At 44.2% G+C, this 57,671-nt stretch carries 40 protein-coding genes and 1 pseudogene (1 of these 41 running past the window's edge); 17 read left to right on the top strand and 24 right to left on the bottom strand.

Annotated features, from left to right (window positions below; translation table 11 throughout):
- A protein-coding gene (locus QL982_RS04195) for a heavy metal translocating P-type ATPase (protein ID WP_290190176.1) crosses the window boundary here: on the top strand, positions 1-984 show its 3' portion. 1,194 nt of this gene lie to the left of the window's left edge; 984 of the gene's 2,178 nt are visible here — the last part of the coding sequence; its start codon lies beyond the left edge, outside the window; its stop codon occupies positions 982-984.
- Between the two features lie 154 nt (positions 985-1,138).
- Here the strand turns inward: QL982_RS04195 and QL982_RS04190 are convergent, their stop codons facing one another.
- The gene (locus QL982_RS04190) at positions 1,139-1,657 is read right to left on the bottom strand and encodes an HPP family protein (RefSeq protein ID WP_290163815.1); all 519 of its coding nucleotides are present in this window, start codon (positions 1,655-1,657) and stop codon (positions 1,139-1,141) included.
- A 147-nt stretch (positions 1,658-1,804) separates the two neighbouring features.
- On the opposite strand from QL982_RS04190, the gene QL982_RS04185 reads away from it, so the two are divergent.
- From QL982_RS04185 to QL982_RS04175, 3 genes are all read left to right on the top strand, one after another.
- Positions 1,805-2,344 carry a TetR/AcrR family transcriptional regulator gene (locus QL982_RS04185; RefSeq protein ID WP_290163813.1) on the top strand — a complete coding sequence of 180 codons (540 nt, stop codon included), beginning with the start codon at positions 1,805-1,807 and terminating at the stop codon, positions 2,342-2,344.
- A gap of 146 nt (positions 2,345-2,490) precedes the next feature.
- The gene (locus QL982_RS04180; protein WP_290163811.1) at positions 2,491-2,724 is read left to right on the top strand and encodes a Fic family protein; all 234 of its coding nucleotides are present in this window, start codon (positions 2,491-2,493) and stop codon (positions 2,722-2,724) included.
- A 1-nt stretch (position 2,725) separates the two neighbouring features.
- A complete protein-coding gene (locus QL982_RS04175) occupies positions 2,726-3,619 on the top strand; it encodes a hypothetical protein (RefSeq protein ID WP_290190175.1) in 894 nt (297 codons plus the stop codon).
- 793 nt (positions 3,620-4,412) lie between these two features.
- Here QL982_RS04175 and QL982_RS04170 read toward each other — a convergent pair.
- Positions 4,413-4,907: a hypothetical protein gene (locus tag QL982_RS04170; RefSeq protein WP_290163807.1), complete on the bottom strand. Its 495-nt coding sequence runs from the start codon at positions 4,905-4,907 to the stop codon at positions 4,413-4,415.
- A 374-nt stretch (positions 4,908-5,281) separates the two neighbouring features.
- Between QL982_RS04170 and QL982_RS04165 the strand changes: the two genes are divergently transcribed.
- On the top strand, positions 5,282-5,950 hold the full coding sequence (locus QL982_RS04165; protein ID WP_290163805.1) for a hypothetical protein: 669 nt from the start codon (positions 5,282-5,284) through the stop codon (positions 5,948-5,950).
- Positions 5,951-6,108: 158 nt separating this feature from the next.
- Here QL982_RS04165 and QL982_RS04160 read toward each other — a convergent pair whose 3' ends face one another.
- From QL982_RS04160 to QL982_RS04145, 4 genes are all read right to left on the bottom strand, one after another.
- A complete protein-coding gene (locus tag QL982_RS04160; protein ID WP_290163803.1) occupies positions 6,109-6,570 on the bottom strand; it encodes a hypothetical protein in 462 nt (153 codons plus the stop codon).
- 74 nt (positions 6,571-6,644) lie between these two features.
- Positions 6,645-7,388 carry a M90 family metallopeptidase gene (locus tag QL982_RS04155; protein WP_290163801.1) on the bottom strand — a complete coding sequence of 248 codons (744 nt, stop codon included), beginning with the start codon at positions 7,386-7,388 and terminating at the stop codon, positions 6,645-6,647.
- A gap of 174 nt (positions 7,389-7,562) precedes the next feature.
- Positions 7,563-9,617: an autotransporter domain-containing protein gene (locus QL982_RS04150; protein WP_290163799.1), complete on the bottom strand. Its 2,055-nt coding sequence runs from the start codon at positions 9,615-9,617 to the stop codon at positions 7,563-7,565.
- A gap of 264 nt (positions 9,618-9,881) precedes the next feature.
- Entirely contained in the window at positions 9,882-10,469 is a 588-nt protein-coding gene (locus QL982_RS04145; protein WP_290163796.1) for a TetR/AcrR family transcriptional regulator, read from the bottom strand.
- A gap of 119 nt (positions 10,470-10,588) precedes the next feature.
- On the opposite strand from QL982_RS04145, the gene QL982_RS04140 reads away from it, so the two are divergent.
- Entirely contained in the window at positions 10,589-12,028 is a 1,440-nt protein-coding gene (locus tag QL982_RS04140; RefSeq protein ID WP_290163794.1) for an FAD/NAD(P)-binding protein, read from the top strand.
- Positions 12,029-12,079: 51 nt separating this feature from the next.
- Positions 12,080-13,174 (top strand): DUF2855 family protein, encoded by a 1,095-nt coding sequence (locus QL982_RS04135; protein WP_290163792.1) that lies wholly within the window; start codon positions 12,080-12,082, stop codon positions 13,172-13,174.
- A 145-nt stretch (positions 13,175-13,319) separates the two neighbouring features.
- Here QL982_RS04135 and QL982_RS04130 read toward each other — a convergent pair whose 3' ends face one another.
- A complete protein-coding gene (locus tag QL982_RS04130; protein WP_290163790.1) occupies positions 13,320-13,958 on the bottom strand; it encodes a GDSL-type esterase/lipase family protein in 639 nt (212 codons plus the stop codon).
- A gap of 577 nt (positions 13,959-14,535) precedes the next feature.
- Between QL982_RS04130 and QL982_RS04125 the strand changes: the two genes are divergently transcribed.
- From QL982_RS04125 to QL982_RS04110, 4 genes are all read left to right on the top strand, one after another.
- Entirely contained in the window at positions 14,536-17,940 is a 3,405-nt protein-coding gene (locus tag QL982_RS04125) for a BRCT domain-containing protein (RefSeq protein WP_290163788.1), read from the top strand.
- A 62-nt stretch (positions 17,941-18,002) separates the two neighbouring features.
- Positions 18,003-25,982 (top strand): HEAT repeat domain-containing protein, encoded by a 7,980-nt coding sequence (locus QL982_RS04120; protein ID WP_290163786.1) that lies wholly within the window; start codon positions 18,003-18,005, stop codon positions 25,980-25,982.
- A complete protein-coding gene (locus QL982_RS04115; protein ID WP_290163784.1) occupies positions 25,979-28,234 on the top strand; it encodes a hypothetical protein in 2,256 nt (751 codons plus the stop codon). The genes QL982_RS04120 and QL982_RS04115 overlap by 4 nt, the downstream gene beginning before the upstream one ends.
- 3 nt (positions 28,235-28,237) lie before the next feature.
- The gene (locus tag QL982_RS04110) at positions 28,238-29,677 is read left to right on the top strand and encodes a reverse transcriptase family protein (RefSeq protein WP_290163782.1); all 1,440 of its coding nucleotides are present in this window, start codon (positions 28,238-28,240) and stop codon (positions 29,675-29,677) included.
- Between the two features lie 284 nt (positions 29,678-29,961).
- On the opposite strand, the gene uvrA is transcribed toward QL982_RS04110, so the two are convergent.
- The 5 genes from uvrA to yghU form a co-directional block, all read right to left on the bottom strand.
- The gene (gene uvrA / locus QL982_RS04105) at positions 29,962-32,529 is read right to left on the bottom strand and encodes an excinuclease ABC subunit UvrA (protein ID WP_290164899.1); all 2,568 of its coding nucleotides are present in this window, start codon (positions 32,527-32,529) and stop codon (positions 29,962-29,964) included.
- 252 nt (positions 32,530-32,781) lie between these two features.
- Entirely contained in the window at positions 32,782-34,026 is a 1,245-nt protein-coding gene (locus QL982_RS04100; protein WP_290164901.1) for a DUF819 family protein, read from the bottom strand.
- Between the two features lie 182 nt (positions 34,027-34,208).
- The gene (locus QL982_RS04095) at positions 34,209-35,864 is read right to left on the bottom strand and encodes a DEAD/DEAH box helicase (RefSeq protein ID WP_290164902.1); all 1,656 of its coding nucleotides are present in this window, start codon (positions 35,862-35,864) and stop codon (positions 34,209-34,211) included.
- Between the two features lie 564 nt (positions 35,865-36,428).
- The gene (locus QL982_RS04090) at positions 36,429-37,490 is read right to left on the bottom strand and encodes a DUF1176 domain-containing protein (RefSeq protein WP_290164903.1); all 1,062 of its coding nucleotides are present in this window, start codon (positions 37,488-37,490) and stop codon (positions 36,429-36,431) included.
- Positions 37,491-37,873: 383 nt separating this feature from the next.
- Positions 37,874-38,695 (bottom strand): glutathione-dependent disulfide-bond oxidoreductase, encoded by an 822-nt coding sequence (gene yghU, locus QL982_RS04085; RefSeq protein ID WP_290164904.1) that lies wholly within the window; start codon positions 38,693-38,695, stop codon positions 37,874-37,876.
- A 229-nt stretch (positions 38,696-38,924) separates the two neighbouring features.
- On the opposite strand from yghU, the gene QL982_RS04080 reads away from it, so the two are divergent.
- A complete protein-coding gene (locus QL982_RS04080; protein WP_290164905.1) occupies positions 38,925-40,301 on the top strand; it encodes a DHA2 family efflux MFS transporter permease subunit in 1,377 nt (458 codons plus the stop codon).
- A gap of 116 nt (positions 40,302-40,417) precedes the next feature.
- On the opposite strand, the gene bfr (QL982_RS04075) is transcribed toward QL982_RS04080, so the two are convergent.
- From bfr (QL982_RS04075) to QL982_RS04065, 3 genes are all read right to left on the bottom strand, one after another.
- Positions 40,418-40,897 (bottom strand): bacterioferritin, encoded by a 480-nt coding sequence (gene bfr / locus QL982_RS04075; protein WP_290164907.1) that lies wholly within the window; start codon positions 40,895-40,897, stop codon positions 40,418-40,420.
- Between the two features lie 68 nt (positions 40,898-40,965).
- Complete coding sequence (gene bfr / locus QL982_RS04070) at positions 40,966-41,454, bottom strand: bacterioferritin (protein ID WP_290164909.1); 489 nt, start codon at positions 41,452-41,454, stop codon at positions 40,966-40,968.
- Positions 41,455-41,874: 420 nt separating this feature from the next.
- Positions 41,875-42,066, bottom strand: coding sequence for a (2Fe-2S)-binding protein (locus tag QL982_RS04065; protein WP_290164911.1), 192 nt, complete (start codon positions 42,064-42,066; stop codon positions 41,875-41,877).
- 408 nt (positions 42,067-42,474) lie between these two features.
- On the opposite strand from QL982_RS04065, the gene QL982_RS04060 reads away from it, so the two are divergent.
- A complete protein-coding gene (locus QL982_RS04060; RefSeq protein WP_290164694.1) occupies positions 42,475-42,804 on the top strand; it encodes a metalloregulator ArsR/SmtB family transcription factor in 330 nt (109 codons plus the stop codon).
- Between the two features lie 194 nt (positions 42,805-42,998).
- On the opposite strand, the gene cysA is transcribed toward QL982_RS04060, so the two are convergent.
- The 6 genes from cysA to sat form a co-directional block, all read right to left on the bottom strand.
- Entirely contained in the window at positions 42,999-43,721 is a 723-nt protein-coding gene (gene cysA, locus QL982_RS04055) for a sulfate ABC transporter ATP-binding protein (RefSeq protein ID WP_356644882.1), read from the bottom strand.
- 38 nt (positions 43,722-43,759) lie between these two features.
- Positions 43,760-44,698, bottom strand: coding sequence for a sulfate ABC transporter permease subunit CysW (gene cysW / locus QL982_RS04050; RefSeq protein ID WP_290164695.1), 939 nt, complete (start codon positions 44,696-44,698; stop codon positions 43,760-43,762).
- Between the two features lies 1 nt (position 44,699).
- Entirely contained in the window at positions 44,700-45,584 is an 885-nt protein-coding gene (gene cysT, locus QL982_RS04045) for a sulfate ABC transporter permease subunit CysT (protein ID WP_290164696.1), read from the bottom strand.
- A 381-nt stretch (positions 45,585-45,965) separates the two neighbouring features.
- Positions 45,966-47,051 carry a sulfate ABC transporter substrate-binding protein gene (locus QL982_RS04040; RefSeq protein WP_290164697.1) on the bottom strand — a complete coding sequence of 362 codons (1,086 nt, stop codon included), beginning with the start codon at positions 47,049-47,051 and terminating at the stop codon, positions 45,966-45,968.
- 262 nt (positions 47,052-47,313) lie between these two features.
- The gene (locus QL982_RS04035) at positions 47,314-48,399 is read right to left on the bottom strand and encodes a sulfate ABC transporter substrate-binding protein (protein WP_290164698.1); all 1,086 of its coding nucleotides are present in this window, start codon (positions 48,397-48,399) and stop codon (positions 47,314-47,316) included.
- A 457-nt stretch (positions 48,400-48,856) separates the two neighbouring features.
- Entirely contained in the window at positions 48,857-50,110 is a 1,254-nt protein-coding gene (gene sat / locus QL982_RS04030; protein WP_290164699.1) for a sulfate adenylyltransferase, read from the bottom strand.
- A gap of 351 nt (positions 50,111-50,461) precedes the next feature.
- On the opposite strand from sat, the gene QL982_RS04025 reads away from it, so the two are divergent.
- The 3 genes from QL982_RS04025 (at position 50,462) to QL982_RS04015 (ending at position 53,446) form a co-directional block, all read left to right on the top strand.
- On the top strand, positions 50,462-52,147 hold the full coding sequence (locus tag QL982_RS04025) for a nitrite/sulfite reductase (protein ID WP_290164700.1): 1,686 nt from the start codon (positions 50,462-50,464) through the stop codon (positions 52,145-52,147).
- Complete coding sequence (locus tag QL982_RS04020; protein WP_290164701.1) at positions 52,140-52,736, top strand: DUF934 domain-containing protein; 597 nt, start codon at positions 52,140-52,142, stop codon at positions 52,734-52,736. The genes QL982_RS04025 and QL982_RS04020 overlap by 8 nt, the downstream gene beginning before the upstream one ends.
- A 71-nt stretch (positions 52,737-52,807) precedes the next feature.
- On the top strand, positions 52,808-53,446 hold the full coding sequence (locus tag QL982_RS04015) for a phosphoadenosine phosphosulfate reductase family protein (protein ID WP_290164703.1): 639 nt from the start codon (positions 52,808-52,810) through the stop codon (positions 53,444-53,446).
- A gap of 140 nt (positions 53,447-53,586) precedes the next feature.
- On the opposite strand, the gene QL982_RS04010 is transcribed toward QL982_RS04015, so the two are convergent.
- Complete coding sequence (locus QL982_RS04010; protein WP_290164704.1) at positions 53,587-54,399, bottom strand: DUF817 family protein; 813 nt, start codon at positions 54,397-54,399, stop codon at positions 53,587-53,589.
- A gap of 28 nt (positions 54,400-54,427) precedes the next feature.
- Positions 54,428-54,559: pseudogene (locus QL982_RS04005) on the bottom strand (uroporphyrinogen decarboxylase); the annotation flags it as partial.
- A gap of 331 nt (positions 54,560-54,890) precedes the next feature.
- On the opposite strand from QL982_RS04005, the gene cysG reads away from it, so the two are divergent.
- Positions 54,891-56,528, top strand: coding sequence for a siroheme synthase CysG (gene cysG / locus QL982_RS04000; RefSeq protein WP_290164705.1), 1,638 nt, complete (start codon positions 54,891-54,893; stop codon positions 56,526-56,528).
- A gap of 63 nt (positions 56,529-56,591) precedes the next feature.
- Here cysG and QL982_RS03995 read toward each other — a convergent pair.
- On the bottom strand, positions 56,592-57,671 hold a 1,080-nt coding region (locus QL982_RS03995), incomplete at its 5' end, for an RNA ligase (protein WP_290190174.1).

Genomic DNA, 57,671 nt, shown 5'->3' with positions numbered 1-57,671 from the left:
GTAGATACCGTTGCATTTGACAAGACAGGTACGTTGACTGAAGGTAAGCCACGCGTGACCGATGTTGTGGCCTTTGCCTCATCGCCCATCGGCTGTCAAAGTCAAAATGAGATATTGGCACTGTTTGCTAGTGTCGAATCCGCCTCTAGCCATCCTCTGGCAAAAGCCATTATTAATCACGCTACAGCCGCTAACATTGTCATACCGATAGCGACCAATGCTTATGCTACTGCAGGTAAAGCGGTGCATGCGACGGTAGCTGAGCGTTATCTAGCCATCGGTTCGCCAGTTTATGCAGCTGATGAAGGTTTGTTGTCATCCAAACAACAGGCGCACATTGCATCACTACAAAATGAAGGGAAAACCGTTTCGGTTCTGTTTGACGAGCAAAGCCGTGCAGTGCTTGGATTGGTAGCACTACGAGATGAATTGCGAGACGATGCACAACAAGGGGTCGCACAGCTCAAAGCGATGGGGATACGCTCTGTCATGCTCACAGGTGACAACCGCCTTACTGCTCAAGCGCTGGCGGGAAATCTGGACATAGAGTGGAAAGCCGAACTCTTGCCAGAAGACAAACTGCGCCTGCTAAATGAGATGAAAAATGGCACTAAAATAGCGATGGTTGGTGATGGTATTAATGATGCGCCTGCATTAGCAACCGCAGATGTTGGTATCGCCATGGGCGGTGGTACGGATGTGGCCATCGAAACGGCTGATGTCGCCTTATTACAAAGTCGGGTTACAGACGTCGCTCATTTGATCGCACTGTCACGCGCCACCATGGCCAATATTCATCAAAATGTGATTTTTGCATTGGGGCTAAAAGGTATATTTCTTATCACGACGATACTAGGCGTTACTGGCCTATGGATCGCCGTACTAGCGGACACTGGCGCCACTGTACTTGTGACGCTAAATGCTTTGCGCTTACTAAGATTTAAAGGAAATCACTCATCCATAAGTGCTCCTAAAAACAAATAAACAGTCGGTGTCTGTAGTCGCTATTTTTAGCCCATTTAACAGGTCATATTCAGATGGAGAACAGACCCTAAAACTAGCGATGAGTTGTTGACGTGGCTAGGAGCGTATTTAGATACTTGAATATAAATATTTATCTTCTATCAAAAATAGGCTTTTACCACCAATAAGTTGGGTATTGCTTATCCTTACCGAGATTGTTATAAACAAGCGCTACCATGACCAAAACGATAGCGCCAAGCAGGGTAGGCGTAATTAAAAAGTCCCAATGTACTGCACCAAGCATCACTATCAAAGGGTTAGATCCTGCAGGCGGATGCGGCATTCTAAACAGCAGCATTAGCATAATGGCAGTCCCCACAGCGGTTGCCATACTCCACCAGTGAATACCGAATAATGTCATAAACGCCAATCCCGTAAAGGTCGCGATCACATGCCCGCCTATGACATTTCTTGGCTGCGCAAAAGGGCTGGCAGGATACGAAAACATCAGTAAACAACTTGCGCCAAATGACCCTAGAATCATAATGATTTCTATTGAACTGCCTAACATAGCAAGCGTCGCTGTTGCGATAGTAGCGCCCAACCAAGCGACAACGATCTTTGATAAAGGCAATCTTTTTGGACATTCGCTAACTTGACCACTTAATTTACGCCAATTAAAAAATGAGTGCATACGACTTCCTATGATAAATAAACAATTAACAGTATTACTACTGGTATACTGGTCAGTATATTAGCCAAGTATACCGAACGGTATATTAACACAGTATTTTTTTATTGAATACCAGATTAGGCCGTAAAACAATAGGAATCAGAACCAATGGAATTGCGAGATACTATTTTACAGAAAAGCTATGAGTTACTTTATAAGCAAGGCTTTCATAATAGTGGAGTAGAGCTATTAGCAAAGCAGGCGGGCACGACCAAGCGGACTTTGTATGCTCATTTTGGCAGTAAAGATGGCTTAATCGAAGCGGTGCTTAAGTATCGTCATCAGATGTTTATGGCTCAATTAAAAGCGTGCTTTGATAATGTTGAGAGTAAAGATGCAGCAGATGTTGTTACCTGCTACTTAGCATTTCTCAAAGACTGGACATCATCAGAGGGGTTTTATGGTTGTCTGTTTATCAATGCTTGTGCCGAGTATTCAGACACTCAGTCTTCCCCGTATCAAATCGCCAAGCAGCACAAGGCTGAGGTTAGACAGTGGTTATTTGATGCGCTTGAACAGCTGGGCATCAATAACGCTAAGCAGAAGTCCGATATTTTATTTGTATTGGGTGAAGGTAGTATTGTAACGGCGCAAACAGGTCAAGAGTCATTAGCGTTAGATGCCAATTTCCTTAAAGCTTTTGATTAAAATACTTGCAACACGCCTTAGTATAGTGAGCTTGGAGCAGCATTAATAAAGCATCGTTTTTCTATCTCTTCCTGACTAACAAGTAAGAATAGTTTTGGGGGAATGCAAACATACCTTGGTTAACCTCTGGAAAAGTTCGAAAAAGTATGATTTTTGGAGAGCCAGCTTATCCGACTATCGAGAGTACAGCGGCACATTTATTATATTTCGTGATCAAAAATCACCTCTTTACCAACGGTAATAAGCGTAGCGGTGCGTTCTTGTTTGTGAGATTTTTGCATCGCAATCAGCGTTTGCTTAATAGTAAAGGTGATACAGTGATTAATGATACTGGACTTGCTGTCATTAGAGGCGCAAGAGCCATTAATGCAAAGCCTTAATATGGCAAAGCATTACCCAACACACCCTAATAATAAGTCAACATTTATGACAATCAAACGCCTATCTACTGCCTCACACACGATAAGCCGACTACTCACGGCAACATCTGCGGCATTATGGACGACATTAGCAACCGCGCAAATTCCTACTTTGCCGCAAATGCCTATTCCCTCTGATATTAGCCAAGCCATCAACAGCGTCATGGCGGTCAACTATGGCTCAGACTATGACAAGCTGCGTGGCTGCACCCTTTATCATCGCAAAGAAACCTTTGATAATGATGGCAGTGACTATGTATTTGAGGACAGTTACTGCATTGCGCCTATTAAGTATCAAGCTGAAGAGGTCAACGGTGACACTCGGCTGTATCTGCTAACCTCGGGTTACGTCTATGATGGAAAATCAGGTAATGCTTACCCCGGTATAGGTGGTCTATTTGAGCTGTATAAAATGGGCAGCTCTTGGGTAGTATCCGCAAGCGATCCTTTTATCTATACGGGCGGTGCGGGGATAAGTCAGCTTCATGATTTTAATCTATCACAAGTCGGTGATGACAAATACGCTTGGACAGGTAAGCACTGCGGCGGCAAAGGCGGACAAAGTGGCTGCCTATGGATGATGTATGCTTCGATAGATGGCAAGATAAAGCCAGTGGCTGAAATAGATAGTGATTATCATAATGAGATAGCAAGAAAATCTATCTATCGTGAGGGCGAGGGGCACGTCACGCATGAACGTTATAAGCCTATGACTGGTGGTTTTTATCCGCTGACGGTGACCATAGAGAGTACCTCAGTCAACTATCGTACTGATAAAGAGATAGCGCCACGCACTACAGATATCAGTACTTATGAGTATGATAAAACTAAGCAGCAGTTTGAGTTGGTTAAATAAATGGGTTAGATAGCATTCAAGCACTAATGACGAGACTACAAGCTGCAAATGGTATTTAAGAAACACCCTACACATTATTCAAGTTTAAAATGGTTTTGTAGGATGCAATTTAAGCACTGATAATTGGTTGTTAAATAACAATCAGTGCTTAAAGAACGCATTTTGTGATTATCTTAACCAACATCTGGAACTTGAAGACAATAACTGCACTATGGCAAAAGGGCCTGCTAGTAGACTTTGTCTAAAGTCCCATCTACTCAGATCACCATCTTCAAAAAGATTAACTTCCGAAGCCGCCAAAAATATTAAGGCAATTATGACTATGAAAGAAATGATATAGGCATACATACATCCTTTGCTACCATTCCATATCTTGTATGGAAAAATTAATGCAATAGCAGATATTACGATCATAAAACCAAAAGTGCCTTTATCGATGATTCCATGCAAACTGGCTGAGAAAAGGGCTAGTAGCATGAACAGCTTTGATGATATCAAAGACTTCCAAAAGCAATATCTAGGGTGATCTCTCGATAAGTTAATGCTTACCATAACTACTTAGACATGCAATGTACATTACATTTGAACGGCTATTAACGAAACTGACTAATTATTTATGACATCAACATAAACCCTTGAACTTATCATCGGGTACTGCTTATAGACTTCATTTAACATAATATACATTATGCGAAAACAAATCAACGGTTTGAGCAATTAAGCGAATAATAATTTATATCGTTTTTCATTTAAGATTTATCTTAGCTCAGATATTTCTCACATTAACTTTCTGCTAACGACAAGCCTTAAGCAAATGTTTGCGCAAAGTTTTACCATCTTTATCTAATATTACGTCTGCGACTTGGCAAGCAGCATTATCACTGTCATCACATGACAACTCATAATAAATATCGCTACCTTGCGCCAAGCTGACCTGAACCAAACCTTGCTCAGTTATCGAAAACTTTTTGTCTTGCGTATAATTAGGATCTTGCGAGTTCCACAGTACATCATAATCAATATTGCAGGACATTTGATTTTTATCAAAATACGCTTGCTCAAGCTGCATGGCCGCTTTCAAATCAGTATCGGCATATTGCTGTAGCACCACAGGATTACTCATACCTTGATCATCAATATCTTGCTGATACATCTTTGTGATGGTCGCAATCTTTATATTAGCCATGGCATTTTGTTTCTGATCTACTTTTGATACATCCGCTGTAGCGTTACCCACAGTCATCAACCCTATGGTTAATAATAATGTCAGCGATTTATATGTTGGCATGGTGTTCTCTGTAAGCTTTGATTCTATAAGTATTATGTTCTATTACATCACACCCATACTAGGGCGTGTCCTCAATTCAAACGAGTGTCCTCTAAATGGGCTAAAAACAGCTAAATTTTGCCAAACATCGTCAAATAGTTGGTCAATATCTCGATATTATCTGCACTATTTTCCTTGTTTGACGGCAATTTATCTCATTTTTATCACCATTTTTAAAATGAGCACACGCCCTAGGATGCTGCTGTATTATCGTATTATTCAGGTTTACTTACCAAAATCTCGATGAAATGGCGATTTTATGCTATTTTCTTATTTGGTCCCATGACAATTTATAATGATATCTCTTTCGTTAATAACTGTGTAAGGATGGTTTTATGACGATATTACCTACTGTTTTTAAGGGAAGTTCTGCGACATTGGCCTCTAGCAGCCTTTTGTTGCTTACTTTGACCGCAACTGGCTGCCAGTCTACTTCCGAGTCCAGCGAAGCTATTATCTCGCAACCAGCCAGTAGCTCATCAATGCCTAATCATGCTGATATCAGTCAACAGACGCTGATACAGCAAGCCACACATATTCAGCAAGCATTAGCGAATCAAAACTATGCTGCTATCATTGATGATATTCATCCAACACGCGGCGTTCGGTTTTCGATGTACGCTTATGTGCGTCCAGGGACTGATAAAGTCTTTAGTCGCGGACAATATGCGCAGTATCTACAACAGTCCAAAATTCGCTTCACTTGGGGCGAAAAAGACGGCACTGGCGATCTATTAATCACGCCACTACCAGCATATTTAGATACTTGGGTTGCAGCCAACAAGTTTAATAGTGTTACGCCTAGCAGCAATAACCTTAAGTCTCATGGCAATATGATTAATAACATAGACAACATATATCAAAAATCAGATGTTGTAGAGTTCTATCATAAAGGTACAGAAAGATACGCTGGAATGGACTGGCGCGCTCTACGCCTAGTATTTGATGAGTATCAAGGCAAGCGTTATCTGGTGGCGATCATTAATGACCAATGGACGGTTTAAGGCGTAGAAAAACGATTGACTGACCATTTTTATAGGGTGCGTTTAAAATGGCAGCCTGATCTATCTGATTATAAATACCATATATTCAAATATTAATATATATTTTACAACTTATGTAACTTTGTTTTTGGTATAGTTTTTAATGACAAGCTTTTTTACTAGCCCTCTAACGACAGCATATTCATAATCAATTTAATCAAAGTCTCTTTTTGATTGGGGTCAGATTCAGCGACCAATAAGGTTAATGCCGCAAGCCCAGTGTTATTGATGATCATGTCACCTTTATCATTCAGCAGTCGATGGTTACATTGCACACCTTGAGGAGATTTTATGCGATAACCGACTGATATAACCACATCTAGGTCATAAAAAGTCACCGGACGGTCTGAATTTGCAATATGCATTTTTTGCATATTGCTTTTTTCATCGATTTCTTCATCTCTTATGGCATTGGCGATATGACGAGAAACCACTGATTGGTCACGACCAAATAACTCGGTCATTTGTGCTTGTGACAACCAGACTGTCTCTTGCTCAAAACGTACATCTACTTGCGCCTTTCCATCAGCACTTTCATAGATTTCTACTTTTGCCACATTATCACTTATAGTGTTAATCACCTCAGCTTTCCCAACTCCAACATGCTTATGCTGTCTTGAATACAGTTTACTGTCACAATCTCTATAAATATCACTCATAACGGCGTCTGACGAAAGAATTTCACCATAATCTCATAAATATCAGGATAAGCGTCTACTAGCTTTTGCGGTGTTTCAAAAAACACTTCACTCAAAACTGCAAAAAACTCCGCAGGATTGGTCGCTCCATAACGATCTAGACCTGACTTACGATGTGTCTGAAAGTCCTCAAAGTCGCGGCTCATAATCTGTGTCCAGTTGGCAGGATCCATATTAGGTTGCATAGGCGGAAAGCCATTGGCACGCCCATTCATCATATCGATTTTATGTACAAACTCATGAATGACAACGTTGTGTCCGTCACGTTCGCCTGAGTGCTTAGCGTCCTTCCATGAGAGAATGACAGGCCCTCGCAGCCATGCTTCTCCGCTACGGTGCTGACTGCCTTCGTGGACGATACCAAACTCATCTACTGTAGTGCTATCACTTTTATACGAACCTGCATAAATAATGATAGATGACCAGCCAGCATACCAGTCAAGGCCTAAGTTCAAGATCGGCAAACAGGCTTGCAACGCAATAGACTGTCTGACAGCATTGGTAATCTCGAATCCTTGCGCACCAGTGATGGATTTATCAGCCAAAAACAACGTCGCGAGCTCGAATAAATGCGTCATCTCATCAACACTTAATCTGTCGAGTATCACAATACGTTTAGCTGCCTGCATCCAATCGGTATGGGTAAACTCGCTATTATCTAGTATGCGCTGCTCACGCCAGTCTTTTATGATGCCAAACATATACGCCACCCCTATTTTTTTAATATTTCGCACACATTGCTATTACTGAATCTGAGTATTGTAGCGGTAATCAGCAATACGCACTTATAATTAATATATTGACATACATAAGCAAAAAACGCTGCTCATGAATGAATTATTGAGCAGCGCAGTCTGACATTCACACATTAAGATTTAAAATTGATATTGCAAGCCTAGTTGTACTGAGCTGTCTTTATCGTCACGTGCAAAGGTGGTATCGCCATTCAGATACGCATAAACGTTTTTATGAACCTTGTTACTCACACTCAGCTCAAAACGTCCATAGTCGTCATCTTTATCTGCTTGAGTGAGGCTAACCTCTCTTGTTTGACCGTCAGCTAAAGACGTTGTCGATAAACTATCTGTTAAACCATCGTCGATCACATGCACGTAAGCGATTTTTCCTTGAAGTTTGGCAGGCGTGCCCATCAAATCAAAGCCATACTGCAACTGATAACCAAGCTCTGAATCCCATGCCTCGCTAGACGTGCTATCGACCTCAAGTGCAGTGCGAGAATTGGCATTACCACTGGTATAACCATCTATATCTGTATCACTGTAATTCAGACCCAAAAAGGCACCATGCGCGACGTTTTTCTTGATAAGAAAGTTGTAGCCAAGCTCATTGTATGCGCTAAACACATCGGCATCCGCATCACCACGTTCGCTATTGTTGATAATATTGATACCATCATTGCCATCCAGTTTTACCGTTCTATTAACGTCCAAGTCATGTTTAGATAAGCTCAGAGATGTGGTGTTCCACCAAGCCGTGTCTTTTCCGCCCAATAAAGAATATGCCTGAACACCGTAACTCGTATCTTTTTCAATGCCGTTTTCTACGCTTTTATTGTTTTGATTGGCCGCTTGTATACCTACGCCAACACGCCAGCTCGGCTGTACAGTATATTCGCCATACAGACCAATATTGGCGCGAGTGCCCTCTTGCACCTCATCAGCATCTACATAGCTTTGAGATCCATCTACCCAAACCTGAGTACGCGACTCGGAATCAAAAGGCTTCGCATCATCGAAAGTATGCAATGCCAAAGCATTGGCACGCTCAAGCACCGCTGAATGTGAGTCGGTAGCATTAATTTTTAACGCAGCACCCATCGTATTTTGCAGATTGAGCGTACTTTTGGTTGATGCGATGATATCAGCATTGGTTTGCTCCACAATCAGTCTACTAATGATACGAGAATAGTCACGCATTCTTTGCGCTATGCGTTCTGCACCAAAGGCCGCAGTAAGAACTTCCTCATTGTCTAATGCAGGGTTATGCCACGTATAGCCGGCTGGAATATCTGGGTTTTTAGTTTGCGTGTAACCATCATAATCAGGCCCAAGGCTCCAGTTTGTTGCCTCAAACCCTACGACCTGCATGACACTATCAAAAGACTCTTGATCGCTACAGCAGCCAACACCATAAGGCTTATAGGGTTCGGTCTCACCTGGTGCAATAATGGCTGGGTTGACTTCTAGTGTAATACCAAGCGCTTTAGCAATACGCAGTGCATTTTCACGCAAACTTACATTGGCAGCCACTTCATTGCCGGCATTGTCATAAGCATTTCGTCCTGCATTGGCGTACATTTTGTCGCCTGTAATCAGACTGTCTAGGTTAATCATACCCAACGCTGTTGATTTTTCCACGTCCGTGAGCTGATCAACAAACGCCTTTGAACCATTGAGACCGCCCTCCTCTGCACCAAATGCCACAAACTGAATGTCATGCTCTGTCTCAATACCTGTCAGGTTTTTTGTCAACTCAGTTAAGACGCCAGACCCAGAAGCATTATCATCCAGTGCCTCTAGGTTTTCGTAATTTGGATAGGCGACGGCAGAATCATAATGTGCGCCGACAAATAGCGTTCTGTTAGTATCAGCACTGCCTTTTTGGGTTACGACAACGTTATTACTCGTTAACGTTTGACCTTTGAATAAACCACGAGGCGCTACGAAATCAAAAGCCTGACGATCGACTTGGTTGTTACTACCATCGATGCTCATACGTTGCTGCATATAATCAGCAGCTTGGACTTCTTTATCAGATCCTGTATACCTGCCAGCATAGTCACGGGCAAGCGTCAGCGCCGTTCCTGTACCATAATCACCGTACTTGGCCTCTGCAAATACTTGCGAGCCTGTAAGCAGTGTCAGCGCCGCAACCACTGAAATCTTAAGCGGTGATAACTTAGTATCCAAACTACCTCTCCTTGGTTAAATAACTGTAATCAACAGTGAAAAATAACCTAAAGCAATGCCGTTTACAAGATAAAAGGCATATGTTTGTTAGGGCGTGTCCTCAATTCAATCGATAGTTATCTAAATGGGTTAAAAATGGCTAAATCTTGCCAAATAGCTGGTTAATATCCCGATATTAACCAGCTATAATCAATACTTACGGATCGCTGTTTGATATTGATTTTCACCTCCATACTGCTGATTTATCGGCTCGTTTAGAATGCCTTACTGATGCTTAGATTTAGTTATGTCAATGGCATCCAATTGTACTTCTACCACTCGTAGCGCCATTGACTTCCAGTCCAAATTTATATCATCAGTAAACACCATGTGATGACTGATACTCACGTAGCCGTGCACGATGGCCCAGATATCTAGCGCTATTTGTCTGCGCTCCTCAATAGTCGCACCATCTGGTAGATACGAGCCAGCCACCCGTACCAGTTTCGAAAACGCACTGTCTCTAGCAGCAACTGCTTCTTCAGAGGGCTGATATCCTGCATCAGATTCTCCAAAAATCAGCCGATAGTGTGCCTCGTGTTGCTCGCCCACATTGAGATAACCCAAGCACGCTTCTAATACTTGCTCTTTACATGCTTTGCCCTCTGGAATCACATCCATGGCTTCACGGACTAGGTTAAACCCTTCTATGTACAGCGCATCTAGTATGCCTTGCTTACCTTGAAAATGGCTGTATATACCGATTGTAGACAGACCTGCGCGTTTAGAGATACCACGCACGCTTAAGGCATCCCCGCCTCCTTCTAAGAAAAGCGCTGATGCGGCGTTTAGTATTTTGGTTCTGGCATCCATTAGATTCTCACTATGTCTTGACAATTATAACAGTGTTATTCTAGTATATAACACTGTTATACACAATCAATTCATAATTGATTGTGTCGATAGAAACTCAACTTAAGAGTAAGGACGCTATGAGTATTCAACAGCTAGAAACGGATTATCTAATCATTGGTAGTGGCGCGGTGGGTATGGCTTTTGCCGACGTGCTACTTACAGAGACAGATGCCAATATTATTATTGTCGATAAACATCATAAGCCAGGCGGTCATTGGAACGACGCCTATTCATTTGTTACCTTACATCAGCCGTCGTCTTTTTATGGTGTCAGCTCGCGTGAGCTTTGCTGCGGTATGGTTGACGAGATTGGCTTAAACAAAGGCTTGTCTGAGCTAGCATCAGGGGCAGAAATCATGGCCTACTTTGATAGAGTCATGAAGCACACGTTTTTACCAAGTGGCCGTGTGAAGTACTTCCCGATGTGTGAATACAAGGGCGAAGGGAAATTCTCCTCCCTACTGTCTGACATCCGTTATGAGGTTAAGGTCAATAAAAAAATCATTGATGGTACTTATTTCAAAACCTCAGTGCCAGCGACCCATACTCCAAATTTTGAGATTGCTGAAGGCGTTAAGTTTGGCCCGTTAAATGACTTGCCGAGTCTAACCAAACCCCGTGATGGTTACGTGATTATCGGCGGCGGAAAAACAGGTATTGATGCGGTTTTATGGCTACTAGAAAACCAAATTGATCCGGACCATATCACATGGATTATGCCAAGAGATGCTTGGCTGATCGATCGTAAAAACACCCAACCCTCTCGTGATTTTTTCACCCATACTATAGGGGCACAGGCCACTCAAGCAGAAGCGATTGCTGAAGCTGAAAACATCGAAGACCTGTTTAATCGATTAGAAAAAGGCGGCGTATTAATGCGTATTGATCCAAATGTACGCCCGCAAATGTTCCATGGCGCCACCATTAGTAGTGATGAGCTGACACAGTTACGCCGTGTTAAAAACATTGTACGTAAAGGCCGTGTAACCCGTCTAGATACTGATAGAATCTATTTTGGTGATGACAGTGTTGCTACTACCACCAATACCATGCATATCGATTGCTCTGCACGGGCAGTACCAGTGACCGAGACGTACGATGTGTTCAAAGGCAATACGGTGGTCATTCAAACGGTGCGTACCTATCAACCCATATTTAGTGCCGCGTTTACCGCTCATGTCGAGGCCAACTATGATGATGAAACGATAAAAAACGAGTTATGCCGCGTGGTGCCTATACCGAACCATGATACAGACTGGTTGGTTGGTGTAGTCTCACAAATGCAAAACCAAATGCGCTGGTCAAAAGAGCCTGAGCTACGTAAATGGATGATTGGCAATCGCTTAGATGGTTTTACTAAACTGGTACAAGCCAGCGAAGACACAACACCTGAAGAAATGGCCATCCTTAAGCGTCTAAAAACAGCAGGACCAAAAGCTGCTGCTAATATGCCTAAACTAATGGGTGAAGTTATGCAAATAACGGCAGCACGTCAAGCCAACACCGCTAATACCTAAAAAGTAACTATTTAATAATAACTATCAAGAACAACTGTCAAGGAAGCGACTATGCAAGAATTTCAGACAAACAAGACAAACCTAACCCAAGCTCGCCTGCAAGAAACGCCTATACACACTCTCGGTGATGGCGAAGTACGCGTCAAAGTTGATCGCTTTGCCTTTACCGCCAACAATATTACTTATGCAGTCATGGGTGACCAATTACGCTATTGGCAGTTTTTCCCGCCAAATGGCGATGAACCTGAAAAATGGGGCATTATTCCAGTCTGGGGCTTTGCCGATGTTGTTGAGTCCAATAGTGATGCGCTGCCCGTCGGTGAACGACTATTTGGCTACTTCCCGCCAGCCAGCGAATTAATTATTACCCCCAAGCGAGTCACGAAAACCAGCTTGCTCGATGGTAGTGCCCATCGTGCCGAGCTGCCGCCTGGCTACAATATGTATCAGCGCGTTAACCACGAACCAAACTATGACCGCGCCCATGACAATCAGCGCATGCTACTGTTCGTATTGCACTTAACCTCATTTTGCCTGCATGATTTATTGAAGCGCAATGATTGGTTTGGTGCAGAGCAAGTGGTGATTATCAGTGCCTCTAGTAAAACCAGTATTGGCCTAGCCTATGGCCTCACTGATGATAAAGACGCACCGCACGTTATCGGCCTCACCTCAAACCGTCATATAGATTTTGTTAATTCCATCGATGCTTATGACAGTGTGCTTAGCTATGACACGCTTGAGCAGATTGATGCAACTAAGCCGACGGTCATCGTAGATATGTCAGCCAATACCGATGTGCTTAGCCGTCTACATAGACACTTAGGCGATAACATGCGTTATACCAGTAATGTCGGTATCACACATTGGGACGAACCTCGTCATGTAGACGGTATCATTCAAGAACGTAGCCAGCAGTTTTTTGCGCCCAGTCATGTACAGCAATGCATGAAAGAATGGGGCCCTGAAGAATTCAACAAACGCTCCATGCGCTACGTCATGCACAGCACAGCGAAAACCAATGCATGGCTAAAAATTCAAGAGCTTGACGGGGTTAATGGCTTGCTGGAGGTTTATGAAGACATTTGCGAAGGTAAAATAGCAGCTGATGAGGGTTTAGTAGTCGTCATAGGCGACAATGAATAAAATGACTGGACTATAAAAATTGTTTATTCGTCATTAATAAAAAAGCAGAGCGTCTATTAACTAGGCATTCTGTTTTTTTCTTATTGTATTCTAGATGCCAAACGCATACACCCTACTTACCGTTTTCAAGGTTAATATTTGCGGCTTAATGTATCCAACCTTCGTCTTTTAAATAACCATGTAACCCTTCGGCGAACTGTCTATAACCTGCAGCATTGGCATGAATTCTATCAGATTTTAATGCATCATCTGATAGCACAATCGACCAACCATCAGAATATAGCGGTATGCCTTCAGCTTCCGAAATCTCTTCATACAGTGGATTATCACTGGCTTTTCCAAACAAAGCACTAGTACTGATATGCGGCTCAGCGATTAGGACAACATCAATATTTTTAGATTGTAAGGTGTCGATAGTCGCGATGATATTGGCACGAGTGGTATCAGGTGCAATGCGCTGCAATACGTCATTACCACCCACACCCAGTAAGACCAAATCAGGGTTTTGCTCAGTGATCTCATTCACTCGAGTCAGTACATCTGCAGAAGTATCACCATTGACACCCGCATTGATAACCCTCCATTTGCTTAGCTCTGCCAGTACCGTAGGATATGCTGTTTCAGTATTTGCTCCATAGCCATAGGTCAGCGAGTCGCCAAGTGCAATCACTGTACTACCTGCAGGTAAAGCCGTTTGCATTGGCTCACTATCACAGCCTGTCATGCCAATAGCTGCGGCAAACCCAATACCGACCAAGGATAAAAACTTCCCACGCATATACATGTTTTTTGAATACCCTAAGCTATTATATTATTTGTTGGCCAATAAAAAACCGGAGTAGCGCTGAATAAACAGCCCTACTCCGGTTTTGCTTTAAAGGCCTTGGATGCCATCATAATGATGTCGCACTCAATTGTTGTGTAATCTACCTCATGACCTGGTACATGGAAGACTCACTGGACTGCACCTAGATAAAGGCCCTAGTGCATTAGCTCAATCACGATTGCGTGATTGCGCCAGCGAGCTAATGACACTAGGGCCTTTATCTAGGTATTAGCAGGACTGAAACAGTCTTCCTTGGGTAAAATGTAATGGCTTGACTCGTGGGCGACGCAACGTCGCCCCTCACCGTAAACGGTGAAACGCTAAATCTCACAACCCGTTAAGTGTGCCTCATAACAGCTATTACTGTCAATACATAAATGACAAACAAAATTGCACACGACACTATATGTCGTGCCATATATATTTTGTCACAAAAGTCCTTGATGTTTTTTGTAAAACGCGGTTACATAGTACTGAAAAATTGTGCTATAAAATCCATCCTAAGCTGACAAAATAAAAATTAAGGCAAATTTCTATGAGTCTGTCATTTTCACAAATTCAACAAGCTTGGCAAGCCCAAGATCCAAGCTTGGTCGATAAATTATATATATTGGCGACTCAACAAGACGACGCTATTAACAAACCCATATCTGAACATGCGCTGACCTTTGATCGGTTTTTAGACAAAGCGCTGAGCCATCAGTTCCGTCAACAACACCCCGAGGTACAGTTCGCAGAGCGTGTCGCAATGCTCTCAACGCTTGAGGCGGATGAGGGTGTATACCCACTACCTGATCGCTATAAAATCCACCTCATTTTGATTGCTTTATGGGAAGACGGTAGCCCCTACTCTAGAGCAATTTTAAAACAAGCCATTAGCCTTCTACCGATCAGCTACGGTGTTTGGAAAGGGGTCAAGCGCATCTATAAGCAAGCCGAATCGGCTCAAGATTATGAGATGTTTGGACATATTGCCGCAAAAATCGACTTGCACCGTTTTGACCAAAAGTCACGATCTGCGGTCAGTATGGCAACCAAGACATATATGAGCCTGAGAGCGTGGCGCTATCTGCGCCAACTGGGTCAGCAAATGCCTATTTGCTATATCGATGCTGCTGTCCATGTACTTGCCAGCTACGATGACAGCATGACCGCTGGTAGCCCTGAGCAAATGAACAGCTGGGTACTCAATCACATCTGCTTTCATAATAGCATCGGTTATGGGGTCAATCGCTTTAGTAACAAAACTACTAGAAAACTGTTTGATGCAAAAGGCCGTGCCTTTATCGACGCTTGGCAACGTGACTCTGAACCACTGCTAATGCTGCTGGCCACTGCCAAAAACGAAGCCGTTAGACAGTTTGCCACCGACAGTCTCAAGCATGACTTTAAAACGCAGCTTCGAGATGTGAGTAGCGACACCATTCAGTACCTATCAGCAGGGCAAGCCCATAGCCCTGCACGGGATGAGATGATTGTTTGGTTGCTTGAGACTTCGCCCCACTTTGAAAAATCTCAGTTCCGAGCACTGGGACTGCATGAGGTGGTGTTGACATTGCTACACTCAGATTTTGCCGCGGCTTACCAGTATGCTATTAGCTATGCCAAAAGCTATGCTCAAGATTTAGCACTCGCGGAGCTGATGTTTTTGGCGATTTCAGATTATGCGCCTGTTAGAGAGTTTGCCATCAACAACATTTTAAGCCGTGATCCGATTACCGAGGTTGGTATTAATGGTTGGGGGCAATTACTGGACACCAAGGCACACTATAATACGGCCATCCAACAGCTGAGCAAGCACTTCACACGTCGTGATTTAACGCCTGATTGGTTTTTTAATCGATTAATCAGCGGTAAACCTCACAGCGTAAAGTTTGCAATACAAAAGCTGCCTGAGCTTTATAGTGCCAAAGAGCTAGGGTCTGAATACTTTATTCGCGTCGCCCAGCAGCTAGATCTACCAGCAGCACACCATCCTTCTACTCATAATGACAGTTACTATTATCATAATAGTGACGGCAATGACAGCCACTGCATGGATTTTGTGTTGGATCAGCTCAAACGTTTGGATTTGAGCCAAGTAAACGCTGCCGTGTGGCAAATGCTGTTATTAAACCCCTTGTCACAGTCCACCATTATTGACTGGATTGATGAAGATATATTGTCAGCAGCGACGCTTGATATGAGCTATTGGCATGCACTTGCCTATGAGCCTGATTGGCAAGTGAGTGAATATATTGAACAATTAAAATCTGCTGACAATCCTATTAAAAACTGGCAAACGCATTTAATCTTTGATGAGTATCTGGCAGAGAATGTGCGGGATTGGTTGTCTGATGTGCGTCGATTTGCCCCGATAGATTTGGGTTTTGACTGGTTAATGCAGTTAGCCCATAGCGAACAGGCGGTATACCGCGAATTTGCGATTGACCGTATCAATAAAGGCTTTTTGCCGGCTGATTTTGTGGCGTATTTCGACAGCAGTTCAGACATCTCTACTGGTGATGCGGCTCCTGATGCTAGTGCCGAAGATGTCAGCACCAATGATATGAGTACCGAGGTTGATTTATCTGGTCAACGGTATTTATTCACGGGAAAAATGCAAAGCATGACACGAGGCGATGCCGAAAAGGTTGTAAAAGCAGCCAATGGCGCGATTAGTAGTGCAGTCAACGGTAAGCTCGACTATCTAGTGATTGGAGATGATGGGTCGCCCTTATATGGCAATGGCCGTAAAGGTAGCAAGCAAGTTAAAGCCGAAAGCTTAATCGCTGATGGTGCGCCGCTAAAGATTATTTCCGAAACCGCCTTTTTACAGATGCTGAGTGGTCAATCAAGAGAGGTGTCAGAGGATGACACACTAGAAGGCGCTCAAGCATTGTGGCATATGGCAACAGACGATGCAGCAGCGCCCATTAGCGAGCTTGCCCTCAGCTACCTCAGTCATCATCACGAGCATATTTGCATGGCCTTGACGGATAGACCTGTTGATCCCGATGCCATTATCCCGTCAGCGTTTTTTAATGCTGAGCGCATTATTCCTTTACTACAACATCGTAATAATCGATTACGAGACTTTGGACTGCTGGTCAGTGAGTATGAAATGGCAACGTGGCAGCCCACGCCAGCACTGTGGCTGACCATGGCTGAATCACCTTTTTATGAAGCCACCCAGTTATTGAAGCGGGCGCTATTAGACAAACCCTCTACCGCCAATCGACGGTATCATATCGATGCGGCGCAGTTGAATAAAGCCATGTTGAATGCTTTTATTAACAGTAAAAAGAGCCTAGTGCGCCAAATCGGGATTGCATTACTACAACGCCATCCTAAGTTTCAAGATGTGCAATCTCTTTATCAGCTGACCCAAAGCACTGATAGAGAGGTGCGCTATGCCGCCGTGACTATGTTATGGCAGCATTACAAAGCTCGCCACATCTCGCCTAACTGGCAACCTTTCGTCATCAATGATGCGCAAGATAAGCCAAATTCTAAAGGCTCTATCAGTGCTAAGGCGGTAACTGTACCCTCACCGCAAGCAGCTAAGCGACTATCGGACGACATGCCAGCAGATATTGAACAGCTGCTCTTACTGTTACGTCGAGGGTTGTTTGAATTGCCACCTGGCCGTTTGGGCGGCGCGCAAGACTCACAGCATCAGGACAAAAACAGCCGTCACAAAGGCGATGAAAACCATTCTGATACTACGCTGCGTCTCAAACCCATAGCCGCCAGTCAAGCAAAGCTTGCCTTGATAGAAACGTTTAGAGATGTGGGCTTGACTGACAGCAGCTTTGCGGCATTGATATTGCCCACCTTATTCACCTTTACTAAGTCTGCTGGCAAGATGGAACGCCATGCCTGTTTGGTGGCGGTGACGCGGCTATTGCACCGCTATCCTGAATTATCTGCCTCGTTGCAGCCCGTCGCTTCTGCCTAAATTATCAGTCGCACATAACAATAACAGCAAAAATATGACGCCACCTCAACCGAGATAACATCATGAAGACAATCACATTGCCCTATTGGGGCCAAATTATCGGCATGGTCAGTACGACCAAGGCACCAAAAACCCTTAAGCAAGACAGTCGCAGCCTTTTTATCACACGCCAGCCGCAGATATCAGCAGCGGTCTTATATATTTTGGATGACAAAGACGGGCAATTTAGTCTATCGACAACCACACTACCTTGTCCGATGCAAGCCATCACGACAGTAAATGACACAGTGGACGGCAATTCGATCAGTAATAGTGTGGATAACAATACGGTCGTCATGATTGGTGGTGACGGCCATTTGTATCAAACAGACTGGCAAGCCAAAAAAATAAAAAGTGTCAGCTCAGTTTCTGTCCTCGCCTCTATGTCCAACGCTGATCAGCAGACGGGTGATGACAATCATAACGACAGCCACCAAAGTGCAGTTGCTCATGCTGTCGCAATAGCACCGCTAAAGCACGCCATTGCTATTTTATATCCGCGTCATATTGTTGTTTGGCCTTATCAAAACAACACCACTGCCAACAATATCGTGGTCGTCCCTTATGAATCATCAGGCGAAAATAGCGCGCCTGTGCCTACGACAGCACTGGCAACGTCGAGTGACGGCCATTGGTTGGTGGTGGGTGACAAGCTCGGCGCCATCAGCAGTTATCAATGGACAGGTAGCGATATCACACCAGCTGAGCTATCCACCGAACAACTGACCCTCAGTAGCCAAAAACAAATACATCAAGGCAAAGTAGAATCGCTTTGTTTTGAACCGCTGAGTCAGTACTTTTTTTCGGCAGGTGCCGATAACGGCTTATACCGCACCCATGTTCAGGGCGATTTGCACCCTGTTGATAGAGCCAAATCAAGCCAGCACAGTCAAAAAATAACCGCAATGTGTGTGTCAGGCAGTCGATTGTTTACCGCAGCAGACGACAAAAGCGTGAAGTCTTGGGCATTTGATAAAGGTCAGCCAAACACCTGCAAAGAAGACTTGTCCAAGGCGCACCAGCTTATCCTATCCCGTTATGCAGATAAACCCGCGCTTATGATGGTTGGATCTGACCAAAGTCTGCGTATTATGCCTATTGAGGATGACAAAAGCGGTAAGCTGCTGCCCGTCGCTTGTATTATCAAAGACGGCTATCACAGAGTCAGCCAGCTGTTGACGGACAAGTCCAATCAAAACGACGTCGCTTTTGAAGAAGGTTTGGCATTATTGCATGCAAAGGCTGACAATCAAACCTTGGAGATTGTAAAGCGACTGCTAGCCGATAAAAACAATACCATTAGCGCCAGTCAAGCCTTGCAACTGGTGCAATGGGTTGCCAGTACCGCACTTGATAAAACAAAATCTGTCCTAGAGCAGCAATTGAACACGCCGCGCAGTGCAAAAGTGCGCCTGACCGCCTTTCATGCGTTAGCCGCACAGTCTCGTACAACGGCTCGCCCGCTACAGTATCTAGAGCAAGCCATCAAGAGTAATTACGAAGAAGTGGTGGCCTCAGCGTTACAAGGGTATCTTCAAGCGGCACTGAGTCATACCGATCAGCAACGTCGAATTTTACCCGTATTCAAAACAGCGTTGGCACATAATCTACCCACCATTAGAAAGCAAGCACTGGCATCGCTTGAGGTGTTGTTTCCAGAAGATGAGGCACAAGCAGCGTTGATTGCGTTAGATAGCGATTATGCGGATGATGCAGATATTATTCAGGCCGCGCTTATTCGCTTGTACCAACGCGGTATGCTGGCGTCTCATGAAGTCACTCGGCAACTAACGCGACTGCAAAATCATCAAAATCAATCCGTCCGTCAAACAGCATTTTATGTCTCTATCTTGTCTCAACCAAAATTGGTGGAGGTGTTGAAAAAAAGCGCTCAGCAGCAAGGTGATACTCAGCTGATACGCACGCTGACTGATTTTGATGACTTTAAGTTATTGCGTGGTACGTTGTTAGACAACGCAAGCCATCATAATAAAAACGAGACGGCGGCAGACCAAAAAAACACCCTATTAAATGCAACGATTGACGGCCTGACAGAAGAGCCAGTCGCCCCCGCTGCAAGCTCAAAACACGCCATTCATCTAGACTTGTCGACGCAAGACTTTATGGCACAGACTGACGATAAACGTACCGACGCTGCGACCAAAAAACCCACGGCGAAGACAAAGGCGTCAATTAACATAAGTAGCGCCAGCTTGAGCAGTACCAATTTAAATAACGATGACTTAGAGCCTTTATTACAAAGCTTGGGCAACACGCACAAAGACATTAGCTTTCGCGCCGCTTATGCCTTAGCTTGCCTACAAGACAGCCGTGCCTTTGGTAGCCTTGTTCGACTAATCAGCCACAATGATGATGCTGTGATCCGTGCTGGCGTGGCCACCGCACTGGGCAATTTGGCGCTTGAAGATGCCAAGGCAGTCTTGCCAGCATTACTGGACGACAAGGATACAGGTGTTCGGCAAGTCGCCATGCAAGCGTTTGGCAAGCTGACCGATGATGCATTGTCTTGGGCAGCTATTGGTTTTGCTTCAAAGTACCAAGATATCCATGAGCAATCTTTGGCGATATTTTTGACACAAGTTGGCCCCAGTCAAAGCAACATCCAGACAAAAGGTCAGGCCAATAAGCGCGCTACTAATCCAAGCACCGCTAAAAACAACAACGCTGATGATGCGCAAATGCCATCAGAGATGACTGCCATCTTACTGCAAGCACTAAACAACCCGTTTACCAGTATTCGGTTGGAAGTGGTAAAAGTTCTGCTTAACCGTCAGCTTGCCAATGCGGCATCAACCGCTATTACCGACATCATTAGCCTATTGCAACAGAGTCTATTTGAAGACGTGCATCAAGTCGCGATAGAAGAGTGGCAACGCACATTGCTGACGCTAGCATCGAAACAAAAAACAGATACACAAGGTGCAGTCAATCATCAAAACCTCAATCAAGCAGTGCTGACGCTGTTTTTTGCGGATACATTTACAGCGATTCGCAAGCAAGCTTTTGACATCGCATTGAAGCAAAGTAAGCACTTGGGGTTTGTTGATGTGGTGCTAGGCGCGCTTGCCAGTCCTTATGCAGATATTAAAAATCTCGCACTCACAACCATCCATAAAAAATCGACTGTCAATCAGCTGCCATCATTAATGCCTGCCTTAATCGGCTTGTTAGCAGACGATAGCATCGCGCTGCGTAAGCAAGCATTGAATGTCGCGTTGGCGCTGACCGGTTTACAACTCACCAGTGTGGTCAATGAGCCGAGTGCTGATGATAAAGGCATCCGCACAAATGAAGCGAGCCATTATGAGACCTTGATTACCTCAGCACTAAACAGCCCCTACCCTGATATCCAGCTGACAGTCGCTCAAATGCTGGCCACTCAATCACGGCGATATGCTGACGAACAACAGGCGCAGCATAATGATGATCAAGCTTACAAGGTGTTTAAGCATTATCTAGATGCCCCTATGCCCTCGCTTGCAAATAACAGCGATAGCTATACTCAGTGGCATAACCATGTCAGTCAAGCACTGTTTGGCTTGGCGAGGCTGGCATACCCTTCAAGGTACGATGCTTTGGGTTGGTATGCTAAGTACTTGCACCATCCAGATGCGAATTTTAAGCAGCTTGCGCCAAAACTCACGCAAATTGTCTGCTTGGATGACATTGACCTACTCGCCAAGTGGCAAACAGACGAAAACTCACTCATCAGTCAATCGGCCAGCTTGTGTTTGGCCATCTTGGGTGATGTAAGAGGGCGACATTTCCTCACACATAATATGCGAGAAGGTACAGACAATATCAACACGCTTGTCGCACCGATGACGCCTGTCCATTGGCTGCAAGCACAGCATGGTTTGAGCATTACTCATGCACAGCAATTGCAGCCTTTGTTTGAGTCAGAATCTTATGCAGTAGCAGCCAGACTGTTATTGATATTCAATGACTTGCAAAATGACAAGCAAGATACGGCGGCAGAGACCGTTGCGCTCTCGACAATTGGACGACCCAATCGACTGATTGAGGCGTTGAGCTTTGCGGATAATGAAACAGCGGTGCTTTATGCCAATATACTCGCTCGTTATCCGAACCACACGCCACACGCTGATGGTCAACCAGCGTTATCATCAGCGTGGCAGTATTTGAGTGATGCTTTAACCCGTCAATTGAGCACTGTTTTATCCAATCATGCCTCAGTGATTACGATGCTGGCGAATGCCATGCCAAAAAATACGGCGATCAAAGATACAGCCGTCAAAGGAGATAATAAAGCCCCGTCTCATAGCACGACCTCTGTTCGAGTAGCGGTATTGACGACCGTGAGCACGGCCACTTTACAACAGCTCGCGACGCTCAGCCATCATCACCAGCCATTGGTACGCGCCCAAACCATCAACGTGATTTGCCATTTATCTGAATTACTTGCGCATGATTATTATGACGATGAGGACGATGTTTTAGCGACCTTGCAAAAATGGCAACGCAGTTTACAAGTACTATTAAGCGCACACCCCATTCCTGCCAGCATCCATGACGTAGCAAGTGCAGACGATGCAAAAGGCGCTATATCGTATCCGTACCAGACACTGGCATTTGGTACTTGGTTGGGTGTCATACGTGCTGGTGACGGCTATTACGACAGCGGCAATACCACAGATCAGGCCATTCGAGGTCTGATGTGGCTTGCCTTATCGTCTAGTGACAAAAATGATGCTGAAAATGCTGGAAACAACGATGTCTCCATTAATGACACAAACAATTACCACTGGAAAGACAGTGCCAGTCGCGTATTATTGCCGTTACTAAACCATCGAGGGTTTGATACGCGTGAGCTGGCATGGGACAGTTTGTGTCAGCTCAATGTCGCCACCCAAAAGCTGGCAGAATATGCCATGAGCACGCCTTATCGCGACATGGTCAAACGTGGATTGGATTTATTGTTAAGCAGTACAGAAGCTGAGTCTGCGAGTACAGATGTTGCCAATCAGCATTTGATTGGGCTGCTAAAAACCAATAACGTTATTTTGGCAGAAGAAACCTATCAGCGATTAAAAGAGCGACTTGGTCACTTGCCAGCCAGTTTATTGGGGCTACAAGCCTATAGCGCGTTGCTGCGTTACCAAAGCGTTGTCGAATGGCGACAGGTAGCGATATCGCCGTTTGCACACAGTCCGTCAACACTGCGTCAAGACAAGCTCAGATTTTTAGAGCAAGCGATCAAAAGCGAAGATTGGAACACCCGCTATCAAGCCTTTATGCAATTGACCGACTTTTATGAGGTCGTGTTTTCTGACAGCACCGTGTTCGATGAATTGTTTGAATTTTTGGCAGATGGTCAGTCAGAGCGTGAGCAAAATCGGGCCTTACAGTGCATCATTCAGGCGCTACAGTCTTATCCGCGTATCCAAGGTGTGACTCATTCTATAAACCACGGCACCAGTAGTGATGACCAACAACATAAACCGTCTAGTGATTTTGATGATAAGCAAGCCAGTTCGGTTGTCGGAGCAGCATATGAAAGGCTTCTCGGTTTATTAGATGACCCACAGCTTAAATTGCCCAAATCCGAGATTTATGACGGCATTGCCGAGCTGCGGGATGTGCGTTTGGTTGCGACACTGTTAGCGCGTTTACAACACCGCTTTGATTACTTGCCGCATGAGCACAAACGAGAGCGCCAGCAGATTTTTGATACTCTCGTGACCATTAGTGGCTATGACCAATCCATTCATGATTATTTGGATGAGAAAGCCGATGAGCGTTGGTTGCAACGCCAATATCCAAGACATCCGCAAGTGTTGTTATCACTGTTTGTCACGCTTATGGGGCACAGTGACTACGATCACGCCGCTCAGCTGCTACCGTCATTATCGTGGGCGAAAGCAACAGCCACAGCAGATATGACAGTAGAAAGTATATCGACGCGCATTGATACTGCATTGACACTGGCATACCAACAGCTGCCTGCACAATATACCGTTAAGCTGGTTCAAGCATTGGCTTACCGTGCCAAGCGACGCCATGGTAGCCTAGTGGTATTGCATCAAGCTCTATCAAATAAAGATGCTGATGTACAATGGTTTGCCGCTGAAGGGCTGGCAAGTTGTGGCCGTGCAGAAGGATTGACTATCTTGATGGCTACGATAGATTATAATCCTGATGGCGAATTACGCCGCCGTAGTGTGCTTGCCATTGGTGAATTGCTAGGCAACAGTAACAACCAAAATACTCACTCGCCTAATGCTAGCTCACCTGTGGACAATGCTGATAAAAACTTACAGGTTCATACTTTATACAAAGCCTATGATAAGTTAATCAAACTGGCCGAAGATGATGAGCATTACCTGCAAGATGTGGCCAGTGAAGCCTTAGGTCGCCTTGCACAAGGTGGTGACTTTGAGCATAGCCCGCATATTTTTGAGCTACTAAAATCGCATTTATCAGACCCCGCAATCCATTTCACCAATCCCGGCATTGTCCATTGGTTAAATGGACTGCGCTGGCTCAACACAACGCCTGCTTGGGAACAAATACGCCACTATATACGCATTCATCTTGATAAAGCCATATTTTTCCGTCCACAAAGGCATGCGGTATGGCTACTACAGATGAATGATAGCGATGCCAATCAAGCATTAATGTTAGATATCTTAAAGACGAGCAACTTAGACTGTGCTGTGCTTATGGCGGCTTACACTGCGGCACAGAAAACTTGGGGCAGTCTCGCATCGCAGGTTTACCCTTATGATTGGGCAGCCATTCAAAGCCATAATAATGACTTTATAGAAGAGACTGAGCATTTGAGTCTAAAGCGTATCATTGATAATAGCAGCATCGATGAGCTGGCAGCATTTATCACCCAGCATGGCACGCACTTACCATCCGACATCTTGATGGCACTGCAAAATGCCATTATGGCCAAGCAAGACATGCCAACATCGCAGCTTACCGCGTTGATTACCAGTAACAACACACTGACACAGCATATTGGCTTGAGTTATTTGACCCAGTATCCGACGGAGCATCTTGATACCGATATGATGGTGACTCTACAGCACTGCCTCGATAATGCGAAGCAGCAATGGCAAGCGCTGATAACCGTTATTGATCAAAGCCCAACCAGCATTAGTGATTCGCAGTGGCGCGAACGTATTGAACAAGTAAGCGGTACTATTAAGCAGCTTATTTGGCTAGTGATGCGCCATTTTTCATTACCCAATGCGACAGCTGCCGAGAACACCTCCAATCTTCAAAAAATTGTCACCACACTTGAACGGCTAAGCAAATTTTCATTGTCCAATGCGACAACTACCGAGAATGCCTCCAACTTTCAAAAAATATCCACCACACTTGAATGGCTAAGCAAAGCACATCATTCGTCGATGGTGATATCAGTGCCATTACTATCTGCTATCGTCAACGACTGGTGGCAACAAGCCTTGCTGGCATTGTTGGCCAGACCCCATTGTGATGATGCTCTGCTGGCAAATATTGAGCCTTTGTTACGCGCTATGTCGACCACACAGCAGCCACCAGAGTCACGGCCATTGCAGCATGATAGCCAAACGCTATTGCTTGCACTCATCAATCGAATCGCCGCACAGGCAAGCACCAATACCAGTAACATCAGTGCCGAGTCATCATCAACCTTGAGCATCAATCAACAGCTGTTACTGTGGATTAGAGAGCACAATGCTGCCGCACTTTATGACTGCGCCAGTAGTGCGACCACGGATGAGATGGTCAAAGTCCGCGCTATCGAAGCGCTGGGGCAACTGACTGATCCAAGAATTGAGCAATGGTTACATGCCTTGATGACGCAAGCAGACGATGACACTCAAAAACTGGCGTACAAAGTACTACGCCGCTGGCAACGTGGCATGATACGAGCGCAACAAAAGCGTCCGTCGTCATCCATCGCAGCACAAAATAGTCAGGACAGCAGTCAAAAAAGCAATCAGGGTGAAGGAGACAGTCAATGACTATAGACAATCAATTAGACCAAGCATCAGAAACAGAGTCAGAAGTAGTGGCAAACACTGATGGCATTATAATGCAGTTAGACTACGCTGCACCTAGCCAAATCAGTCAAGTTGGCGAATCGTCAGATTCATTGTCGGAGGCGCAAACGACCGAACACACTCAGCATGTGGCACTATTTGCTCAGCTGAATCGATCGGAGGTTAACTTCCATGGTAAGGTAAAATCTCCCCTTGTCTTTCGTGACAGTTTGCTAGCCTTATTTGATGTGGTCAGCAGCGATTACCGTTATGTGCCAAAAGACCGCTCAGCGTATACGGTATTTATGCAGATGCGCCGTGCCAGCAGCAATAAGAACCTATTTACTGCGCAGCGTGATTACTTTACGTGGTTGTTTAATAATGACCCACTGGCCTTTTGTATTTTGGACCCGATTATTCAGGTGCACGAGCAAGGTGTCAGCTTTGAGGTATTTAGCCGTGATGAAGGTTGCTATGCTCAATTGACCTTGACCAATGAGATTTTTGAGCAAAGCGCCAAGCCTACCCTTGGTACCACGAGCATTGATTATAGTACGGCTTTGTTTGACGGTATTCAGCAAATTCGAGACCATCAACAGACGGTATTAGACATTGGTCATGAAGCGGTCGGCTTACAGTTACTCGAAACCATGCCAGAGGCTGATAATGACGAGGCAAACAGTACAGGTACTGATAGTGCATTCACCGCACCCACCGTAAAAAAACAGATCATAGAAAAGCGCATCAATGTACCCAGAAGCTGGATCAGAGCACTGCTACAAGTACAGTCTGCACATCAATTGCCGCAAGACACCATTCACCTTGATCCTATTGCGCTCTATAACGTGCTGTTTGAGCTGCGCATGCATGCTGATATCAAAGGCAAGCGCCGCGGACTGCTGATTGAACTCAGACCACAGCAATTACCGATTATTGTACTTGAGCCATTTGATATCACTGTCACCAGCCAAGTCAGTCAACAGCAAACACCTTATCAAGGCCAACAGGCCAAACTGATTCGCTTATGGGGTCGTCGTCGTCTCAGCCTATTAAAACGACTGTTGCCGCATGCTGATAGTGTTTCCGTCTCTTTATTGGGTCAAGGCATGCCAAGCTATTGGACCGTGACGGGCAAAGGATTTCACTTCACCTTTGCCATGACAGGCTTTAGCCAAGCCAACTGGTCACAGTCATTAAACTTTGACTTATTATTGCCCAAGCGTCCATTGCATAATACATTAGCTGCTAGTGAAGGGTTATCAGGCAGTGGTAAAGCAACCTTAAACGCTCGCAATGATGATAATAGCGATGACAATAATGGCCTGTCTGTATTGATGACCACGCTGGCAAATACCCCCAGCAATCTAGAAGACTTGGTAAAGTCGCTATCAGCAGATACGTCATTAGATCCTGCATCAGTGTCTAATCAGCAAGTGCAGCAATGGCTACTATCAGGTACTCAGCAGGGCTTGATTCGCTATGATGTGGCGACGCAGCTGTATCATTACAGACCATTGACCCAAGCACCGCTTGAGATGGCGCAGTTTGCTTATCACAATGAGGCAGAAAAACAGGCCTTTGATTTATTAAGTCGTGCCGATGGTGTACAGAATTTTTCGGTTGAGACTGTTGCTGTCAAAGGCATTACCATCCGTGCAGACATCCATGTCGAAGAAGACAGACGTACTTACCACAGTCAGCTGCAATTGGGCGACGAAGGACTGGTGACCAAAGCAGAATGTAGCTGCCCGCAGTACTTGCAGCATCGTCTCACTCATGGTGTGTGCGCGCATCTTATCGCGCTGCGTCTTAGGTACAATCAATACGACCCGAATAACACCAGTAATGACAGCTGGCATGACACTCGTGTCTTGAGTAAACGCGTTAATAAGACGATGAGTAATCAAGAAAGCGTGCCAACAAAAGCAGCCAACAACTCGTTGAAGGCATTACCTTCTGAAATGACGCTTGATTTGACAGCCTTAACTCAACCAGCGACCCACTCACATGAGACTGCAAACAACAAACCACAGACTTTAGCAGCGCAAGAAACCTCTATTGCGTATGTCTACATCACCATTGCCCATAAAAAAATCACCATTGAACAAACTACAGGTAATGAGGACACACGCCAGCAACTGGTGTTTAATCAACCTGCTCAAGCCAAAGCCGCTTTTTTACAACATATTGCCAGATTTGAAGCCAAAGGCTTTATCGAAAACCAAGGGATGTAATGTATGACCACACAAACAGCCAACCATAACGATTACATCAGTCCTGAGCCAGCACCCACTCCTTTTGAGCGTCAGTGGCAACAATTATGGCAAGAGATTGAGCTGGCAGGCGGCCGTTACCAATACGTACAGCAGCAGCTGGTCAGCCAAGGATTTATGGTCGATCGTCAGCCCGTCGATAATATGAGCCCAAAAGAACGGGAGCGCTATAAAAAAGCCTTGAAAAAAGAGGCAGCAGAAGAAAGAATCCTCAAAAAATCAGCATGGCAAGCATACAAAGCGCATCACATGGTTTATCTTGGCCGCCATGTATATTGGTCGGATGACACCAGTACTGACAAGTGGGACGTAAAAAATGCAGCCAATCGACTGATTGAAAACAAACTACCGCTATTGAGCAAACACAGTGAACTAGCAGAAGCGGTGAACCTTAGCATCCCGCAATTAAAAGGGTTGTGCTATCAAAGAGAGGTCGCCACCAATCTGTCTTATTCGCATTTCACTATTGCCAAACGCAATGGCACAGCGCGTCAAATATGGTCGCCCATTCCGCGCTTGAAGTTTGTACAGCGCTGGATTTTGAATCAAGTCTTAAACAACTTAACGACGCATGATGCCGCACATGGTTTTGTTCGTGGCAAATCTATCGTGACCAATGCAGCCGTACACAGCAACAGTGAGCTGCTTATTAAGCTGGATGTCAAAGATTTCTTTCCTAGCGTGAGCTGGCGCCGTGTCAAAGGTGTGTTTCGTCATACTGGCTACCCAGAGCAAATTGCCACATTATTGGCATTATTGTGTACGGAGTCGCCCCGACAAGTGGTGCAGCAAGATGGCGTTACCTACTATGTGGCATTAGGCGATAGAGCCTTGCCACAAGGCGCGCCTACCAGTCCTGCATTAACGAACATCGTTTGCCTAAATCTGGATCGACGCTTGACAGGATTGGCAGAAAAGTTGGGCCTACGTTATAGCCGTTATGCCGATGACTTGACCTTTAGTGTGCCCGCTATTGAAGACACCAAACCCAAATCGAAGGCTAAAACAACGATTAAAGCCACGACCAGCACCGCAAAAAAACAAGCCGATACGCAGCACAACAAGCTGATCGGGCAACTGCTCGGCTCAGTCCATAAGATATTACGTGAAGAAGGTTTTGCATTAAATAATGATAAAACGCGCGTGATTCGTAAAGGCAACCAGCAACAAGTGACAGGCATGGTGGTCAATGGACAAGGCGTACCTAGGGTATCTCGTCAAATCAAAAAAATGTTACGAGCAGCTGTCCATAACCTAGAGTCAGGCGGCAAATTACGCGCGGATGAGACTTTAAATACGTTGTCAGGATATGCCGCTTGGATAGCCTCGGCAGAGCCAGAGCTAGGACACAGTTATCTAGCTAGAATTGAACGTTTACAAGTGCAGCAAGAGACACCTGCATAGATATTTATTTATACTTACAAAAAATGAGTATTAGAAAAATTCTATTTCTAGGGCGTGTCCTCATTTTAAAAATGGTGATAAAAATGAGATAAATCGCAGTCAAACGAGGAAAATAGTGCAGATAATATCGAGATATTAGTCAGCTATTTGACGCCGTTTGGCAAGATTTAGCCATTTTTAACCCATTTAGATAACTATCGATTGAATTGAGGACACGCCCTAATACTCATTTTTACATCAGTAACATGTACGGATGTAAAGACACTGATATAAATATAGTACCATTACACCAGTAAAAAAGGTGCAGTACGGCTGTCTTTTGACTGAGAAACATCATATGGCGTACCTTGAGCAACAATCATTCCGCCCGCATCTCCAGCCTCTGGCCCGATATCTATAATCCAGTCGCTGTTGCTAGCCACTTGCATATCGTGTTCAACCATGATGACGGTATTGCCCGCATCGACGAGACCATTTAACTGTGTCATTAGCATGGACACATCAGCAGGGTGTAGGCCTGTGGTTGGTTCATCTAAGATGTATAGCGTGTCGCCTCGTTGCACACGCTGCAGCTCAGTGGCAAGCTTAATCCGCTGCGCTTCGCCGCCTGATAACTCGGTAGCAGGCTGACCCAGACGTAAGTAGCCAAGTCCAACTTGTAGTAACGCCTCTAATGCACGTAAAATGGGGGCCTCATCAGCAAAAAACTCATGAGCCGCTTCAACTGTTAAGTTCAAGACTTCGGCGATGTTTTTATCTCGATAAGTGATTGCCAGCGTATCCTCATCATAACGTTGACCATGACAAACCTGACAAGGCGCATAGACGCTTGGTAGGAATAACAGCTCAACACTGACAAACCCTAAGCCTTCGCAATTTGGGCAGCGGCCTTTGGTCGTGTTAAATGAGAACCTGCCAGCATCATAGCCATGAGATTTTGCTTGCTTGGTCGCCGCAAAAATCTTACGTACATCGTCAAACAAACCCGTATAGGTTGCCAAATTAGAGCGCGGTGTACGCCCAATCGCTTTTTGATTGATATTAATAAGACGGCGGACGTGCTTCATGCCAGCGACGATTTCACCACCAGTTACTGACTCAAGCTCTTGCTCAAGTAAGTCTGCCTCACCAACAGGCGCGTCTGTGACTGTCTTTTGACCCAATGCTTCATTGATAAGCTCTACCAACGCTTGACTGACAAGGCTTGATTTTCCTGAGCCCGAGACCCCTGTAACGCTGGTCATGACCCCAAGCGGAAACTCAACGTCTAATCCTGTGATATTGTTTCGCTCGATGTTAGCAAGCTTAAGCCACTCTGTCGGCTGCCTTGTGCTAGATTTTGACTTTGCGTTAGACGTAGTATTGGCAAAGAGATATTGGCCAGTATGCGACTGTTCAACCTCACGAAGACCATCTACAGAACCACTATAGACAATCTCACCACCATGCGTGCCTGCCTTTGGCCCGACATCGACTACCCAATCGGCATGTCTGATGACGCTCACGTCATGCTCAACGACAAACACCGAGTTACCAGCGGCAATCAGCTCATCCAACGACCCTAGCAATGCTTGAGTATCAGCAGGATGCAGACCTGCCGATGGCTCATCAAGGACATAGACCACGCCAAACAGCTGCGAGCGAATTTGAGTGGCCAAACGCAGTCGCTGTAGCTCACCAGGAGAGAGTGTCGGTGTTGTACGCTCAAGCGATAGATAGCCCAACCCTAACCTTGTCAGCGCTTCAACACGAGAGAGAATGTCACTGGCGATACGCTGGGCGACGATGGCTTTTTCGCGGTTTGGTGTGTTATCAGCTACCTTGGTACAAGCGGTTGTTTCTAGTTTTTCCGCCATTTCAGTCAGTGTTAACTGTGATAGCTCACCGATATCGAGTCCTGCAAACTTAACCGATAGCGATTCTTTCTTTAATTTTTTGCCATGGCATTCTGGACACTCAGATATCTGCATAAACTGCGAGACGCGCTTTTTGGTACGTGGGCTCTGAGTGGTGGCAAAAGAGTGCAAAATGAAGTTTTTGGCACTGGTAAAAGTACCCATATAGTTTGGCTTTTCGCCTTTTTCAATCGCATCACGCGTTTGCTCAATGTTGTATTCAGGATAGACAGGTACTGTTGACGTATCATCTGTAAACAAAATCCAGTCGCGTGTTTTTTTCGGCAGTGTGTGCCATGGTTTATCAATATCATAGCCCAATGTGGTCAATATACGGCTAAGGTTTTGTCCTTGCCACGCTGGTGGCCATGCCGCAATTGCCCGCTCACGGATGGTCTTGGTATTGTCTGGGACCAGCAACTCTTCAGTGACCTCAAATACGCGGCCAATACCTGAGCAAGTCGGACAAGCACCATCTGGCGTATTGGGAGAGAATGCATCGGCATACAGTATTCCTTGATCTGCTGGATACTCTCCTGCGCGTGAGTACAGCATACGCAGGCCATTGGATATCGTCGTTACGCTACCCACGGACGATCGCACTGAAGGCGTACCTCTTTTTTGCTGCAAAGCGACTGCTGGTGGTAAGCCTTCTATAGAATCGACATCTGGCTCATCGACCTGATCAATGAGTCGTCTTGCATAAGGGGATACCGAATCGAGATAGCGGCGTTGTGACTCGGCAAACAACGTACCAAATGCTAATGATGACTTTCCTGAGCCGGAGATACCAGTAAAGACCACTAGTGCATTGCGAGGTAAATCAACATCAACGTTCTTTAAGTTATGTACACGCGCGCCTCTGACCTGAATATTATCTTGGTCAGGGTTATAAAGGGCGTTCTTTACTGTGCTTGTTATACTTGTTTTTTCTTCTAATTTTTTTGGGTTTGCCATAACGTTATTGTTCCTATCGAATCGATGTATTATTCCTAACGTGCTTAGTTTTCTTTATTTAATCAGTTGTCTTTATTCAATTAGCAGAAAGGTTAACACGTACTCATGGAAGGTCATGGCGAGGTTTACGTATCAATAGCATAGATAGACAAAATGATAACTCAAGTCACCCAATCATTAATAATAAAAAACCCGCATCAATGCGGGTTTTGTTTAGCAAAAAACACTATTAGTAAAATGACAAATTAGAGATTAAGACACCACCAAACGCATCAATTGGGTGCTGATATAACCGCCAAACGTCCCTACCGCATAACCTAAAATACCCAAGAATACGCCAACTGGAGCCAGTGACGGATGAAACGCTGTTGCGACAATCGGGGCGGAAGATGCCCCGCCAGTGTTGGCATTAGAGCCAACTGCCAAAAAGAAAAACGGCGCACGAATGAGTCTGGCGACAGCAAAAATAATCACGACATGGATGCTCATCCATAAGAAACCAATTAGTAGTAACCGCCACTGTGAGACGATACCAGCCAAATTAATCTGCATACCGATCGCGGCGATTAATACAAAGATAAATACCGTGCCTATTTTTGATGCACCAACATGATCAAGCCTGCGAATCTTAGTAAAAGAAAAGATGACGCCTATTAAGGTGATAATCACCACCATCCAAAAAAATGAGCTGGCAAAGCTATACTGTACTGCCCATTTGTATGGGGCAAAAAACCCTGCAATCTGTCCTCCGACGAAATGCGCCACTCCGACCATCGCAAAACATAAACCAAACATCACCATCAAATCATTGATGGTTGCTGGGCGCGCATGATCACGCTCATAGCTCTCGACGGCTTTAATAACCTTATCGATACTACTGGTATCCGCGCGTAGAAAACGGTCTATTTTGTCACTGTGTTTTGCCATCACCAAGATAGCCAATAACCATAATGAGGCATTGGTAGCATCGACCAAAATCATCATACCAAACAAATCATCACTGACCCCGAATAGCTCCTTCATCGCGGCTTGATTGGCCGCCCCGCCGATCCAACTGCCCGCCACCGCTGAAAATCCGCGCCATAGCGTGTCATCTGTGAACATGCCAGGCGATATCCATTTAGCAATCCCTAAACTGATCGGACCACTGATGATGATAGCGATACTCGCAGCGAAGAACATGGCGATTGCTTTCCAGCCTAAGCCCAATATCTTGGGCACATCCATTGATAAGGTCATCAACAGCAAACTTGCTGGCAGTAAATAAGTCGCAGTAAAACCATAAATCTGCGAACCAACGCCATCAGTGAAGACGCCCAAGCTATTCAGAGTGGCTGGTATAAAGCAGCACAACACAATACCTGGTAGTACCGCATAAAACCGTCGCCAAAACTTACCCGGTAAGCCTTGGGTATAAAAAACCAGACCAATAATGGCCATGATGATGCCAAAAGCTAATGGCAAATTATCAATTGCTAAATTTGAGGTGGCAGACATCAAGGTGCTCCAAGTGTTACAACGGGCAAAAGTAAATCAGTATAGACAAGGCAAAAAACTCATACAAGGACAAATACGGAATTATCAAACGCAAAAAAGCCAGATAACAAGTATCTGGCTTTTTTAGTGTTATTTTTAGACGATCAATGAATCAATCATTTTAATCGTCAAATATAACCATATTACGAGTTGTTACCACGGTTGCCGCCGTTTGGACGACCTTGGCCACGGCTGTCAGAACGACCAGCTGGACGACCTTGGCTGCCGCTTGGACGACCGCGACCGGTTGCAGCGCGCTCACCACGTGGAACGCCAGTGCTATCACCGCGGCTAGGGCCACCAGTGCGCTTGCCTTGATACGGCTTGCCACCTGAACGCTCATTTGGTTTGCCTGACGTGTCACGTGGCTTACCTTGATAGCCGCTGTCATTGCTAGCACGTTGACCAGTTGATGAGCTGTCGCTTGAACGACCACGAGCATTAGCAGGATTACCTTGATAGCCACCGCCTGAACGACCACGGCCTTGACCGCCACCGCCGTTAGAACGACCACGACCACGGCCACGACCATTACCTTTATTTTCGCTAGGTACGTAAGTTTTCTTAGGCTCCATGCCTTCGATGATACATACTTCCATTTTGCGATCTAAATAACGGTTGATAGCGTTTAGCTGTGGACGATCATCCATGCTACATAAGCTGATAGCGATACCAGTACGACCAGCACGGCCACAACGACCGATACGATGGACGTAATCTTCAGTTTGGCGTGGAAGATCATAGTTGATGACGTGCGAGATTGCTGGAATGTCTAGACCACGAGCAGCAACGTCAGTCGCTACTAGGATTTTAACTTTACCATTACGCAAATCTTGAACGATACGGTTACGCTTGCTTTGTGGCAAGTCACCATGTAGGAAGCTTGCTTTATGACCAGCTTCTTGTAACTGTTTTGCTAGTTTTTCAGTGCTACGTTTGGTAGCAGCAAAGATAATGATCTGTTCCATATCTTGCTGGCAAACGATTTTGTCAAGTAAACGGTTTTTATGATCGAAATCATCACAGTAGTACACTTTTTCTTCGATGTGTGCAGATTCTACTTTGATTGATACACGCTCAGGGTTCTTAGTGAAGCTGGCAGCGATTTTACCTACTGGGCCATCCCAAGTTGCAGAACACATGATGGTTTGACGATCAGTAGGAGCAGCGCGCAAGATGTCACTGATGTCATCAGCAAAACCCATGTCTAGCATGCGGTCAGCTTCATCAAGTACCAATACTTCTAGGCTTGATAAGTCAACACGACCAGCATTGATATGGTCAAGTAGACGACCAGGAGTCGCAACGATTACTTGAACGCCTTTTTTCAAAGCAGTGATCTGACCGTTGTATGGTGCGCCGCCAACTAGTGGCACACAAAATAGACCGCGCATATCTTTAGAGTATGTACGAACGCTGTCATGTACTTGCTGAGCAAGTTCACGCGTTGGCGTTAGGATAAGTGCTTTGGTTAATTTGTCAAAGCTAGTGGCACGGCTCAAACGGTCAAGTACAGGGATAACGAAAGCCGCAGTTTTACCACTACCCGTTTGCGCTGACAATAAAAGGTCACGACCTGCTAGAGCAAAAGGAATAGCTTGTGCTTGGATAGGCGTTGGGTTGGTATAACCACTGCGATCAAGTGCAGTTAGAATAGGCTTAGCGATGCCAAGATCAGTAAAAGTAACTTGGTTTTCGTCAACAGCGTCAGTAGCAGCCGCTTGAGTGTCAGTATTTGGGGTGTCAGTGTTTTCGATGATGCCGTTTTCAGCGGCGATTGCAGATAAGATGTCAGTCATAAGAATCCTTGGTAAGTATAAGTTGCTGTAAATTCAGCAAACTTGATGCATACCACTGATAACCGTTCACCACGCTGCCTTTATTAAATAACTACCGAGCAACATAAAATTGTCGATAACTAGAAACCAAGCCAATAAAGCTTAGCGTCTTTATAATAAATGCGTTCGTGCTGTCTGACGTATTTTGGTGGTAGTGCCGAGTGTCTTATCCTTGCTTGATATACGCACATTATCAATGCTTTGTCCAAAGCAGATAAAGGCAAACAGCAACCAATCTAGACCCTGTTTATAGGCCAGTAGATAAGATATGAGTCAAAAATAACTGATATTTTTATAAATGGTTATTTAAGTACACAAAATCATCGGCAACAATTACTTATGGTCATCCTAGACCCAAAATCGCAGGCGATGTTATCAATCTCATAATTCACGAAAGCCTAAGCTAACGTGGCGACGCAGTATAGCACAATAAAAAACTATATGTACCTATTTATTAAATTATTGGCTAAATAAGCCTAGGGCGTGTCCCAATCATACTGATAAGAAACACGCTCAGCTATTTATTTATCGCACGGTTTTGACTTTGGTGACATAGGTTGGCAGCTGCCACGCACCGCCGATCTCAATCATACGACATAGCCCTGTGGTGCTCTCATGGCTTTTTTCAAACGTTTTTCCCGTCCATATCCAATCGGTTTTGCTCATGCAGTCCCCAATACCGCGGCCTTTTTGTACAGAGGTGAGCTTGCCTTTGTCGTAGCTGGTGGCACTGGTCGTCACTAATGTCGGCTTGTAAGGCTTGCTATCATTGAGTACCCAAACCCCTGACCCTGTGTTATAAGCCCCTGTCCAGCAGTCGTGTTGTGCCAGTAGCTGTGAGTCATTTAAACGACTGACACGCCAAGGCGACTTATCTGACAAGTTTGGACAATCGCTCTCTGCATCTTTCATCGTACCTTGCATCAGCGATGCTAATTGAGAGGATTTCATGACGAATTTTTTTCGATCACTCGCGACTGCTTTTGGATTAGGTGCTACAAAGTTTAGTTTTGGTGCGGTTTTGGGTGGCAATATACCGTCATTAGATTTGACAGCGGTGTCACTTTTAATAAAAGCACTGGATGTTCCAACCCGTCCTTGGAATTCATCTGCTTTGGCCATGACCGCACTGGCCCCTTTATCAGAGAGTTGCCAGCGTGAATTTCGGAGCACCAGCTCAATCTTGCTTGATTTGGTCAATGCCTCTAGCAGCGCCGTTACTTGTGCTGGTGTCAGTTCGGCATTGCCTGAAGCGGCTGAATATGGCTTGGTTTCCCCATAGTTTTTATCATTAATTAATAACGATATTCGGTGGCGATTGCCCAGCTGCATCAAGGCTTTAGAAGAGCTTTCTTTAGCACCGCCAATTTTTATCTTACCATCCACACCAGCATTCGCGCCTGCACGGCGTATCAGCAATATGGACACAGGGAATTCACTGTTGTTCTCTGCTTGATATCCTGCCAGCCGGCACGTCCGTGTATTATCACAGGCCACTTGCCAATCCTGACTGGTTAATTCAGTTGCTGCATGTGCCATACTTGCGGGACTAAATAACGCCGCACTGCTCATAATGGCAACAAACATAGAAAGTCGTATTTTATTTTTTATCATCAATAACAGTATCTTTTTATTTTTGTAGAGTGGGTTGGTACGTAGATGCTGTCTGCCATCTTAACGCACTAGTGTTTCTATCTGTTGTACTAATGTATCATTATGTAATGATGCAAGCATATGATTATTCAGACATAGCTATATATAAATAATCATATAGAAAAGGCCGATAAGTTAATCACTTATCAGCCTAGGGCGCATCGTTATTTTGAAAATGGTGATAAAAACGAGATAAGTGGCAGCCAAACAAGGAAAGCTGTACAGATATTAGCAAGCTATTTACCTGACGCAGTTTGGCAACGATTTAGCCATTTCTAACCCATTTACTATTTAGGGTTCAGATTGAAAGACAGATTCTACTCAATTGGTCTGAGAGTCAAGTCTACCGCACGTTTGACAGCAGGACGTTCAGCGATTTTTTGTGCCCAGCGCTGTACATGTTTATACTCTTTGACTTGTAAAAACTCTGCTGCATCATAAAGTTTCCCTAGTACCAGCTGCCCATACCAAGACCACACAATCATATCCGCAATGTTGTAATCAGTGTCATCATTGCCACACAGATATTCATGATTTTTTAGGTGGTTATCTAACACATCAAGCTGACGTTTGGTTTCCATCGTATAGCGGTTAATTGGGTACTCTAAAGGTTCAGGCGCATAGGCATAAAAGTGCCCGAAGCCGCCGCCTAAGAAAGGCGCGCTTCCCATTTGCCACATGACCCAAGACAGACAATCGGCTCGCGCTTTGCCAGCTGACAAAGGGATAAATTTGCCAAATTTTTCTGCCAAATACATCAAGATAGCGCCCGACTCAAAGAGCGCAATCGGCTCGCCTGCATTATCAATAGAATGATCGACCAAGGCTGGAATCTTTGAATTAGGGTTTATCTCTACAAACCCTGAGCCAAACTGTTCACCTTTAGAAATATCGATTTTGTAGGCATCATATGCTGCTGCGTCAATACCAAGTTCGGCCAGCTCTTCTAGCAATATGTTTACCTTGACGCCATTTGGTGTGTTTAGCGAGTACAGCTGTAACGGCGCATTGCCAACAGGCAGCGCTTTGTCATAGCGTGCCCCAGCCGTTGGACTATTGATACTGGCGAATTTACCGCCGCTTTCTTTATCTTGTACCCAAATCTTTGGTGGCACATATTTATTGTTATCCTGACTCATAGTCTATCCTCAATGTATATTTATGACTGTCGCGAAGGTTTACTATAACGAGAACCCATAGCGATATTAAAGTCCTCTCTTGTAATCAATGTTGTGCTTCTACTGTCCTCGTTACTTTGAGTCACTTTTATTCTGTCGCAGGCTTTCTTATACTACTCAGCTTGCATAGTGATCTGCACGTAAATCCGCTATTTTCTTACTTCATAACGAGACGTTCAATGGGACTCACATGGTAACGCTCACTCCGACCCAAGAAAAATACCTACCCTATGTCCTAGCGGTAGCGTTATTTATGCAAATCTTAGACGCCACTATACTGAACACCTCATTGCCACAAATGGCGCAGGCGTTGGGTGAATCGCCACTGAAGATGCAATGGGCCGTGATCAGTTATGCCTTGACCTTGGCTATCTTTATCCCCATCAGTGGTTTTTTGGCGGATAAATATGGCACGCGCCGCGTATTCCTATCGGCCATCATCATTTTTTGTATTGGCTCACTACTGTGTGCTGCCTCACCCACACTAGATTTTTTGATTGGCTCACGCATCGTTCAAGGCATTGGCGGTGCGATGATGACGCCCGTTGCTCGTTTGATACTGGTTAAGTCTTATCCTCGCAACAAGCTCTTGACTGTGATGAACTTTGCGGTGATACCGGCATTGGTCGCGCCCTTAGTAGGACCCGTACTGGGTGGTTATATCGTTCAGTACGCCAGCTGGCACTGGATATTTTTAATCAATATACCGATGGGTGTGGTCGGTTTTATCATGGGAAAAAAACTGGTACCAGCGCTATTTGAGGATACCAAGCGTCTAGATTGGACAGGGTTTTTATTGTTTGCGGCAGCAGCTTGCGGGTTCACGCTGGCTGTCGAGTTTGGCTCACAGACAGGTCGCGGGCTTTATGGCATATTGCTCGGTTTGATTGCAAGTCTGCTGATCGGTGCATATGTCTGGCATGCCAAGCGACACGCAGCCCCCTTGTTTCCACTGAGTTTATTTGACATTCGCACCTTTCGAATCGGTATCACAGGCAATCTATTCACGCGGCTTGGTATCAGTGCCGTGCCTTTTTTGTTGCCGTTACTACTACAAGTGGTGTTTGAGTACTCGCCTTCGCAGGCAGGTTGGTTACTTGCGCCAATTGCGGTTGGGGCTATTGGCATCAAACCTTGGGTCAGTAAGATTATTCAGCGGTTTAGCTATCGTAAAGTGCTTGTCTACAATACTTTGTTTATGGGCTCACTCATCATTGTACTAGCGCAATTCAACGATGCGTCGCAGTGGCTATGGTTTATACCTATCTTGACTATCATGGGGGCTTGCAACTCCATGCAGTTCAGTGCGATGAATACGATTACTATTGGTGATCTAGAGGGTGCTCAGACCAGTAGCGGCAACAGCCTCATGGCGGTCAATCAGCAATTGGCGATTAGCTTCGGTATTGCGTTTGGGGCAGCTGTGTTGACTCTATTACGTGAGCGTCTGCAAATGGATACACTAGCGGCGTTCCAAACCACTTATTGGATATTAGGAATCTTGACCATTCTCTCGGGGTTGTATTTTTTACGACTAAAACCTGAAGATGGACGCGGTTTGTATTAGGGCGTGTAGCCGAAACATTACGAATATCTTATCTATAGACATAAAAAAGCCAGTATACGATTGGATTATCAATCATATACTGGCTTTTTTATGACGATTCAGATTAATAAATACTATTATGCGTCATCATCATTCATTTGCGATTGGATGTATCGTTCCACCCCGACACTCTTGATCAAGTCTTCTTGCGTCTCTAACCAATCTTCATACTCTTCATTACCATCTTTTAGCGTGACTAATAGCTGGCGAGAGACATAATCAGACTTTGTCTCACATAGCGTGATGGCATCAGTTAGAATACCAAACTTTTGCTTTTCGAGACGTAGGTTACATTCAATGATTTCTGGCACGTCTTCGCCGACTAGCACCTTGCCCAGTTCCTGCAAGTTTGGCAAGCCGTCTAGCAGCAAGATACGGGCGATTAAATCATCTGACCATTTCATCTCAGCAATAGATTGCTTATACAATGAGTCATTGAGCGCTTCTAACCCCCAATGACGGGCAATGCGTGCATGCAAAAAATACTGGTTGATGGCAATCAGCGACTGCCCAAGTACTTTGTTTAAAGCGCGAATAACCTCTTTATCCCCTTTCATGACCTTTCTCCCTCTCTATTTGTTATTTATGCGAAATACTGTGATTGCTATTCATGCAAATGATGATATCAAACAAGATTAGGAGCGACTTCAGCCATTTGGCTTTGTAGGTAATTAGGTAGACCAATCATATCAATTAGGCGCAGTTGTTGCTCAAGCCAATGCGCATGATCTTCTTCTGTATCTTTTAGCTGCTCGACCAACATCTCACGCGTGACATAGTCATGCTCTGCTTCACAAAGTGCAATACCGTCTTTTAGATGCTGTTGTACTTGGTATTCTAAATCCAAGTCAAGCTGCAACATATCAGGAACGGTCGCACCAATGTTAATGGCATTGACAGTCATTTTAGGTATACCGCTTAGCATCAAAATACGACGAATGATAGCCTGTGCGTGTAGCGTCTCGTCTTCCATCTCATGATGGATACGATCGTATAATTTGCCATAATGCCACTCAGCATACATCTCTGAATGGATGAAATATTGGTCACGAGCGGCCAGCTCACCACCCAACAAGAAATTCAAATAATCAATGACTTTTTGGCTACCTATCATAACGCATACTCCCCTATTTATTTTTACGGATCACCATACATTCACAATTTACCATATAAATTAGCACGATTGGCAAATTGACCAGTAAAGGTCAACATAAATAAAATCTCTTATAATCCTAGGTAAATATAGTAGCATACAGGCGCTGTATAGGGTGTAACGTTATGAACTAAGAATAAGATGCTAATTGAGAATCATAATTAGCTGCATCTAGCATGATATTATCTCGTATAAACCATGCTGACGTATTAGGACGCTTGCAAGCTACCTGTGTCATAAAGAAAGTTAGCTGCAAAATATTGAATATATTTCATCGTATTAGATAATGAGAATAGGTGATTAAAGCCTGTCCTCATTGTAAAAATGATGATCAAAATTTAGCTATTTTTAGCCCATTTAGAGGACACAGCTTAGTAGTGTTTAAACGGCGTAAGCTAAGACATCAAGTTTAGCATGGTGTTCTTCTAGGTAATCATTGACCATCGGCTCACAGCAGCCACAACACGTTGCCACATCGAGCGTATCTTTTAGACCATCAAGACTATCGATACCTGCAGCGATGGCTGCCTTGATTTGCTTTTCTTTTACGTTGTTACAGATACATACGTACATGGATTGGCTCCTCTGAATACCACTATTCGATAATGACTGCATACGACGCTTATATAGGAAACATGCATGATAAGGGTCGTCGATAGATGGATCGTTGACTGTTTTTTTGCACTGATACTACTTTTCAGTCGTTAGAAGTCAGTACTTCCGATCACGTTTATCGCTTGTAGTATAATAACGATAATTATTATCATTTTCAATCACATTCGATATATTTGTCAGTTATGGCAATATCTTTGTGTTACGCTAGATATATTTATATAGGTGGATATACATGCGCATGTAACCCAATATTATCAAAGGTAGTAAATTAACGATGAACTGTAAATTTGTTTACTTTTTAATCGATTTTATAGATGACTGCTGTTATATTGAACCCCTATTTACGAAGCCCATTGGAATTTGCCTATGTCTGATAATAATTTTACGATACGACCTATCGATTTATTCAAAGTCTTATCTGATCCGACACGTCTAAAAATATTTCAAATTCTTTTTAAAAAAGAAGCACGTTGCGTGGGTGATTTGGTAGATATGCTGGATCAGCCACAGCCAACGATATCGCGACACCTGAATCATTTGAAAAAATTGGGTATTTTGAGCTGTGTACGTGATGGTACGTGGATGTGGTATGAAGTGGCTGATGACTTACCAGAGTGGTGTCAGGATATTTTAGACATCACCTACGAGCAAATCTCTCCAAGAGAAAAAGGTAGAGAGATATCGGATCTTGCTTAGAGACTATAGTTAATCCTCTATAAATTGGGTACGGCGTCAGTCTCGCTTAGCCCATTTAGAGGACTATCGAGTGAATTGAAAACACGCCCTAACAGTGTCCAAGACAATATATCGAAGACAGCGCCCCAAACCAAAAAAGACCTACATGTGTGGATCTTTTTTATTCAGATTGTTATAGATTAAAAGCTAAAAGTTTAGACCAAATCTAAGAAATCACTGATAAAGGCGCTGGCTGGTTGGTGTATCAGTTCCTCTGACGTCCCTACCTGCTCCACTCGCCCTTGGTTCATGACAACGATTTCATCAGATACTGCGCGTGCTTCTTCTTGATCATGTGTCACCATAATACTGGTGATACCAAGCTCGTGGTGGATGTTTTTTAGCCATGTGCGTAGCTCCTTACGTACTTTGGCGTCTAACGCCCCAAACGGCTCATCAAGTAATAACAGTTTCGGCTTCACAGCGAGTGCCCTTGCCAGCGCAATTCGCTGACGCTGGCCGCCTGATAGCTGATGTGGATAGGCATTGGCAATTTGTGGCAGCTGTACGAGCTCTAATAGCTCTGCCACGCGCTTATTGATATCAGCCTTGCTAGGACGGTCTTTTTTTGGCAATAACGTCAGTCCAAACGCGACATTATCAGCGATGTTTTTGTGACGAAATAAGGCATAATGCTGAAACATGAAGCCAATATGACGTTTTTGCACAGGCGTATTGGTCACATCTAGCTCATCAAACAATATTTGCCCTGAGTCAGCATACTCAAGACCAGCGATGATACGCAATAGCGTCGTTTTACCACATCCTGAAGGCCCTAGTAAGGTGGTCAGCTTGCCAGTAGGCACCGTGATATTGATATTGTCTAAGGCGGTAAAATTACCGAATTTTTTATTAACGCTGCGAATCTCGATGCTCATAATCGTATCTCTTATTATATTTTTTGTCGTATCGTGACTTATTTATCACTGCTATTTTTAGTCGTAACAACCGTAGCATTGGCACTCACTGATAGCTCAGGTATATTGGCCAGTCGCTCAGATTTAGCAAACTTGCGCTCTTGTAGCTTCGTCATGACTTGCTGAATAAGTAGCGTCACGAGAGCTAGTGCAGCAAGTAAGCTAGATAAGGCAAAAGCGGCGGTAAAGTTATAATCGTTATAAGCAATCTCGACTAATAGCGGCATGGTATTGGTCTCACCGCGAATGTGACCGGATACCACACTGACAGCACCAAACTCACCCATCGCCCGCGCATTGGTCAAAATCAAGCCATATAACAGTGCCCACTTGATATTTGGCAATGTCACATGCCAGAAAGTCTGCCAACCAGTCGCGCCCAACGTCAATGCTGCCTGCTCTTCACTGTCGCCTTGAGTCTGCATCAGCGGTATTAGCTCACGTGCCACAAACGGAAAGGTGACAAATAACGTCGCCAAGACAATACCAGGAACGGCGTAAATCACTTGGAAGCCCATGCTCTCAAGCCAGCCACCAACCGTAGAGTTAAGCCCAAATAGCAATATGAACATCAAGCCTGCGACCACTGGTGATACTGAAAATGGCAAATCAAGTAACGTGGTGACCAACTGCTTACCTTTAAACTGATAGCGGGTGACCAACCATGCAATCGCGATGCCCATCACCATATTAATCGGCAAGACGATGGCAGCGGTAATTAGCGTCAGCTTAATGGCTTGCAACGCTTCAGGATCAACCAGTGAAGCGACATACAACTGCCAGCCACCTTTAAAGGCTTCATAGAACACCGCTAGCAACGGTATCACTAGCATTACAACCATGAATAGCACAGCGATACCGATAAAGATACGGCGTATCCATGGCGTGTCTTTGGTTGCCGCGTTACTTTGGTAGTCGTAGCTGTTAGATATTTGCATGTTAGCGAGCTCCTACACGGCGCGACAGCTTCCACTGCACAATATTAATGGTTAATAAAATCACAAATGAGATGAGTAGCATAAATAGCGCGACCGCAGAGGCGCCTTGAATATCAAAATTATCAAGCTTACTGATAATAATCAGTGGTAAAATCTCAGACTGCATTGGAATATTGCCCGCGATAAAGATCACCGAGCCATACTCGCCAGTAGCACGAGCAAACATCATACCTGCGCCCATTAGTAATGCTGGTAGCAACTCTGGCAAAATGACTTTACGAAAAGTAGTGAATCGATTGGCACCCAATACTGCTGCGGCTTCTTCAAATTCAACCGATAGCTCAGCCAATACAGGCTGTACAGCCCGAACAATAAAGGGAAAGCTAACCACAACCAACGCCAACCAAATACCTATCGGTGTAAAGGCTACCTGTATATCGAACTTGGCAAACCATTGCCCCATCAAACCATTTGGCGCATAAAGCGTCGCAAGTGAGATACCAGTGACCGCTGTTGGTAAAGCAAATGGCAAGTCAACCAAGGCATTAATTAAGGACTTGCCCCAAAACTCATAACGTACCAATACCCAAGCGACCAACGTACCGAATACCATATTGGTAAGCATGGCTAAAAATGACATCCATAAGCTCAGCTTGATAGCGGCAGTCACTGTCGGCTGGCTAATCGTTTCCCAAAAACCCGTCCAACCCATCTGCGTTGTGGTATAAGCCATCATCGCAAACGGCAACACCACCAATAGCGATAAGCTAAAAACAGTAATGCCCATGCTTAGACCAAACCCCGGCATCACATTGCGTTGACGCAAGCGTGTCAGCCAACCTTTATTAGGAAGGGGTTTGCTGGTAGAAGATGTGGGTGCACTCATAGTGATATCCTGTTGCCCAACTGATGGTACTTATCGTAAGACCATGTTATATCGAACTTATTATTAGGGCGTGTCTTCATTTCAAAAATGGTGGTAAAAATGAGATAAATTGCCGTCAAACAAGAAAAATAGCGCAGATAATATCGGGATATTAGCCAGCTATTTGACGATGTTTGGCAAGATTTAGCCATTTTTAGCCCATTTAGATGACTATCGAGTGAATTGAAGACACGCCCTAGTATGCTTACGGTATAAAGGACATAGTGCGTACGACCATGTCCTTTATGGAATTTATTATGAATGACTACATCACCTGATTTATAGCAAAGTAATCACCTTTACTAAATGGCTATCAGTGATCATTCTTGTCTTAGTCATTTGCTACTGTGGTGCATTAATGGCCAGTTGGTCAAACACGCCACCATCGCTGAAGTACGTACCCATGATGTCATCCCATGAACCAAAGGCATCATTCGGACGGAACGTTTCAACAGGTGGTAATTTATCACCATTTTTATCAAGCACGCTTTGCACGCTAGGACGTAGATAAAGATCGGCGGCTAACTGTTGAGCCGGCTCGCTCCATAAGTAATCCAAATAAGCTTTTGCTGCGTCTGTTGTGCCTTTCTTATCCGTTACTGATTTGACAATCGCCACTGGGCTTTCTGATTTAATCGAGTATTTTGGATAAACGATATCGACTTGACCAGCGCCAAAATCAGTCGCTGCAAGGTTGGCTTCGTTTTCAAAAGTAACCAAAACGTCACCGATACCACGCTGAACGAACGTAGTCGTTGCAGCACGTCCACCATTCTCATAAACTTTGACATTTTTTAGCATGTCTTTGACATAGCCTTTAGCCTTGGTTTCATCTTGGTTAAAAGCATGCAGACCATAGCCATAAGCACCTAAGAATGCATAACGACCATTACCCGTGACTTTCGGGTTTGCCATCACAATCTCAAGACCGTCTTTGGTCAAATCTTCCCAATCATTAATGTCTTTTGGGTTGCCTTTACGTACCAAAAACACGATGGTGCTGGTAAAAGGCACGGCGTTGTCAGGGAACTTGCTTTCCCAATCTGATTCAACCAAGCCTTTTTTCTCAAGCAGCTCAATATCAGACCCTTGGTTCATGGTGGCAACGTCTGCTTGTAGACCGTTAGCGACAGACAATGCCTGCTTGCTTGAGCCACCATGTGACTGTTTGATTAGGATGTTACTGTTTGGGTTTTCAGCTTTGTAATGCTCAACGAATAATGGGTTGTAGTCTTTATAAAAATCACGTGCCACATCATAAGAGACATTTAGCAACTCGATATCTTGAGTGTCTGTTGCTGCTGTGCCATCTGTATCTGTCTGCTCGCTGTTGCTACAGCCGACCAGACCCAAAGTTAATGCCACACCGGCAATACTTAAAACGTTCAGTGTTTTACTTTTTTGTTGATAGCGCACAGCGTATGTCATAAATCCCTCAAAGATATCTGTTAAGTAATGCAAGTATGCTAACAGCGCCATCTTATTATGTTTAATGATGAATATGCGTATGTTATTGCCAAAACGGAATAACAAGAGCATAACGTTAAACTTATCAATCAGTTGGCAAAATCCTACTAGGAGAGCCTCATTTATAAAGACTCAAAAGCGGATACGATTGACGGTATTTTCTACCTGACAGCTGGCAAGTTATGCATGACTTTATAGATTGCTTTATAGATTACTTTACAGACTACTTTTTCACACTTGCCAGCTGATCGAATCGTCCGCCATCGACAAAGAACGTATCCATAATCTGCGTCCAAGCACCAAAGACAGCCACTGGCTCGAAAGTCGCAATCTCAGGCAATGTGTCTCTATGATCAGCAAGCACTTCTGCATTACTAGGGCGCATATACATCTCTGCCATGAGCTCCTGAGCAGGTACATCCCACAGACCTTGTAGGTAAGCACTTGCGGCATCTGTATTACCGCTCTTATCCGTAACGGCAGTGACGACCGCCACTGGATTAGCAATCACAATAGAGTAGCTTGGATAAACGATATCGACTTTGCCTTTGGCAAATTCCTTGGCAGCCAAATGTGCTTCATTTTCAGTTGTGATGAGCACATCCCCTAACCCGCGCTGGGTAAAGCTGGTCGTCGCCGCACGCGCACCATTGTCATAAGTGACCACGTTTGCCAATAATTTCTTGATAAAGTCATCGGTTTTGGTAGGCGTTTCCACGCTTTCTTTGAATTGATGCAGACCGTAGCCATAAGCACCCAAGAAAGCATAACGCGCTGTGCCACTGGTTTTTGGGTTTGGTATGACCACATCGATATCATTGCGTGCCAAGTCCGACCAGTCTTTGATATTTTTTGGATTGCCAGAACGGACCAGTAGCACCATGGTACTGGTATAAGGCACTGCATTATTAGGGAATGCCTGCTTCCAATCAGTGGCTACTAGCCCTTTTTCTACCAACAAGTTCATGTCGCTTTCTTGGTTTAAAGTTGCCACATCTGCTTGCAAACCATTGGCAATAGACAGCGCTTGCTTGCTCGATCCGCCATGTGACTGATTGACCTTGACCTTGCTACCTGGATGCTCTTTTTGATAACTTGCACTGAATAGAGTGTTGTAGTCTTTATAAAAATCGCGTGATACATCATAGGAGACATTCAATAAGCTAATATCTTGCGAGTCTCCCGCTGTCGATGTGTCTTGCGATGTAGATTCATTAGAGTTACAACCTGCTATGAGCACCGTAACGGCCAGTACGCTACCCACTTTTAAGGTGATATTAGACAGTTTTGATGGTATGGCTGATTGCATGATTTTCTTCTTAATAGATAATTGGGCGTTGGCAAAATAGTGGGCACTTTATTATTAATATTGCAGCCCAACGTATTTCGAAAATCACCCTATGGATAATAAAAGATATGCTAGCAGTTTGTGTACCGGACTCTTAGTGACGAATTCGCTTATCGAGTGGTTAACTTGGCATAAGCAAATTTTTCGATTGTCTTTAACTATCTGTTTTTACTTGATTTTATAAAACATTATAAGGATATGAGTTTTCTGACTAAGACTTCACAAAAAAGGGATCAAACGATAATCGTATGATCCCTTCCTTTAAATACAGCTTTTTGGATATCGTTAAATACCGTAGTCAGTCAGATGCTGTTAGATAGTCGGTTCAATATAATTTGGATACAAGGAAGGCGAATGAAAGTACTACAAGTCGTAGACTAAGCGAGCCTGACACCGTATCCAATTTATAGAGGATTGACTATACCGCAGAAGCACCAGTTAACTTAACTTCAGCACGCTCTTCTTTTGCGATACCTGCATAGTAATCACGCAATATTTGTAGCACTTCTGGACGACTAAAGTTCTCTGGTACCACTTCATCTTCTGATAGTGCTTTACGTAGTTTTGTTCCAGATACTTTGACGTGCTCAGAAGCATCATGCGGGCAAGTTTTGTCTGACGCCATCGCATTACAAGCGTTACACCAGAACGTCCAGCCAATTTTTAATGGTTGAGTAATGAGGTCGTCTTTACCGACGTGATCAAAGATGGTCTGCGCATCAAAAGCACCATAATAATCACCAACACCTGCATGATCACGGCCTACAATCAGATGGCTACAGCCATAGTTTTGACGGAATAGCGCATGTAACAACGCTTCACGTGGGCCTGCATAGCGCATATCTAGCGGATAACCAGCTTGAATCACAGTATCTTGTCTAAAGTAATTATCAATCAAAGTTTTGATCGCCTCTTGACGGACGTCTGCTGGGATATCACCTGGCTTCAATGCGCCTAATAATGAGTGAATCAATACGCCATCACAAATCTCGATGGCAATCTTGGCAAGATATTCGTGTGAGCGGTGCATTGGGTTACGTGTTTGGAATGCCGCAACCGTTTTCCAGCCTTTGGCATCCAATATTTCACGCGTTTCAGCTGGCGTTTTATAAATCTCAGGATACAGTGTTGGGAACTCGCCTTCGCTCAATACTTCTACGCTACCTGCAATATTGACGTCATCTTGACTCAATACTTGCTGTACGCCTGGATGCTCGCTATCAGTCGTCGTAAAGACTTGCTGGCACTCATGCGCTTTATCGATGGTATAGGTTTCTTCTACCGTTAAGATGCCCATGACTTCACCATCTTGGGCGACCAATGCGACTTTATCGCCTTGATTTAAACTATCGGCAGTGGCTTTAGGTGCTGACAACGTAATAGGAATCGGCCAAAATAAGCCTGCGTTGTCGCCACTTTGCAAGCGCATGTTGTCAACGACACCTTGCCAATCCGCTTGATTCATAAAGCCGTTCAGTGGTGTAAAGCCACCAATACCGAACATAATTAAATCGCCGCGCTCACGAGAGCTTAAGGTAATGGTCGGTAATGTGCTGGCAAGCTCTAATGCTTGAGTACGTGCATCACCATTTAATAATAGTGGTTTGAGTACATCGCTGCCATGTGGAGGAACGAGTTGTGATGGCTTTTGATTAGCAATAGTAGATGTCATAGTAATTTTAAAACCTCAATGTATAGAAAAAAGAGTTGAATAACAGCAAGTGAATGGCTTAAAAGGTAACTTTATGAATAAGATGCTAACGATCGTCAGTTAAAGTCGTGCATTACCAGATATTAAATTTTAGGGGTTAAATTTGATAAGCATAGGCTACCTAACTTTCGTTATGAAAATTTATGCTGTGTTTGGATATGTATATGTCTTAAAGGAATTTATGTTTTGAAGTACAAGCTTATATGATGTAAAGCTGAACGGTACACATTGCGATCGACAACAAAATATATTACACAAGCAAATCATTTTCGTCGCTGCTTTTAAGACTAAAAACAAAATTGAGATTACGTCATGTATCAATATAATTACGCTGACCAAACCTTGGTAGAAGAACGAGTCGCTCAGTTTCGCGACCAAACCGAACGGTTTTTGGCGGGTGAACTGCCAGAAGAGCAATTTTTGCCGCTGCGGTTGCAAAACGGCCTTTATATTCAGCGTTATGCGCCGATGTTACGTATTGCTATTCCTTACGGTCTACTAGCCAGCTATCAACTGCGTAAATTGGCAGAGATTACCCGTAAATACGATAAAGGTTACGGACACTTCACGACCCGTACCAATATCCAGCTAAACTGGCCAAAGCTAGAAGATGTGCCAGATATTTTGGCGGAGCTGGCATCAGTACAAATGCATGCCATTCAAACCTCGGGCAACTGTATTCGTAACACGACTACCGATCCTTATGCGGGTATTCATCAAGAAGAGATTGCGGATCCACGCCCTTATTGCGAAATTATCCGTCAGTGGTCTACCTTTCATCCTGAATTTGCTTTTTTACCGCGTAAATTTAAGATTGCTGTCGTTGGTACTGCCAATGACCGCGCGGCGACACAAGTACATGATGTTGGATTACATGTAAAAACCAATGATGCAGGTGAGATTGGTTTTGAAGTATTGGTGGGTGGCGGTCTTGGCCGTACGCCAGTGATTGGTAAAGTAATTAACGAATTCTTGCCACGTCAGCATCTGCTTAGCTATTTAGACGCTATTTTGCGCGTTTATAACCTGCATGGTCGCCGTGACAATAAATACAAAGCGCGTATCAAAATATTGGTCGAGAGCATGGGCGGTCCTGCCTTTGCTAAATTGGTCGATGCTGAGTGGGAAGCCCATACCAAAGACGGTCCACTGACGCTAACCGATGCAAACTTTGATACTGCCATCAGTTTCTTTAGTGAGCCTGACTATGTTGGTTTTGATGCGCTACAAGTACAGTCTGACTTGCAACAGCAACTCAATGCGAATAAAGATTTTGCCGATTGGTACAACCAAAATACAGTCGCGCATAAAATAGCAGGCTATCGCGCCGTCGTAATTTCTCTAAAAGCAGGCTTGGTCGACGGAACCTACGTACCATCTGGTGATGTCAGCGAGTCACAAATGGATGCTCTCGCTGATCTGTCAGACAAATATAGCTTTGGTGAATTGCGTGGTACTTATCAGCAAAATCTCGTCTTCTCTGATGTGCAAACCAATCAACTATATGAGCTATGGGAACAGTTGGCGGATTTGCATTTAGCACGTGCCAACATAAACACGCTAACCGATATGATTGTTTGCCCAGGTTGGGACTATTGCTCGCTCGCCAATGCCACGACTCACAACATCGCTGAGCAAATCGAAAAGCAATTTGATGATCTAGATTACCTTTATGACTTGGGTGAAATCCGCCTAAACATGTCTGGCTGCATGAATGCCTGTGCTCATCACCATACCGGTGATATCGGTATCCTTGGTGTTGATAAAAAGGGTGAGCATTGGTATCAAATCAGCCTCGGCGGCAACTCTAGCAACGATGCCAAAGTCGGTAAAATATTGGGTAAAGCAGTACCAGCCGAAGATGTGGCGATTACCCTACAAAAAATACTGGACGTCTATGTAGAGCAGCGCGTGAGCAATGAGAACGACGTAGAAGCCTTTAGTGACTTGGTCAATCGCGTTGGCGTGGCACCTTTTAAGGAGAAGGTCTATGGGTAATCATCATGTATTAAATAGCGATGGTATCGATATCAGTCAGACCGATACGTGGCTAGCGCTCACCACTAATGAGCTGCCAGAAGGCGTTGCCCTGACCCATATCTCACTGCTTGAGCTATTACATAAATCAGAAAAAATAGATGTGCTGTTGCCACTTGATGATTTGTTAGACGCTACAGGCAGGATTGCAGGCGGACTCTTACAACAAGTACGCGAGTTGTTGTCTCAACATACTAGCCGTACAGGCGTTTGGGTGACATCGGATAGCGATACGGATGTATTGGTTGGCTTGTCAGAGTTTTTATTACAGCAAGACTTGATCGTCATTCATGTGCCGTTGTTTGTTGATGGGCGCGGCTTCAGTTTTGCACAGACGTTACGTCAAATGGGTTACGAAGGCGAGATTCGTATGGCTGGCAAGTTTGGCCGTGACCAAATCGCTTATCTGTTACGTTCTGGTGCAGATAGCTTTGTGCTCAGTGAGCATGATATGCAATCAATTTCTGATATTGGTCAAGCATTTAACGCGCTTGCCAGTAGCTACGATGGTCGAAATGCTGCTGCATTACCGATGTTTGCTAACGTTTAATTTACCATCCGTTATTTATTTAATTTTCACCAAATTTATTGTTAAACCAATCCCATTGTAAGGAATGTATCATGAGTCAATTACACCCAAATCTAGATATCGATCAAGCCAATCAAGAGCTAAACGGTAAGTCGCCAGAAGAGATCGTCTCATGGGCACTAAGCCAAGCTAAAAACCCAATCATTACGACTAACTTTCGTCCTTACGAATCAGCGATTTTACATCTAGTTGCCAAGCAGCGTCCAGATATCACTGTATTGTGGGTAGATTCAGGCTACAACACGGATGCGACGTATCAATTTGCTAATAAAGTCATTCGTGACCTCAATCTAAATGTCGTTACTTATATCCCTAAGCAAACCGCTGCACATCGTGATGCGACCATGAATGGTATTCCTGGTATTGATAATCCACAGCATGATGAGTTTACTGAGCAAGTAAAACTTGAGCCATTCCGCCGTGCGTTAGATGAATTGAAGCCTGACGTGTGGTTCAATGCGATTCGTAAAGATCAAACAGAATTCCGTCAAGGGCTTGATGTGCTTAGCCTATCAAAAGATGGTGTGTTAAAAGTAGCGCCATTATTTGAAAAAACAGATGCTGATCTAGACGTGTATCTTGAAGAGCATAACCTACCAAATGAGTTTGACTACTTTGATCCAACGAAAGTAGAAGAAAGCCGTGAGTGTGGCTTGCATACTCAGCTGTAATTGTAACGTTTTCTAAATGTCAAAAGCCCTCTCTTAAATTTAAGAGAGGGCTTTTTAATTTTTATAGCCGATTCAATTATTATCTAGCCACTTTTTGCTCGTTTAGTCGTTCTTGTTCAAACTGAGGACACACCCTAGCATCAAATTAATTGCCAACGCCCTTTGGCAGTGCTTTTGCCCAGTACTACCAAAACCAACACCAGACTTAATATCAGTAATAAATACCAAGAGCCAAGCTTACCCCAACCCACCATATGCCATAAATTTTCTTGTGACGGATACTGCCAAATATTAGCAAAAGTAGCAATATTTTCCGCTAACCAAACCAAAAAAGCTAGAAACAATAGTAAGGGTAAAAATGGTAATTGGTATTGCTTGGCATCACATAATTGCAAATTATTTCCGTTATGAATTTGAAAAAACATCTTGGTTTTCCAGAACAAAACGACTGAAGCGAGGAACAATATATTGCGAATATCGGGCACAAAAAATTTAGTAAAGAAGTTAACATAAGACGAAACAGCCAATAAACCTACCCATATTAAACTTGGGAAATTGGTAAAGGAGGCATTAAAAAGCCTTAGGCCACGCGCTATAAAACTGCCCACTGCTGAATACATAAAACCAGCGAAAAGTGGCACGTTTGCAATTTTACAAATGGCTTGCTCGGGATAATCCCAAGAGCCAATTTTGGGATGGGTTAAAAACAGCTCCATGGCCATAGCCAGAATATGAAAAATGGCAATGACCCATACTTCGCGCGGTGTTTCTAGTTTGAAATAAACCAAAAAAACCTGAATCATTAAAGCATACGCCAACAATACATCGTAGCGATAGATGCCAGCAATGGACCAACTCATTTGATGAGTCAGCACAAAGGCCAATAATAAAAGGATTCCAAATAAAGCAGACGCTAAACTCAGCGCGCCGCTACGTAAAATAACGTTCAACACCTTACCTTAAATTAGCACTGCGATGACATCAATCACCGATTCGCGTAAAAAATTCATGGCTGTGTTCATACTCAGGATCAACCCACTGTGTAATCCCTTGCCCCAAGTTAGCGATATAACCTGTATAAATACCATCAGCATAGGCTTCGTTAAGCACAGACATAAATCCTTTTTACGATGGCTTTTTATTCAAAATATTAATGGCTGCCGAACTATAGCAAATTGATAGATAAATAGACAATCTTTCATTATTTCTAAACATCATTTTTCAGCACAGGATGGCTATTTTCAAAATGAGGACAAGGCCTAACCTTACCTTCAATTTTATATACCTATTCCCTTTATCATAAAAAGCCCTCCTCAACATGACGAAAACGAATATGCTAATGCCAATTCACTAGGTGAGTGTGTGCCTGTGATACCTCATAATGGCCGCATCCCTCATATCTTTTCTACCTTTTATAATCAACAACTAAATATATGGTGACATGATGAACACCTTCCCGCTATTTTTTAAATTAGAAGACCGTAAAGTGCTCATTGTGGGCGGCGGCGAAGTGGCACTGCGTAAAGCGGACTTGCTCAGCCGTGCGGGTGCTTGCATCACAGTTCTTGCGCCAGACATAAGCCACGAGCTACAAGCCTTGCTAAGCGATAGTAAGCACCAACTCATCTATGAAAATTATAATAAAGCCTATATGTCAGGCGCACGTGTCATTATCGCGGCTACTGATGACGAAACGCTGAATCATCAAACCCATGCTGACGCCACTGCCCTAAATATTCCAGTCAATGTGGTTGATACGCCGCATTTGTGCGACTTTATATTCCCAGCCATTGTTGATCGCAATCCAATTGTGATTGGCATATCGTCTAACGGTAAAGCGCCCGTATTAGCACGCCTGCTACGAGCACGCCTTGAGACGTTAATCCCGCAAGGCTATGGAAAATTGGCCAAACTCGCTGGCGAGTTCCGAACTGAAGTAAAAGCGAAAATCCCTACTTTAACGGGACGTCGACAGTTCTGGGAGCGCGCATTTGAAGGTCAAGTTAGCCAGCTTATGTTTGCAGGTAATGAAACTGAAGCCACTGCACACTTAAAAGCAGATTTAGAGCGTACCGCAGCGGCTATCAGTAAGAAAAGCGACGATGCAAGTGCGGTAAAAGAGACAGACACGATTGCTGCTACTCTATCCGATGAGTCAGAAAAAAACTTACCAGCCGTTGGTGAAGTCTATATTGTGGGCGCAGGCCCTGGTGATCCAGAGCTGTTGACCTTTAAAGCCTTGCGTCTAATGCAACAAGCGGATGTGGTGTTTTATGATGCGTTAGTTTCACCGCAGGTCTTAGACTTATGCCGCCGTGATGCTGATAAAGTATTTGTCGGTAAAAAACGTAGCAATCATACAGTTGCGCAATTGGGTATCAATGAGCTACTCGTCAATCATGCCAAACTAGGTCGCCGTGTGGTTCGTCTAAAAGGTGGTGATCCGTTTATCTTTGGACGCGGCGGAGAAGAGATCGAAAGCTTGCGGGCGCATGGCGTCCCTTATCAAGTCGTGCCAGGTATCACTGCTGCCAATGCAGCGGCCAGCTATGCAGGGATTCCTTTAACTCACCGTGATCATTCTCAATCAGTGCGCTTTGTGACTGGGTTTTTGAAGGCTGGCGCACCCAACAGCAACTTTAAAAGTTTTTTGAATACTGATGAGACGGTCGTGTTTTATATGGGTCTGCACTCGCTGTCGCGTTTGACTGAAGGCTTGATTGACGCTGGTCGTAGTAGCGAGACGCCGATTGCCATTGTCTCTAATGCGAGTATGCCCAATCAGCAAGTATTGACAGGTACGCTCGCAACGATTGTTGCCAAACAGGAGCAAGCACAATTGCCAACACCTGCCCTACTTATTATGGGCGATGTGGTCAGCTTACATCATGATTTGGCTTGGTATAATTTGCAAAATAAGCAGCACCAAAACAGCGAGACTTCCGCGAAAAACTGGTTGCGTGAGGGATCGAGAGGTGAGGCAGTAAAACCATCGATAGATCAGCAAGCACACGCCCTTTCGATGGTTGCAAACCTTGCAACGCAGCAAGAGGAAGATTTGGAGCAGTTGATTGTTGATTAGTTTCTTTAGGCTGTGTCCTGATTTTTAAAATGAGGACATGCCTTAGTAGAAGTGTAAAATTCATCAAACACCGTATATCGAACTCAGATTCTTTATACTATGTTCTTTATATCTTGGCGTCCGCTCTGTATACAAATCCATTGCTAAACACATATTACTACCTAGTGCTGATTGGGCTTTTAGCGCATAGTATTTACGCTCTAAGTGCTTATTTTCTTCGTGGAAAAGCTCGATGTCTTTAATAAGATTGTTATATATAGGTATAATGCGTGATTCAGAGTCATCAATAAGTTTCATGATCTCCGGTTGCTTGATAAATTTTTGGCGCATATCATCAATATCCCCATTAAGAATCATTTCGGCTAATCTCGCCTTATTATTCACACTGCCTTTTAATCCATGCAATTGACAATATAAATTGTTTTTAACTTTAACGGGATAACTATTACCATCATTTGACTTAAGTACCATGACAATACCTTCGCCATGCGTATCAGCATAGGTAGCATCAACCAAATTATCAATACTACTGTCTAATGGTTTTGCATGTTTGACATAATGAGGGTGTTCGGTCATGTAATGAGTGTCAAACGTGTTCATATCACGTTCATTAATCATAGTTAACCTATCTGTTTCATAACGCACAACAATGTAATTGTTTGGCGATGTCCATTCAAAATTAATCGTGCGACCAAGCTTAGTCGAATGATAAACAAAATCATAATAATCTGAGTTCTCAGGTAAAGAGAGCCAGCGCATCGCTGCTAGTGCCGGATCGCTTGATAGGCTGCTTTTTGTTTTTAATCGCAATTCATCTTTATGTAGATAAGATGACACCAGACTACCATCTAGCTTTTCCATATAAAAAACCAAATCACAAGTGGTGTAATCAACATTACCTTCACTGTAGTTAAAGAATTTATCTGGTGGCAGTGATACTAAGACTGGCTTACTTGCAACAGTTATGTCATAAGTAATACCACGACAGTGCTTGGCATACGGTTGTTGAAAGCCGGCCCATGAAACAAGGCGATAATCAAAAACTCTGTAAGTAATGTCATCTTGTATAAAATCTTTATAAAAGAAAAAATCATTGTGAGAATGTTTGATTAAATCCATCAAACCAAAATAAACATCTAATGC

The sequence above is a fragment of the Psychrobacter sp. 5A.1 genome (genome assembly GCF_030407455.1).
Classification (GTDB): domain Bacteria; phylum Pseudomonadota; class Gammaproteobacteria; order Pseudomonadales; family Moraxellaceae; genus Psychrobacter.
The sequence above is the reverse complement of the archived record's forward strand: the minus strand, read 5'-3'. Positions and strand labels throughout refer to the sequence as shown.

What these genes read in the sequence shown, in the direction of transcription:
- QL982_RS04190 (WP_290163815.1), bottom strand. Translation starts at nt 1,657, where the DNA reads ATGCACTCATTTTTTAATTGGCGTAAATTAAGTGGTCAAGTTAGCGAA.
- QL982_RS04185 (WP_290163813.1), top strand. Translation starts at nt 1,805, where the DNA reads ATGGAATTGCGAGATACTATTTTACAGAAAAGCTATGAGTTACTTTAT.
- QL982_RS04180 (WP_290163811.1), top strand. Translation starts at nt 2,491, where the DNA reads ATGATTTTTGGAGAGCCAGCTTATCCGACTATCGAGAGTACAGCGGCA.
- QL982_RS04175 (WP_290190175.1), top strand. Translation starts at nt 2,726, where the DNA reads ATGGCAAAGCATTACCCAACACACCCTAATAATAAGTCAACATTTATG.
- QL982_RS04170 (WP_290163807.1), bottom strand. Translation starts at nt 4,907, where the DNA reads ATGCCAACATATAAATCGCTGACATTATTATTAACCATAGGGTTGATG.
- QL982_RS04165 (WP_290163805.1), top strand. Translation starts at nt 5,282, where the DNA reads ATGACGATATTACCTACTGTTTTTAAGGGAAGTTCTGCGACATTGGCC.
- QL982_RS04155 (WP_290163801.1), bottom strand. Translation starts at nt 7,388, where the DNA reads ATGTTTGGCATCATAAAAGACTGGCGTGAGCAGCGCATACTAGATAAT.
- QL982_RS04145 (WP_290163796.1), bottom strand. Translation starts at nt 10,469, where the DNA reads ATGGATGCCAGAACCAAAATACTAAACGCCGCATCAGCGCTTTTCTTA.
- QL982_RS04140 (WP_290163794.1), top strand. Translation starts at nt 10,589, where the DNA reads ATGAGTATTCAACAGCTAGAAACGGATTATCTAATCATTGGTAGTGGC.
- QL982_RS04135 (WP_290163792.1), top strand. Translation starts at nt 12,080, where the DNA reads ATGCAAGAATTTCAGACAAACAAGACAAACCTAACCCAAGCTCGCCTG.
- QL982_RS04130 (WP_290163790.1), bottom strand. Translation starts at nt 13,958, where the DNA reads ATGTATATGCGTGGGAAGTTTTTATCCTTGGTCGGTATTGGGTTTGCC.
- QL982_RS04125 (WP_290163788.1), top strand. Translation starts at nt 14,536, where the DNA reads ATGAGTCTGTCATTTTCACAAATTCAACAAGCTTGGCAAGCCCAAGAT.
- QL982_RS04120 (WP_290163786.1), top strand. Translation starts at nt 18,003, where the DNA reads ATGAAGACAATCACATTGCCCTATTGGGGCCAAATTATCGGCATGGTC.
- QL982_RS04115 (WP_290163784.1), top strand. Translation starts at nt 25,979, where the DNA reads ATGACTATAGACAATCAATTAGACCAAGCATCAGAAACAGAGTCAGAA.
- QL982_RS04110 (WP_290163782.1), top strand. Translation starts at nt 28,238, where the DNA reads ATGACCACACAAACAGCCAACCATAACGATTACATCAGTCCTGAGCCA.
- uvrA (WP_290164899.1), bottom strand. Translation starts at nt 32,529, where the DNA reads ATGGCAAACCCAAAAAAATTAGAAGAAAAAACAAGTATAACAAGCACA.
- QL982_RS04100 (WP_290164901.1), bottom strand. Translation starts at nt 34,026, where the DNA reads ATGTCTGCCACCTCAAATTTAGCAATTGATAATTTGCCATTAGCTTTT.
- QL982_RS04095 (WP_290164902.1), bottom strand. Translation starts at nt 35,864, where the DNA reads ATGACTGACATCTTATCTGCAATCGCCGCTGAAAACGGCATCATCGAA.
- QL982_RS04090 (WP_290164903.1), bottom strand. Translation starts at nt 37,490, where the DNA reads ATGTTTGTTGCCATTATGAGCAGTGCGGCGTTATTTAGTCCCGCAAGT.
- yghU (WP_290164904.1), bottom strand. Translation starts at nt 38,695, where the DNA reads ATGAGTCAGGATAACAATAAATATGTGCCACCAAAGATTTGGGTACAA.
- QL982_RS04080 (WP_290164905.1), top strand. Translation starts at nt 38,925, where the DNA reads ATGGTAACGCTCACTCCGACCCAAGAAAAATACCTACCCTATGTCCTA.
- bfr (WP_290164907.1), bottom strand. Translation starts at nt 40,897, where the DNA reads ATGAAAGGGGATAAAGAGGTTATTCGCGCTTTAAACAAAGTACTTGGG.
- bfr (WP_290164909.1), bottom strand. Translation starts at nt 41,454, where the DNA reads ATGATAGGTAGCCAAAAAGTCATTGATTATTTGAATTTCTTGTTGGGT.
- QL982_RS04065 (WP_290164911.1), bottom strand. Translation starts at nt 42,066, where the DNA reads ATGTACGTATGTATCTGTAACAACGTAAAAGAAAAGCAAATCAAGGCA.
- QL982_RS04060 (WP_290164694.1), top strand. Translation starts at nt 42,475, where the DNA reads ATGTCTGATAATAATTTTACGATACGACCTATCGATTTATTCAAAGTC.
- cysA (WP_356644882.1), bottom strand. Translation starts at nt 43,721, where the DNA reads ATGAGCATCGAGATTCGCAGCGTTAATAAAAAATTCGGTAATTTTACC.
- cysW (WP_290164695.1), bottom strand. Translation starts at nt 44,698, where the DNA reads ATGCAAATATCTAACAGCTACGACTACCAAAGTAACGCGGCAACCAAA.
- cysT (WP_290164696.1), bottom strand. Translation starts at nt 45,584, where the DNA reads ATGAGTGCACCCACATCTTCTACCAGCAAACCCCTTCCTAATAAAGGT.
- QL982_RS04040 (WP_290164697.1), bottom strand. Translation starts at nt 47,051, where the DNA reads ATGACATACGCTGTGCGCTATCAACAAAAAAGTAAAACACTGAACGTT.
- QL982_RS04035 (WP_290164698.1), bottom strand. Translation starts at nt 48,399, where the DNA reads ATGCAATCAGCCATACCATCAAAACTGTCTAATATCACCTTAAAAGTG.
- sat (WP_290164699.1), bottom strand. Translation starts at nt 50,110, where the DNA reads ATGACATCTACTATTGCTAATCAAAAGCCATCACAACTCGTTCCTCCA.
- QL982_RS04025 (WP_290164700.1), top strand. Translation starts at nt 50,462, where the DNA reads ATGTATCAATATAATTACGCTGACCAAACCTTGGTAGAAGAACGAGTC.
- QL982_RS04020 (WP_290164701.1), top strand. Translation starts at nt 52,140, where the DNA reads ATGGGTAATCATCATGTATTAAATAGCGATGGTATCGATATCAGTCAG.
- QL982_RS04015 (WP_290164703.1), top strand. Translation starts at nt 52,808, where the DNA reads ATGAGTCAATTACACCCAAATCTAGATATCGATCAAGCCAATCAAGAG.
- cysG (WP_290164705.1), top strand. Translation starts at nt 54,891, where the DNA reads ATGAACACCTTCCCGCTATTTTTTAAATTAGAAGACCGTAAAGTGCTC.